This is a genomic window from Kineosporia sp. NBRC 101677, from assembly GCF_030269265.1.
Taxonomy (GTDB): domain Bacteria; phylum Actinomycetota; class Actinomycetes; order Actinomycetales; family Kineosporiaceae; genus Kineosporia; species Kineosporia rhizophila.
The window spans coordinates 576717-621745 of sequence record NZ_BSTA01000003.1; the positions used below are offsets into that span (position 1 = coordinate 576717).

Below are 45029 nucleotides of genomic sequence, written 5' to 3' on the forward strand. Positions count from 1 at the left end.
CTCGCGGATGAACGAGGCGCTCGACCTGTTCCCGGCGCTGCGCGGTCTGCTCACCCGCCGGGCCGGGCTGCTCTCGGGCGGGCAGCGCCAGCAGCTGGCAATCGCCCGGGCCCTGATCGTCGGGCCGAAGATCATGCTGCTGGACGAACCCACCGAAGGCATCCAGCCCTCGGTGGTCGGGGAGATCGAGGACGCGATCGTGCAGCTGGCCGCCTCCGGGCTCTCGGTGCTGCTGGTCGAGCAGCACATCGGCTTCGCCCTGGAGGCCAGCGCCCGCTACTACGTGCTGGAGTCGGGGCGGGTGAGCGCCGAGGGCGCCGGCGGAGCAGCCAACGAGTCCGGCGTGCGGGCGGCCATGGCACTGGGCTGACCGCGGCACCGCACATCGGGCTCCCGGTCTGCTCAGGCGGACCGGGGGCCCGTTGTGCTGCGCCCCGATCCCGGGCAGGCATTCTGCTCAGGCCCCGAGCCATGGCATGATGCCCGAGCCAGTCACAACTACACATTCACCGCGACGGCAGTGAAGGAAGCCGGTGTGAATCCGGCGCGGTCCCGCCACTGTCACCGGGAAGCAGACCCCCATGCCGTGCCACGGCCCTCCATCGGGCCGGAAGGCCGGGGCGAGCGTCGATCCGGGAAGCCAGGAGACTTCGGCCGTCGCATCCGATCCAGGGCGAGGACCCGAGGAGATCCGATGAGACACGTCTGCCAGGGCGAGGTGCTGCATGCACATCGCTGAGGGGTACCTGCCCCCGCTCCACGCCGCCGCCTGGACGGTGGCCGCCGCCCCGTTCGTCGTGCACGGCGCCCGCTGTGTGGTCCGCGAGGTGCGCGAACGCCCGGAGTCGCGCCTGCTGCTGGGTGCGGCCGGGGCCTTCACTTTCGTCCTGTCCGCCATCAAACTCCCCTCCGTGACAGGCAGTTCCAGTCACCCCACCGGGACCGGTCTGGGGGCGGTGCTGTTCCGGCCACCGGTGATGGCCGTGCTGGGCGCCATCGTGCTGTTGTTCCAGGCTCTGCTGCTGGCTCACGGCGGATTAACGACGCTCGGGGCCAACGCGTTCTCGATGGCGATCGTTGGTCCGTGGGTCGGGTACGGGGCCTACCGGGCCTGCTCGACGCTGGGACTTTCCTTCTCCGTCGGCGTTTTCGCCGCGCTGTCGCTGTCGGACCTGTCCACCTACGTGGTCACCTCGATCCAGCTCGGTCTGGCCCACCCCGACCCCTCCGGCGGTGTTCTCGGCTCGATCGGCGAGTTCCTGGGCATCTTCGCGCTCACCCAGATCCCGCTGGCGATCGCCGAAGGACTGCTGGGCGTGCTGGTGTTCCGCCTGCTGGCCCGGATCGCCCCGGACGAACTGAGCTCGCTCGGCCTGCAGCGCGCCCTGCCGGAATCCACCGTCGCCGCCGAGGAGCGTGCCTGATGGCCACCCGCACCCCGCGCCGCTGGGCCGTCGACGTGGCCCTGCTGCTGCTCGTCTTCGCGATCTTCGCCATCCCACTGGCCCTCCGGCTGAACACCGAGGGGCAGCCCGAGGGCGAGTCGTACGCCGGCAGCGACTCCTCGGCCACCACCAAGGTCGAGGAGATCAACCCGGACTACGACGTCTGGTTCAACCCGCTGTTCGAGCCCTCCTCCGGGGAGATCGAGTCCGGCCTGTTCGCCCTGCAGGCGGCGGTCGGCGCGGGCACTCTCGGGTTCATCATCGGCCGGCTTTCCGGCAACCGCCGCAGGGCCGAGGTCTCCTCCGAATCGTGAGTGCTCCGGCCATCGACACCGCTGCCTGGGCCAGCCCCTGGCGGCAGTACTCCCCCGGCGACAAGGTGCTGCTCAGCCTGGGACTGGTGATCAGCGCCCTGGTGCTGCCGCCCTGGCCCGCCTCGGCGCTGGTCACGGCGGCAGCGCTGGGCCTGATGCTGGGGCCGGGCCGGGTGCCGGTGCACCTGCTGGTGCGGGCGGCCTCGGGCCCGGCCGCGTTCATCGTCCTGGGCACGCTGAGCATCGCGATCACCTGGCGCAGCGAGGGTTTCGGTCCCACGGTCACCTCCGAGACCCTGGCCGCAGCCGCCTCCACCCTGGCCCACGCGGTGGCCGGCACCTGCGCGGTGCTGCTGCTGGCGGCCACCACCCCGATGACCGACCTGCTGTCCTGGGCCCGGCGCCGGGGCGTGCCGGAGGCCGTGGTGGATGTGGCCGGCCTGATCTACCGCCTGCTGTTCGTCCTGCTGGAGTCGGTGAGCGCGGTGCGTGCGGCGCAGACCGCCCGGCTGGGGTACACCTCCCGCCGCGCGGCTCTGCGCTCGGCCTCCACCCTCGCCGCCGCCACCCTGACCCGCGCCTTCGAGCGGGCCCGGCGCCTGGAGTCGGGCCTGGCCGGAAGAGGTTTCGAGGGCGTGATGCGAACCGTCGGCCAGCAGCAGACGTCCTCAATCTGGTTCGTCGGTGGCACCCTGGCCGGGCTCGTGACCCTGGTGGCGGTCTCGCTCGGGGTGGCGCAGTGAACACCGAAGTGATCGGCCTGGAGTTCGCCTACACCGGTGGGCCGCCGGTGCTGGCCGGGGTGGACCTGAAAATTGCCGCGGGCTCACGCACAGCCGTGCTCGGCGCCAACGGTTCGGGCAAGAGCACCCTGCTGCGTTGCCTTTCCGGCGCGCTGAAGCCGACCGCCGGGCGGATCAGTGTGGGCGGCAGCGAACTGCGGCACTCCCGGGCGGGCCTGCGCGAGCACCGGCACCGGCTGCAGTTGATCACCCAGGATCCGGACGATCAGCTGTTCTCCGCCTCGGTGCGCGAGGACGTGTCGTTCGGGCCGGTGAACCAGGGCCTGCCCGACGCCGAGGTGCGGGCCCGCTGCGACGAGGCGCTGCACCTGCTGGCCGCCACTCACCTGGCCGACCGGCCGACCCATCAGCTGTCCTTCGGCGAGCGCAAGCGCGTGGCCATGGCCGGGGCGGTGGCCATGCGCCCGGCCGTGCTGGTGCTCGATGAGCCGACGGCCGGGCTGGACCCCGCCGCCGGTGTCGAGGCCGTCGACGCCCTGGCCCGCCTGCACGCTCAGGGCACCACGCTGATCATGGCCACCCACGACGTGGATCTGGCCCTGGCCTGGTCGGACGAGGTCGTGGTGCTGAGCGGGGGCACCGCTCAGCAGGGAACGGCGGCGCAGTTGCTCGACGACGACGAGGTGCTGGAACGAGCCCGGTTGCGGCGGCCCTGGGTGCTGGCCGTGACGTCGCGGCTGCGCAGGCTGGGGGTGTTGGGGCCGCAGACTGCTGCCCGGGACGAGGCTGGACTACTGGCCCTGCTGGAGGGTTCCGGCCCGGTGTGATCGGCTCCTCGCCCCGTGGACGAACGGGGCCGAACCTCACTGGATCCGCCCAAGCCGACCCGGCGCGACTCGCGAACTGCTATCCCTTGCCCATGCCGTTCAGGAGGCTCTGGCCCTCGCTCGCCGCCGTTCTCGTTCTCGGTGCGTGCGCCGACGCACCCGCCGCCGCACCCCCGCCGCCCTCCCCGACGCCTTCGACCCCCTCGGCCATGCAACGGGCCATCGTCGGCACCTGGTCTCCAGCAGCGATCCCCGGCTTCACCCCCACCCGGAGCGACTCCTCGTTCCAGGACGCCGGCATCACGTTCACCGACGACGGGGCCTGGAAGGAGAGCGACGGGTGCAACAAGTCGACCGGGACCTACCGCATCGATCCCGAGGGCACCTTCACCTGGACCCCGCCGCGCGGCACCACCCGGATCGGCTGCGCCAATGTGCCGAACCTCAGGGTGCTGGAAGCCGCCGACTCGGCCCGCATCGAGGGCGGTGACCTGGTCTTCGAGAGCGGAACCGGACCGGAACGCACCACCCTCGGGCGCTATTACTGGACGAACTACGACCAGCGACGCCCGGCCGACCAGGGTGCCGACCTGCCCCGGACCGCCCTCGCGGACTGGCCCTGCAGCGCCAACGACACCCGACTCTATGCCGATCCGAAGGGAACCCGGCCGGACCTGACCGGTCAGTCGCTGAACGAACTGCGGCGGTTCCTGAAGCAGCACGGCAACGAGGTACGGGTGCTGGGCGAGGACGGGGACTGCCACGGAGCCCGTACCGACGATCTCAGCTACCTGCGCGTCAACGTGTTCGTCCGCGACAACGAGGTGGTCTGGGCCTCGGTCTTCTGAATCGTTACCGGCCGCCCGACCAGGGCTTCTCCACGCACCCAGGCCGCCGCAGTCGTCCGTTCGCGGGACTCCTCTTTCACATCCCTCGCGAAGGTGACAACATGTCTCTGTTCTGAGCGGCTGCCGACCCGGCCCAGAGGACATCCCCCGGAGCTGCCCGCCCGAGGGGCACAGCACAGCCGACCGTTGGCCACGACCACCTCGTCGACCAGGGGCCGCGCGTCATCGTTGGAGGCATTCGCTTGGCCGAGAGCCTGGAAGGCTGGGCCCCGCGCCGCCGTCCTCCGCTGCCGGAAGACCGCGACCGCAAGGTCATGCTCGGCCTCACGCTGGCCCTGATGGCCGCCACGGTCGTCGGCGTGGTCACGGCCATGCTGCTCCTGGCCGGCACCGACCGGCGCCAGCTGGACGGCCCGCTCGACCCGAGCAGCCAGATCTCCGCCTGCCACATCCAGTACCCGACCGACGAGGCCGCGGCCGACGCCTGCATCGCCAGCCTGCCCTGAATCGACCCTTAGTCTGCGCGCCCGCGGTGGCCGATTGTGGACAATCCCCCTAACTTCGGATTGTCCACCGGCTGAGCCGTAGCGCGAGAGGGTGCCCCGTTGACCGACGTGATCTCCCCCGAGACCCACGCCCCGAGCACTGCTCAGCCGCGCCCCGGCTGGCCCGAGATCGCGGTCGCAGCAGCAGCTTTCGTCGCCTGCCTGGGCCTGACCATCATCGCCGCCGGCCTCGTGCCGGACGAGCGCCCGGTCCAGCTCGGCCTCGTGGCCGTGGCCCTGTCGATCTTGCTCGGCCTGGGCCCCTTCGCCGCCGCCTACTTCCTGCGCATCCGTGACCTGGCCGTCTTCGGCGTGCGTCGGGTCCCGCGCCGGTGGCTGGGCATCGGCGTGGCCGCCGGGCTGGCCTGCTTCATGGCCAACATCGTGGTCGGGGTGCTCTACCGCACCGTCACCGGCGACGAGACGAACGCCCAGGAGGGCCTGCAGACCGCCACCGGCAGCAGCATCCCCGTCCTGCTGCTCATGCTCCTGCTCGGCGCCGTGGCCACCCCGGTCGCCGAGGAACTGCTGTGGCGCGGCGTCCTGGCCAACGCCCTGGCCCGCTACGGCCTGTGGATCTCGGTGATCGCCAGTTCCGCCCTGTTCGCCCTGGCCCACGGCGTCAACAACGTCCTGCCCGGCGCCTTCGTCATCGGCGCGGTCTGCGCCCTGCTCCTCCACCGCTCCGGCTCGATCTGGCCTGCGGTGATCGTGCACCTGGTGAACAACTTCCTCGCCCTGAGCATCGTCGGCCTGGTCGAACTGACCGCCTGAGATCGGCCAAGAGCCCTCGCCCTGGGTAGGCTGCGGGCCGTGGCCGGACAAAAGACGCAAGTTGTGATCGCCGGCGGTGGTATCGCCGGTACCGCTGCCGCCCTGGCCCTGCACCGGGCCGGCCTGGAGGTCGTGGTCTGCGAGGCGCATCCGCGCACCGCCGGTGACCTGGGCGCGTTCCTCACGCTGGCGAGCAACGGGATGCGGGCGCTGGGGCAGTTCGGGGCGGCCGAGGCGGTGAGCCGGGCCGGGTTCGACCTGACCTCGATGAGTGCGCTCGACGAGAACGGCACCGAACTGGTCAGCCGGCCGATGGGCGAGCACGAGGATCCCCTGACCCGGTTCCGGTGCCTGCGCTGGAGCGAACTCACGGCGGCGCTTCAGGCCGAGGTGGTGGCGCAGGGCATCGAGCTGCGGCACGGGGCCGCGCTGGTGTCGGCGCGGGAAGAGGCGGACGGGGTGACGGCCGAGCTGGCCGACGGCAGCACGGTCACGGCGCAGTTGCTGGTCGGGGCCGATGGGCTGAACTCCGGTGTGCGCCAGATGATCGACCCGGGCGCGGCCGGGCCCAGATATGCCGGACAGCGGGTCTTCTACGGCTACACCAAGGAATTCGTGCCGCCCAGCGTGCCGGGCCGGATCACGATGGTGCGGGGGCGGGCGGCGAACTTCGGTTACACGGTCTCGCCCGAGGGCCAGACTTACTGGTTCGCACGACAGACTGCGGACGCTCTCGAGCACGTCGGCACGGAACCGTCACCGCAGTTGCGGGCCGAGTTGGCGGAAGGGCTGCGGCAGGACCGCACGCCCGCCGCCGACATCGTCGCCGCCACCGGGGGCATCCTGGCCACGAACGCCCGCGACCTGCCTCAGGTCGAGAAATGGCACAGCGAGCGAATTCTGATCATTGGGGACGCGGCCCACGCGGCTTCTCCGGCCACCGGCCAGGGGGCTTCGATGGCCTTCGAGGACGCGGTGGTGCTGGCGAAGGCGTTGCGCGACAGCGAGAACCAGAGCGACGCCCTCAAGGAGTACGAGCAGCTGCGGCGGCCCCGCACGGAGTACAACATTGCCGCCAGCGCCGCCATGACCGGTGCTTCCGGCCCGCCGCCGAAGCTGCCGCCGGCCCCGTTCAGTGATGAGGACGTGGCCCGGCAGCTGGACTGGGAAACGCCGCTGCCCTGACCTACTCCTGCGCTGGAGGTGCCCCGGGCGACAGGCGATGGCCGTAGCCCGGGGTTCCACTCCACACGCCCAGCCCCTCCGGATACCCCTCGGCGACCGCAGCGGCCTGAGCGTCGGCACGAAATTTCCGGTAGCGCGCCGATTCTCCGCGGTGCGTGACCGTCCACGGCGAAACGTCGCGGCCCTGACGGGACACCTCGTAGGCGGCGCGGGCGTTCTCCGACGGATCATAGAGGTCATGCTCGGCCAGGTGCCGGTGGGCCTGGACGTTGATCTGCCAGAGCCCGCGCGAGTCTTCACCGCGCGGGTTGTGGGCGCCCGCCCGGCCCCCGGACTCGGCCAGGGCGATCGCCGTCATGGTGGTCGCCTGGTCGGGGGTGAATCCGGCCTGGACCGCGTGCTGGAAGATCTGCCGCGCCGAGAGTTTCATGAGCGCACCGGGATCCGCCGTAGGGCGCGGATGTTCTGGGTGGGCTGCCACTGTGGGCGTCCGGCCCGGCGCAGTTCCGGCCGCCGCTCGAACAGGGCCTGGATCGCGATCTCGGTCTCCAGCCGGGCCAGACCGGCGCCGATGCAGTAGTGCTCACCGCCCGAGAACGCCAGATGGGCCTTGCTGTTGGGGCGATCCAGCTGGAAAGTGTCGGCCTGCTCGAACACTTCCGGATCGCGGCAGCCCCCGGCCAGCAGCAGGAACACCTCGTGCCCGGCCCGTAGTTCCTGCCCAGCGATCTCGCAGTCCTGATGCACCCGCCGCGCCGTGAACTGCACCGGCGGCTCGTAGCGCAGCATCTCCTCGATCGCCCGGCCGAGGACCTCCCGGTCGGCCAGGGCAGCCCGGCGCAGCTCCGGATGGTCGACGAAACGTGAGGTCAGGTGACCCATGAGGCCAACCGACGTCTCAAATCCGGCGATCAGCAACACGCCCAGGGTGGCCTTGAAATCAAACCGGTTCAGCTGGCCCGGATCATCGGCCCGCTCGGAGAGCGAGGCCAGCAGCGACCCCTCCGGGGCCCGCCGGCGATCGGAGATCGCCTCGTCCAGATAGACGTTCAGGTCTTCCCACCCCGACTGAAGACGTCGTTGGCGGCGTGTGTTGGGCAGGCCGGCAGTGGTGGAGAGCGGCAGGATCTCGCCCATCGCAGCCAGCCGCCGCCAGTCCTCCAGAGGCAGGCCGGTGAGCCGGCAGATGATCCGCACCGCCAGCGGCACCGAGTAGTCCTGCACCACGTCGAACCGGGGCCGGCCGGCCAGCTCGTCGAGACGCTGGTGGGCCAGCCCGAGCAGGGCCTCACGGCGCTGCTGCAGCGCCTTGGCGGTGAACCAGGGGGTGACCATGCGACGCAGCCGTGGGTGGTCGGGCCGATTGCGCATCAGGAACGAGTCCTCCACCGGCCGCACCAGGCCCGAACTCAGTCGCGGCGGATCGGTCACCCCCAACTGCGGGGCGCGCACCGCCTGGGAGATGAACTCGTGCGAGGCGCTGATGTAAACCGGGGCCAGTGTGCTGCGTACCACTTGTCCGCGGCTGCGGATCGTGTCGTACAACGGGTATGGGTCACGCTGCGGGCGCCGGACAATGAGCTGTGCCAACGGTTCCCGGCGATAGGCCGCGTACCGGTACGCGCCGCGGATGTAGGCGACGAACGCCCGTTCGCGCACGCTGCTCACCCGACTTCCCTTACTTCGCTTCATACTTCCCCCGATTCCGTCCGGGCACAGCTGTGCACAGCCTGGTCCATCTGCCTACGGTAGGCCGCACCACGCCTCTCGAGCGAGGGCAGACCTGTTTCACGATGAGGAGGAACAGTGCGGGCAGCACGTATCACCAGCACAAACGGGCCGCGGTCGGTGCAGATCGACGAGATCGCCGAACCGGTGGCCGGGCCGGGTGAGATCCTGATCGACGTCGAGGCCGCCGGGGTCAACTTCCCCGACCTGCTGATGTCCCGGAACCTGTACCAGTACAAGCCCGAACTGCCCTTCGTGATGGGGGGCGAACTGGCCGGCACCGTGCGCGAGGCGCAGCCGGGCAGCGGCTTCGCACCGGGCGACCGGGTGGTCGCGGCCACCACCGTGGGCGCCTTCGCCCCGACCGTCGCCGCCCCGGCCGACCGGGTGCTCCACCTGCCGGCGTCGGTCGCCTTCACCGCCGGGGCCTGCCTGCCGCTGAACTACCTGACCATGGCCCACGGGCTGATCCGGCGCGGCGGTCTCAGCGAGGGCGAGACCGTGCTGGTGCACGGCGCGGCCGGGGGTATCGGCACGGCCACCCTGCAGCTGGCCCAGGCCTGGGGCGCACGGGTGATCTCGGTGGTCTCCACCCCCGAGAAGGCCGACTTCGTCAAGGCCCTGGGCTCCGACGAGGTGGTGCTGGCCGAGGGGTTCAAGGACGCGGTGCTGGAGCTGACGTCAGGAGCGGGGGCGGACCTGGTGGTCGACCCGGTCGGTGGTGACCGGTTCACCGATTCGCTGCGCTGCCTGGCCCCGCTGGGCCGGCTGCTGGTGCTGGGCTTCACCGCCGGCGACATCCCCACCGTCAAGGTGAACCGGCTGCTGCTGAACAACATCGACGTGCGCGGCGTCGGCTGGGGCGCCTACCTGCTCAAGCACCCCGAGATCTTCCAGGAGGACTGGGACCGGCTGGTGCCGCTGCTGGAGGCCGGCCGGATCGATCCGCCGGTGCACCGCACCTACGCCCTGAACGAGGTCGGCGCGGCCGTCGCCTCGCTGGAGGAGCGCGGCGTACTGGGCAAGGCGGTGGTTCTGCCCCGCACCTGATCCACCGGCGTCTGGTGACCGGTTCCCGGACCGGTCACCAGGCCCAGCCGCGGTAGGCCTCCAGCTCCACGTTGCTGCCGCAGACGATGGTGACCACGTGCCGTCCGGCGAAGCGCTCGCGGTCTTCCAGGACGGCGGCCAGGCCGAGTGCGGCCGAGGGCTCGACCACCAGCCCGGCGTGCTCCAGCAGCAACCGCATGCCCGCGACGATCGACTCCTCCTCCACCAGTACCGCGTCGTCGGCGACCAGCAGCAGGTCCTGCAGCACCTCGGGGATGGGGAAGCGCCCGGCCACCCCGTCGGCGATCGTCTCCATGGTCTCGGTGTTGACCACCTGTCGCCGGCGCCACGAGAGGGTCAGGGCCGGAGCGCCTTTCGGCTGGACGCAGACCACCTCGACGCCCGGGGCCAGGGTCCGCAGCACGTGCCCGATCCCGGTGGCCAGGGCCCCGCCGCCCAGCGCGATCAGCACGGTGTCGAAGCCCGAGGTGCTCTCGGCCAGTTCCAGGCCGATCGTGGCCGCGCCCTCGCAGGTGCTCAGGTCGAGGCTGTCCTCGACCAGCCGGACGCCGTCGCGCTGGGCCAGCACCACGGCCCGCTCGCGAGCCTGCTCGAAGTCGCCGTCGACCAGTTCCAGCGTGGCCCCCAGGGCACGCATCCGCTCGAGCTTGACCGGCGGCGCCTGTCGGCGGGCCACGACCTTCACGTCCAGCCCCCGTCGCCGCCCGGACCAGGCCAGGGCCTGCCCCAGGTTGCCCGCGCTGGCGCACACCAGAGCGCTGCCGCCGTTCGCGACCACTTCCTCGGTGACCAGCTCGGCTCCGCGGCCCTTGAAGCTGCGCACCGGATTGGCGGTTTCCAGCTTGATGCTGACCTTGCAGTCCATCACCGGTTCCAGCGGCTCACAGCGGTACAACGGGGTGTTGAGGAAGAGCGGATCGATCACCCTGCGGGCAGCGCGGATGCGGGCGGTGTCCAGGCGCGTCTTCTGCACCCGCAGCAGGTTAGGGCCTGCTCCGCAGGTCAGCCGCCTACTTCGGGGTACCGGGCAGGGCCGCCGGGCGCCTCCTCGCTCGGGCGCTCACCCTGAAGTCGCGGCAGACTCGCCGTCAGGTCGCGCGGTTCGCGGATCCGGCCGCACCAGGCCAGCAGCCCGTCCACGTCCACGGCGTGCGGGCGGCTCCCCGCGTAGCCGCCCAAGTGCTGCTGGGCGCGCTGCAACAGCGTGGTCGCACCGGCCTGGTTGCCACGGTGCGCGTGCGTGATCGCCACACACAACTGCGCCAGCCCCTTCCACAGGTCCCGCTCTTGCGCCGGCGCGGCCTTCCAGGCTGCCTCCAGCACCTCGTGAGCCGAGAACGCCCGCCCCTGCCCCAGCAGGGTCTGGGCAAAGGCCAGGGCTTCCGGCGGCGGCAGCGGCTCTTCCGAGACCGGCTCCACACCGTCGGGGTGCCCGTACGGCAGCGGCCGCCCCAGAGCGTCGCGCGGCCGGCTCTGCTGAGGACGGCCCTCAGGGGTACGGTCGCGCCTGCGGACACTGCCTTCCTGGAGCGTTTCCCAACGGGCGAACTCGGCAACCACCGAGACTGCCGATGCTTCCGCCTTCAGCAGTCCTACCCCCTGCCCGGCGTCCAGACAGGCCACGTCGTAGTCGAGCGCCGCACTGGCCCGCCGGTACCGCTCGGCCACCCCGTCGTTGATGGCGAGTTCGTCCTCCCGGCCCACCCACTCGTCGTGGAAACCGTTACGCAGCGCGCGCTCCCCGAACTCGGCCGGCCAGCCGGAGCGCGCCGCCACGTCGAAGACCCGCGTGTACACGGTGTCGGCCCCGCTGGCCTGCCCCAGCCGAACCCGGGCGGCCGCCGGGGTGTCGGACTCCTCGCAGGTCAGGAATGCCGTCCCCGCCCAGGCCCCGGCCGCCCCGGCAGCCAGAACGGCGGCCAGCCCTCGTGCACCGGCAATCGCGCCCGCCGCCAGCACCGGCACGTCACCGGCGACGTCCAGCACGTCTTGCAGCAGCGGCAGCGTGCCCATCGCGTCCCGCCCGTGGCCGCCGCCTTCGCGCCCCCGGGCGACGAGAACGTCTACCCCGGCCGCCAAGGCCGCCCGCGCCTCATCGGCCGTGGCCACCGTGGTCGCCAGCGGCAGCCCGGCCGCGTGCACCCGCTCGACCCAGCGCGCGTAGTTGCCGTAACTCACCGACACCAGCGCGGGCCCGGCCTCCAGCGCGGCATCCATCTGCTGAGGACGGCTCTCCAGCACCCAAGCCTGCAGACCAAACCCGAAGACCCCGGTCGCTGCCTCCGCAGCCTGGCGGGTGACCCATTCCGGCGAGTGCCGGGCCCCTACCCCGACCATGCCCAGCGCCCCGGCCGCTGACACCGCCGTGGCCAGCCGCCCGCTCGCGACCCCGGCCATGGGCGCGCACACCACCGGCACCCTGACTCCGAACCGCTGCGTCAACCAGGTCTGCATCCGCTCGTCCTCCTCTGAGTGCTTGCCCCCGCACCGCCCGGGCCTGAGGCTGGCCTCATGCCCGCAACCGATCCTTCCAGTCCCGTCCAGCCCGTCCAGCCCGACCAGCCCGATCTGATGCAGGCACTGCGCCGCTGGGAAGAGGCTGGCGGCACGTGGCAGGTGGCCGCCCGCACCAGCGGGTCGGTCACCGTGGCCCTGCTGCGCTGCGACGGCGGCGAAGAAGTCGACCGCCTCAGTTCTCACGACCCGCAGGCGGTGCAGGCGCTGGCGGGGCGCACCGGAAGCGAGGAGGGACCGCTGGTCAGCTGAAGGAACCGCCCGTCACAACCGCTGCCAGCCCTGCGCAACCTGCCGGGTCACGCTGTCGAAGCTGTACCAGCTGCCCTGCCCGGGCTGGTCGAAGCGCCGCGAGATGGCCACGCCGCGCAGAGCGCACTGCAGCAGAGTGCCCACCCCGCCGTGCGTGGCCATCACCACGCTGCCGCGGTCGCTCGCCCCGACCGCCGGCCGCGCCAGCTCCAGCACCCGGTCCACGGCCCGCACGATGCGCCGCTGCGCGTCGAGCGCCGTCTCCCATCCCTGCACGCTGCGCTCAGGTTCGGCGAAGAAAGCATCGGCCAGCGCCTCGAACTCCTGCGGCGGCACGAAACCGGTTGCACTGCGGTCATTCTCCCCCAGCTCGGCATCGACGTGCACGCGACACCCACTGGCCTCGGCCAACGCCTGCGCGGTCTGCAGCGCCTTCCGTTCCGCGCTGGAGGCCACGAAGCCGGCCGATCGCGCCCACGGCATGGCCAGCAGTCGCTGCAACCGCTCCTGCCCGGCCGCCGACAACTGCCACTGCGGCACCGGAACGAGCGGATCGACCTGGACCTCGGGATGGGAGACCACGTACACGATCATCCGGGCAGCATCCCAGAGCCGGATCCCCCGCCGCCGAGGGGCAGGAAGAACAACTCCTCGTCGTCGTCGTTCACCTCGTTCATCGACGTGAACCCGTACCGCAGACAGAAACCCCGTGGAGAGCCCCGGCCCGGGACCCACCGAGGTCAGAAGGATCTCGGCCCCGGGGCGGGTGCGCAGGTAGGCCACGACCAGGTCGAGAGCTGCGGTGCCGTACCCGCGCCGCTGGTGACGCTCATCGATCAGGAACCGCCACAGGTAGTACGGGCTGTACCGGGGGGGCGGAACCTGGAGTCTTCCGGTACGCCGTCCTTGAGCAGCACGAACCCCACGGGCTCGGCCTGCGCACAGACGGCGCGGAACCAGGGCCTGGCCGAGGGCTTCCGCCGCAGCCTCGGTCAGAGAGTTCCTGACTCCATCGACGAACTGCTCCTGCCCAGGCGCGAGGCGCAGCGCCTCCACCGCGGGACGGTTGCCAGGAGTGATCTCGCGCAGCTCGACTGTCACTGCGACAGTCCACCAAGGACGAGTTCGCGACGCCTTGCATTAGCTCCAGCGCTACGTCACCGGTTCGGTGGCCGCCGCGGCGCCCGGCTGAACCTTCGGCGCAGGCGCCTCGCCTGAGCGGGGGCCGGGTGGATCGGCCACGCGCACCTGGTCACGTCCACCGGCCTTGGCGGCATACAGCGCAGCGTCGGCCCGGGCGAACACTTCCCCGGCCGACTCCAGGCCGTCCCAGCCCGACACGCCCGCCGAAAAGGTTTGCCCGGCGGGGGTGGTCGGGCGCAGGGAATCGATCAGCGTGGCCGCCGCGGGCAGGTCGTGGCCCAGTAGGAGCACCACGAACTCCTCACCGCCCCAGCGACCGAGCATCACCGAGCGGTCGGGCCCGGCGCCCGCCCCGACGGCGTCCAGGTGGGCCTTCCACGCTGCGGACGCGGCCACCAGCAGGCTGTCACCGGCCTGGTGGCCGAAGGTGTCGTTGAAGGACTTGAAGCGGTCGAGGTCGAGCACGGCCACGCACAGCGGTGAGCCCTCGGCGCGGGCGCGGGTCTGCAGGCGCTCCAGTTCGGCGTCGCTGGTGCGGCGGTTCGGCAGGTTGGTCAGGGCGTCGGTGCGGGCCAGGTCGGCCAGCCTGGACGCCTGCTCGTCCAAGCGCCGCAGGAGGCCGGACATGCGCCAGACCACCAGCAGGAACAGGACGACCGAGGACAGGCCGACGGCCCAGGCCTCCACCCGTAACCCCAGAGCCAGTTGCAGCAGCAGGGTGCCGGGGGCCACCAGACTTGCCAGAGTCAGGGCGAGCAGGCGGCCGCGGGTGAACTGAGGGTCCGTCTCGCCGCTGCCGATATCGGTGAGGCGACGCATGGAGGGGTGCAGGGCCGCGGTGGAAAAGCACACGTAGCTCAGTAGCCAGGGCAGCGTGATCAGGCCGCCGGTGTAGGTCTCGGTCATCGACGTGTACTGGTAGGCGCAGTCGGCGACGAGCAGCAGCGCGTTGCCCGCCACCAGCCAGCGGAACGCAGGGGTGCGTGAGCCCGTGGTGGTGAGCAGGCGCACCAGCAGGGCCAGCATCAGCAGGTCGCCGAGCGGGTAGGCGGCGGCCAGCACCCGTTCGGTGGCCGACTCGCCGGCCGACTCCAGACCGGGCCGCATCAGCAGCACCCAGCTGACCAGCACCGAGCCGACGGTGAAGATGGCCGCGTCGGTGAAACCCTCGCGGTCGCCCTCACCGCGCCGGGCCCGCACGAAGCACCAGAAACCGGCGGCGATGACCATGTAGCTGATCAGGTACAGCGCATCGGCGGGAGAGGGGAACGGCGAGATGTGCAGGATCCAGTTGTAGACCGCCCAGAGCACGTCGGCCGCCGCCCAGACCACGATCCCGGCGGTGACCACCCACCAGCCGAGCGAGGCGGGCGGACGGTGCCGGCGGATGCCGACCACCATCATCGCCACGCACCCGAAACTGATGAACGTGTAGAGCACGTCGTGCCAGAGCCCGGCGGGCATCAGGGTGCACACGACGGACAACGAGACGCCGACAGCCAGGTGCAGTCGGATCAGCGCATCGACGCGGGCACGGCTCACCCAGGTTGTTTCGACTCGGGGGCTGCCCCGACTGAACTCTCGCCACCCGTTCGGCGGGCGGAGGCGGCCGGGGCGCGCAGACCGTCGAGCAGGAACCGCAACCGTCGCCGGTAGTCGTCCCGGGACTGTCCCCGTTGCTGATCTCAACCCCGCACCACCAGGCAACGTTCCAGGATCAGGTGCCCCAGATCGTCCTCAGTCAGATCCGACCGGACCACCCCGGCGACCTGGGCGTCGGCCAGCAACCGCACCGCCAGCTCCTGGGCCCGCTCGCACAGCCCGGTCAGCGGCTCGGAGTCGGGCAGGGCCCGCATCAGCACGTCGTTCACGGCCGGCTCGTCGAACTGCAACAGCCAGATGCCTTCCAGGTACTGCTCGAACCGCTGCAGCGGATCGTCCAGCTCGTTCACCGCCGCCACGATGGCCTGCATCCGCTCGGCCACCAGCTCGTCCACCACCGCATCGATCAGGCCGCGGCGGCTGCCGAAACGGTGGTAGATCGTGCCCTTGCTGACCCCGGCAGCCTTGGCCACCTCTTCCAGCGGGATGGTCGCCGGCCGGGCCTTCACCTTCGCCTTCGCGGCCGGGGTCTCCTTGCTCGGCGGCTGTGACGAGGTCGTGGAGTCCTGATCCACCCGCCGCTCAACTCGGCAATCTCAGCCAGCAGCACCTCGATCCGCTCAGCATTCACCGCGGCCAGCTCAGCGATCACCTGCGCCTGCACTCACAGGTCTTCCCGGCGGCTTGAACGGCGCAATAGGCGCTACCGTTCTGGGCTTGCTCCTGGGCAGGCTGTACACAACAACTAAGTCACTGATTCTGCCCGTGTACGTGCACGTAGTCGTAGATACGGCAATTCTTTTGAACATACGGTAGTGATACTGTTTCAGGATGAATCCCTCGCAATTAGAAGCTCGTCTCAATGCCGCCGCCGACGGTACCTGGGCGGAGATGGTGGGCACTGACTGGGAATTTTATGCACGGATCTTGCATCCGGCCCACGACACGTTGCACGGGGACCGAACCGTCAGCTGGCAGTCCATCGCCGACACAAGAAATATTCGTACAATTTCCGACAGGTCGTGGTTCGAGGTGAGCGGCACAAGACTGCACCAGGGCGAAAAGGGTGAGCAGTGGGATGCCGAGCCCACAGTCGGGGCGAGTGGGAATTCGATTATCCCGGACTTGATGACAACTCTGCGGAAGATCGAAGGCTCGAAAGCTTACCTTGGCGAATTCGATGGAGCCGAATCGAGCGACGAACAGCGAGCAACTGAAGCTCCCAACATTCTTGTTTCTCATCGCCGGTACTTTATTTCCGAGATGACACTGGAACAACTTGATCAGACCGTGCAGAACGAAGATCGCTGGGGCTTTTCATACGTCTTCTGGGCCAGTTCCGGAGACTGGTGCATCAACGCAGACATCGATCTTCCGAGCACAATAATCGGTTGTACTAGTTCCGTCGGCAACTTACTGCTGGCGAATGACCGGCTGGAAGTGGTTCGGATATCCCCCGATCACCCGGTGAGGGCGTGAACGGACAGCAGGTGAAGCGGCTTCATCAGCGATCGGCTGCAGTTCATGCTCCGAGATTGAACTCTGCACACGTTCTTTGGCGGACCACACGCATCCTACGTAGCTGATTAGGTACAGCGCGTCGGCCGGGGACGGAAAACTGCGAGATGTGCAGGATCCAGTTGAAGACCGCCCAGAGCACGTCGGCCGAGGCCCAGCCCACGACGCCGGTGGTGACCACCCACCAACCGAGCGCGGCCGCGGGCCGGTGACGGCGGATGCCGACCACCGTCACCACCACGTAGCCGAAGCTGATGAACGTGTAGAGCACGTCGTGCCACAGCCCGGCGGGCAGGAGGGTGCACCCCACGGACAGCGTGACCCCCACGCCCAGGTGGATCCGGATCAGCGCCTCGACGCGAGCTGGAATCACGTTCGTTGGTTCGACGCCCCGACGGCTCTGGCTGAGCCGGCAACACCCGGTTTGGACGGGCCTGGGCACACAAGGCGTACCGGGGGCGGTCTAGTTGGCGGCCGAAGCCCGCAGACCGTCGAGCAGGAACCGCAGGCGCCGCCGGTAGTCGTCCCGGGACTGCCCCGGTTGCTGATCGCAACCCCGCACCACCAGGCAACGTTCCAGGATCAGGTGCCCCAGATCGTCCTCAGTCAGATCCGGCCGGACCACCCCGGCGACCTGGGCGTCGGCCAGCAACCGCACCGCCAGCTCCTGGGCCCGCTCGCACAGCCCGGTCAGCGGCTCGGAGTCGGGCAGGGCCCGCATCAGCACGTCGTTCACGGCCGGCTCGTCGAACTGCAGCAGCCAGATGCCCTCCAGGTACTGCTCGAACCGCTGCAGCGGATCGTCCAGCTCGCTCACCGCCGCCACGATGGCCTGCATCCGCTCGGCCACCAGCTCGTCCACCACCGCGTCGATCAGGCCGCGGCGGCTGCCGAAACGGTGGTAGATCGTGCCCTTGCTGACCCCGGCGGCCTTGGCCACCTCTTCCAGCGGGATGGTGAGGCCGCCCGAGCGGAACACGTCGAGAGCAGCGCGCCGGATGCCCTCGACGTTGCGCCGGGCATCGGCGCGCTGCTTACGGGCGGCCTCGCTCACGCCGGGGAGCCGGCCCGGTCCTGCGTGGACAGCTCCAGCGCCCGCCGGAACAGTTCCACCGGCTGGGCCCCGGAGACGGCGCGCTTGCCGTCGAACACGAAGAACGGCACCCCGCTGATGCCCAGCTGCCGGGCCTGGGCGATGTCGGCCTCGAACTCGGCCTCGAAGTCGTTGCCGGCCAGGGTCTTGGCGGCGGCGGCCCGTTCCAGCCCCACCTCGGCGGCCAGGTCGGCCAGCACGCCGTGGTCGGACACGTCCAGGCCCTCGGTGAACTCGGCGCGGAACAGCCGCAGCACCATCTCGTGCTCGCGGTCGGCGGTCTTGGCGAAGTGGATCAGACGGTGCGCGTCGCGGGTGTTGGCCACCAGCGCGTCGTCGAACCGGAAGTCCAGGCCGGCCTCGGCGCCGCGGGCGCTGAGGTGCTCGTGCGAGGCCTCGATCTGGGCCTTCGACAGGTTGACCTTGCCGGCCAGGTAGTCGGCGGTCTTCATCGGCCCGGTGGCGCCGGGGTGCAGCTGGAAGCTGTGGTAGCGGACCTCGACCCGGCCCGGGTGCTCGTCGATGGCCTGCTTCAGCACCGCGTCGCCCAGGTAGCAGAACGGGCAGACGACGTCGCTCCAGACATCGATCACGATCGGGTCGGCCGCAGGGCCGAACGCGTTACCGGCCATCAGTTGCACACCCCGTCCGCGTCGCAGACGCCGGCGTTCTCGTCCGACTCCAGCATGGTCAGCACCGCAGCGAAGGGCTGCGCCAGGGGCACGACCGGCTCGCCCGGGGGCAAAGAAGAACTTGACTCCATGGTCAAGAAGATTCGCTCAACTTGACCATGGAGTCAAGAACTGTCACCCGGTCTCAGCGCGAGGCCTCGACCAGCGACTCGTCCGTCCCCGTGGTCAGGGTGACGCTCTCCGACCGGCCCGCGCGGGCGGCCGGGATGGTGGCGGCCACCAGCGCCGACAGCAGAGCGACGGCGCCACCGATGATCAGGGCCACCCGGAAGCCGTCCTCGGAGGCCAGCTCGACCGGCCCGAACGAGGTGGTCATCTGGGCCAGGACCACTCCGATGACGGCCGAGCCGATCGTGGTGCCGAGCGAGCGCATCAGGGTGTTGAACCCGTTCGCGGCCGCCGTCTCGGACTGCGGCACGGCCCGCATGATCAGCGCCGGCATGGAGCCGTAGGCGAAGGCGACCCCGGTGCTGATGATCAGCCCGGCGATCATCAGGCCCAGGGCCGAGCCCATCAGGAACAGCGAGACGCCGTAGCCGACGGCCAGGATGGTCGCGCCGAGCACCAGGGCGGTCTTCGGGCCGCGGGCGTCGATCAGCTTCCCGCCGATCGGCGAGACCACCATCATCACGATGCCGGCCGGGGCCATCCACAGACCGGCGGCGAGCATCGACTGGCCCAGGCCGTAGCCGGTGGCCTCGGGCAGCTGCAGCAGCTGCGGGAAGACCAGCATCTGGGCGTACATGCCGATCCCGATGAAGACCGAGGCGATGTTGGTCAGCAGCACCCGGGGCTTGGCGGTGGTGCGCAGGTCGACCAGCGGCTCGGTGGTCCGGGTCTCGTACAGGCCCCAGGCCAGCAGGACCACCACGGCCGCGCAGATCAGGCCGATCGTGGTGCCGGAGGCCCAGCCCCAGTCGGCGCCCTTGGAGATGCCCAGCAGCAGGCAGACCAGGCCGACGGCCAGGCCGAGGGCGCCCAGGTAGTCGAAGCGCTGCCCCTTGGCACCGGGCGGGGTGGCCGGGATGAAGGTCCAGACCAGCACCAGGATGACCGTGGCCAGGAAGGCGGCGCCCCAGAACAGCACCCGCCAGTTCGCGTACTGGGCGACCGCGGCGGAGATCGGCAGGCCGAGGCCGCCACCGATCCCCATCGAGGCGCTGACCAGGGCGATCGAGCCGCTGAGCTTCTCCGCCGGGATCACGTCGCGCAGCAGGGCGATGCCGAGCGGGATCATGCCCATGCCCATGCCCTGCAGGCCGCGCCCGACGATCATCGGGATCAGCGAGCCGGCCAGGGCGCAGACCACGGAGCCCGCGATCAGGGGTACGCAGCAGGCCAGCAGCATCAGCCGCTTGCCCACGAGGTCACCCAGCCGGCCGGCGATCGGCACGCAGACGCCGGCCACGAGCAGGGTGACGGTGATGACCCAGGCGGAGTTGGAGGCGCTGGTGTCGAGGATCTGCGGCAGCTCGGCGATGAGCGGCGTGACCAGGGTCTGCATGATCGCGGCGGTGGTGCCGGCGAAGGCCAGCGTGGCCACCACGGCGCCGGTCCGGGCCGACGGTGACGCGGAGGTCTGAGGGGTGCTCAAGCCGAACTCCCAGTGAGGACGAGGATCAGGTGTGCAGAGCGCACCGGAGATGTATAGCGCAACCAATGTGCATCATGCACAATCGAGGTGGCAAGCCGGTTACGCCCGGATGACACAATGATCGTCCGGGTCCCCCGGTCCGGCGAGGAGGAGCAGGTGCGGCGTTCAGCGGCGGTCGAGTACGAGCAGATGCTCCTGGCCCGCCATTCCCTGGCCTCCTACAACCGGGCGCACCGACTCGACCGCAGCGCCTACATCCTGCTCAGCCTGGTGCGGGTGAACGGGCCGATGTCGATCGGTGAGCTCAGCGAGGTGCTCGGCCTGGACGCCTCCACCCTCAACCGGCAGACCGCCGCCGCCATGCGCGCCGGCCTGCTCGAGCGCATCCCCGACCCCGAGGGCGGCATCGCCCGCAAGTTCGCCGTCACCGAGAACGGCGCCGAGGCCCTCGACCTGCAGCGGGACGCGTTCCTGACCAGCCTGGACAAGCTCATGGCGGACTGGTCGGACGAGGACATCGCCGGCTTCGCGAACTACCTGCGGCGGTTCAACACCGACATCGAGCGCCTGGCCGGGCGCACCTGGCCCCGCCCCGAGACCCAGGCCTGAGGTGCCTCAGTCAGCCCGGTCAGCCAGGTACCCGGTCCGCGGGTCGATCTCGGCCAGGAACGCCCGGATGCTCTCCTCGTGCTCCGGCCGCGTCGGCACCGAGTCCTCGGCCCCGGCCAGGCGGAAGCCGTACTCGGGGTCGGGCCCGTTGACCCAGGCGTAGTTCCACACCCCTCGGGCGACCTCGAGCACCTCGAACACCTGGCCGTCCACCTCGAGCCGCACCGCTTCCCTCATGGCCGGGAACGTTAGCCCAGGGCCGGCAGCTGCACCGACTGCACGGCCGTACGGTTGCCCGCCCGGTCGGTGGCGGTGAACTCCAGCGTCTGCGGCTCCTCGCGCAGCGCCCGGGTGAACGGCTCCTGGTACACGCCCCAGAACGTCTCGGCCGTGCGCCACTGGATCCGGTCCAGGTCCGAGACCTCGTCCTTGGCGTCGAGGGTCACCTCGACACTGCTGGACCCGAGCGAACGGACGCGTGCGGTCGGGGTGGGAGGGGTGGTGTCCACGTCGATCTCGCGAACGGCGTGCACGGTGCGGCCACTCGTGTCGGTGGCGCGGGCCCGCACCCGGTAGCGGCCGTCGGCGGCCAAGGTCACCGGTTCCGAGGCCGGTCGCCACTTCTCGCCGGTGGCGATCTCGACCGACGTGATGCCCGGGCCAGGTGAGACCACACTGACCGAGCACGTCGGAGGGCTGGTGTACCAGCCCGAAGGAGCCCTCTCCCCCTGCACGTCCACCCGGATCACCGGTGCGGCGTGCTCGGCCCCCACATCCTCGGGCAGTTCCCAGACCACCACGTCTTCCACCGGTTCCGAGGATCGGAACACCTGGAAACCGGGCCCGGAGTCCTCCGGGCGTTCGCTCCAGGTGCGGTTGGCGGGCAGGTCCCAGTCGGTGGTCCCGCGGCGCGGGTGGCTTGGGTCGTCGAGGGTGCTGGCGGCCGCCGAATTGAGGACGTCGGTGGTCTCGGATCGGCTCAGGAGCCCGGACTTCGCTGCTTGGAGGGCATTGTGGTGAACCGCAGACAGGAAGTCCCGGACCGTTGCGAATCCGCCGCCGGACCAGAGACCGGTCAGGAACGACCAGCCGTCCTGGTCCTTCCGGTCGGGCACCCCACTGTCGCTGCCCCGGAAGGCGATCCGGTCGTCCTCGATCCGCACATACAGGTGGTAGCGGTGATCCCCACCCGACCAGGCGGGCTCGAACGTGTGCCCGAGCGCCCGGACCAGGTCGCCGTCCCTCTCGAAGTCGCTCAGCGAACCGTCGAGACGACGATGGGCCGCCGGGGCCACCAGGCGAGTGGTCGTCGCCTCGTCGCGAGCCAGCAGCACCGTCGGGCCCAGTTCCAGACTGGCCAAGGTGGGGTCGTCGGGAGTGGGCACCAGGCGCAGCGGCAGCGGGATCTCGAGCTCGACGGCGTCACCGGGCCCGAACTCGCGGCTCAAGCTGACGAATCCGACGTGCGGTGAGGCGGTTTCCACCGGCTCACCGTTGACGGTCAGACGCTCGGACCCACGCGCCCAGGGCGGGATGCGCAGATGAACCGTGCGGGCACCGGCCAGGTCGAAGACCAGACGCACCCGCCCTTCTCGCGGATAGCGGGTCTGGAGCGTGACCGTGCCGTCGGCCCACTTCAGCTGCGATGGAATGTACTGCAGCACCCAGAGCTCGTCGAACCCGGCGAAGAACACCGATTCCTGGTGTTTCACATGACTTTCCAGGCCGGTCCCGCCGCAGCACGTGCCCACGTTGCCGTACTCGCGCACCGCTCCCGGATCGACCGGGTACATGTACACGACCTCGGGTTCGACGTCGGAGCTGACGTCGGCCCGCGAGCCCACCACGTGGTTGAGCCCGGCCCGCTCGGCGTAGTCGGGGTACCGCACGTCGAGGGTGTGCCCGAACAGACCCCGGCCGATCTTGAGAAGGTTGTAGGTGGCACAGGTCTCGGCATTGCGGCGGCCGACGAACCGGGCCACCGCACCGGCCGGGCCCCACAGCTCGCCCTCACCGGTGCCGCCATGGGCGAAGGTGCGCCCGGGCACGATCTGCTCCCACAGGTTCAGCACCGCGTCGAGGTAGCGGCGCTCACCGGTGGCCTCGTACTGGCCCAGATGCCCGACCAGCATGGGCAGGTGCTGATTGGCGTGCATGCCGTCGAGGATGTCCCGTCCGGCCGCGGCATCATCCAGCAGACCGTCCATCTCGAACGTGGAAGCTGCCTCCAGGAAAATCTTCTCGCCGGTCAGCCGGTACAGGGCCACCATGCTCTCGTTCATCCCGCCGTACTCACCGGCGATGTAGAGCGACCACATGCGCTGCAACTGCTCACGATCGACGCGCAGCATCCGGGCCGCCGTCCAGTGACCCATCGCCGTCACCACATCGAGGGCCTGCTGCGAACCGGTGTGCTCGTGGGCGTCGAGCAGCCCGGCCATGATCTTGTGGGTGGTGTACCAGGGCGCCCAGATCTCCCCGTACGGCGCCAGGTGCTCCAGCCGGTCGAACTGCCATTCACCGTAGGCGGCCAGGAACCCCGGGTGGGTGAACCGGCCGGTGGCCGCGAGCGCCGCCTGGACCTCGGCCAGGCCGGCGACCATCTCGTCGGACTTGTCGCGGAAGACCTGCTCGCCGGTCGAGGCGTAGGCCAGGGCCAGCATCGACAGGAAGTGCCCGGCGTAGTGCCCCCGCAGCAGACTGGCCGTGGGCGCCACGCCCGCCCCCGGATAGTCCGCACCCGACCAGGGCTGCTCGTCCGGATGCCCGAAGTCCTCCCAGTTACCCGGCGGCTGAGCACCTTTGGTGTCCAGGCCGGCATTGGCCCGGAACACGGCCAGTGCCCGGTCGACCGGGAACACGCGGGCCAGGTGCAGCATCTGCTCCTGGGCCCGTGACTGCACTCCTTCCAGCAGGGTGACTTCGCTGAGCGGGAACGGCCGGGCGAGGGTCAACGGTTCTCCTGGGTCTTTTCCTGGGTCCAGCGCTCGAGTCCGGCGGCGTCGATCGGCAGGGCGCCGGAGAGCACCTCGTGGCCTTCGGCGGTGTCGGTGATCAGCAGGTCGTCCTCGATCCGCACGCCGATACCGCGCAGCTCGGGCGGCACGGTCTCGTCGTGGGCGTGGAAGTACAGGCCGGGCTCGACCGTCATCACCATCCCGGCCTGCATGGTCGCCTCGACGTACTGCTCGGCGGGCGAGTGGCCGCAGTCGTGCACGTCCAGGCCCAGGTGGTGGCCGATGCCGCAGACGATGTAGCGGCGGTGCTGCTGCCCCTGCGGGGCCAGCGCCTCGTCGACCGAGACCGGCAGCAGACCCCAGTCGTGCAGCCCCTGAGCCAGCACCTCCAGCGAGGCGTAGTGGAAGTCGGAGTAGTGATTGCCCGGGCGTACCTGGGCCATCCCGGCCCGGTGCGAGGCCTCGACCAGATCGTGCACCCGGCGCTGGGTCTCGGTGAAGGCACCGCCCACCGGCAGGGTGCGGGTGACGTCGGCGGTGTACAGCGAGCGCGCCTCCACCCCCATGTCGAGCAGCAGCGTCTCACCGGGAAGGATCGGGCCGTCGCAGCGCACCCAGTGCAGGATCGGCGCGTGCGGGCCGGAACCGACGATGGTGGCGTAGCCCGGGCCGTTGCCGAAGGTGCGGGCATGCCGGTCGAAGGTCCCCTGGAGCCAGCGCTCGCCCAGGTTCTCGGCCGAGGCGCGGGGGATCTCGGCGGCCACGGCGGCGAAACCGCCGACGGTGGCGTCGATCGCCTCCCGCAGCTGGGCGATCTCCCAGTCGTCCTTGATCATGCGGAGATTGGAGACGATCGGGGCCAGGTTCTCGGCGGGTGCGGGCGGGGTGAGACCGGCGACCGGTCGCACGGGCAGGTCGAGGGCGGCCGACCAGGCTTCGAGGCCGGCCGAGGGACCGACCCAGAGTTCGCCGTGGGTGGCACTGGCGTAGAAGTCCTTCTCCCCCGGGCCGGCCGGCGGAGGGATGTAAAGGACCGACTCGTGCCCGCCTTCACGAGGAGTCATCACCAGCACCGCGCCTTCGGTCTGGGACGAGGTGGCCCAGACGAAGTCGCTGTCGGCGCGGAAAGCGTAGTCGGCGTCGCCGTTACGGTTCGGGGCGCGCCCGGCCGCCAGGACGATGGTCTGGCCGGGCAGGGCTTCGCTGAGCCGGGCCCGGTGGGCGGCGGCGGCGCGGGCGGCGGCCTGGTCGACCGGCGCGGCGACCTGGCGGGTGCCCCAGCCCTGGGCGATCCAGCCCTGGAAGCCGGTGCTCACCTCACCCAGGCGCGGCGGGCGGGTACCGGCCCAGCGCGGACGCTGATTCTCGTTCATCGAAGCTCTCCTCCTCGGTCCCGCACCATTTCGCGCAACCGGCTGAACGTGCGTCCACTGCCGATGCCGTCGTGCTCGAACTCGTTCGTCACCCAGGCCTGGGCGTTGCCCAGCCGGCTGAGCGTGTCCCGCTGCAGCCCCTCGTCCACGAAGACGTCGTCGTGGTAGACCGCTGCCGCCAGCGGCACCTCGTTCGCAGCCAGCCGCTCCAGGTCGTAGAGCGGCGACCAGACCTCCTGCTCGGCCAGCGCGGCCATCGCCGGGGCGAACGGCCGCAGCACCGTGAACTCCTCGAACATCCACGGAAAGGCCATTTCGGAAGTGAACAACAGAGGACGCTGGTGCTCACCGAACTCGGGACGACGGTCGCGTTCGCGCTGGGCGGACCACCGGAACGGGCCGTTCCCCTCGTGCCCGTAGATCGACTCCTGCAGCGTCCAGAACAGCGGGTTGCCCGCGGTGGACGACTTGACCAGCACCTGCTCCAGGAAGCCGTCGGTGAGCCGGCCGTCGGGGCGCAGCGCTTCGGAGACCAGCCAGTGCAGCCGCAGATGCCCGGGCCCGAAACCCAGGTCTCCGCCGAGCGACTGGAAACGGCGCACCGAAAGCGGCGAACCGTCCGGCAGGCGCACGTCCTGGCCGGCGAGCAGGTCGGCGATGCGGGCCACCGTGTCCACGTCCTGCGGGTAGCGGCGGTAGAAGTCGGCCGTCTTGGCGGCCGCCCGGGTGAAGGTGCGCCGGTAGACCTCGTCCGGATCGGGCGGGGTGCCCGGAATGCCCCCGCACACGTAGCAGGCGGTGAGCGCTTCGGGTGCGAAAGACAAATAGGTGAGGGTGATCCAGCCACCGAAGCTCTGCGCGAGAGTGGCCCACCGACGTCCTTCGTAGGCCGTTGTGCGCACGTGTTCCAGATCGCGCACGATCGAGTCGGCGCGGAAGTTCAGCAGGTAGTCCGCGGCTGCCCGACCGTCGGGGAAGGCCTCGATCACTCCACCATCGACCGGTGAGCTGCCACCCGTCCCTCGTTGGTCCACCATGACCACGCGGTAGTGCGGCAGCGCCTCGCTCAGCCAGCCGCCCAGCGGGGCCGGACGGGGGTTGGAGCCACCCGGCCCGCCCTGGAGAAACGTGAGCAGCGGCAGCTTCTCGTCGTGCCGCCGGTCCGGGTCGGCCAGTTCACGGACGAAGACCTCGATCGTCTCGCCGTCCGGTTCGGACCAGTTCAGTGGCACTTCGATGCGGAACTCCCGCACCCAGGCGCCCGGGACGGCGTATTCGACAACGTTCATACGTTCACCTTGCCAGCGTTGCGCCGCCGGGCGGCTTCCCACTCCGGGCGGATCCGCGGGACCGCGGCGAGCAGTTTGCGCGTGTACTCGTGCTGCGGCCGGTCGAACACCTCGTCCCGCTCACCTGTCTCGACCACCCGACCGGCCGTCATGACCGCCACCCGGGTGGCGATCTGCCGCACCACGGCCAGGTCGTGCGCGATGAACAGGCAGCCGAAGCCCTCTTCGCGCTGCAGCTCGCGCAGCAGGTTGATGATCGCCGCCTGGACCGACACGTCCAGGGCCGAGACCGCCTCGTCGCAGACCAGCACCCGCGGGCCGACGGCCAGGGCGCGGGCGATGCCGATGCGCTGGGCCTGGCCCCCGGAGAACTGGGCGGGATAGCGGTCGACGTGGTCGGGGTTGAGGCCGACGCGTTCCATCAGCCCCCGCGCCACCGCGCGGGCGCCGCCGGGCATGGGCCGCTTCTGGTAGCGCAGCGGCGCGGTGATGATCCGCTCGACCGTGTGGCGGGGGTTGAGCGAGGAGAACGGGTCCTGGAAGACCACCTGCACCTGCCGGCGGACCTCTATCAGGTCAGCCCCCTGCAGCGCGGTGATGTCCTGGCCGTCCAGGTGCACCGTGCCGGAGGTGACGTCGATCAGCCGGGCGGCCAGACGGGCGGTGGTGGACTTGCCCGAGCCGGACTCCCCCACCAGGGCCAGGGTCTGCCCGGCCTGGAGCTCGAACGAGACCTTCTCCACGGCGGTGAACTTCCTGGCCGGGGTGAACAGCCCGGCCGTGCCGGCCACCGGGAACTCCTTGACCAGGTCGGTCGCCTCGAGCAGCGGGCTCATCGTTTGCCTCCGGTGGTGCTGCCCAGTTCGGTGGTGCGGCCCAGTCCGGTGGTCCGCAGCTCCCCGATCGAGTCGTCGATCCGCGGCACGGCGTCGAGCAGGGCCTGGGTGTAGGCGTGCTGCGGGTCGGAGAAGATCTGCTCGGCGGTGCCGGTCTCCACCACCCGGCCGTGCCGCATCACGATCAGGTCGTCGGCCACCTCACTGACCACGGCCAGGTCGTGGGTGATCAGGATCAGCGCGGCCCCGGTCTCCCGCTGCACCTCGGCCAGCAGCTCGAGGATCTGCGCCTGCACGGTCACGTCGAGGGCGGTGGTCGGCTCGTCGGCGATGATCAGTTCCGGGTCGGTGCTGAGCGCCATCGCGATCATCACCCGCTGGCGCATACCGCCGGAGAACTGGTGCGGATAGTCGTCCACCCGCCGGCCGGCCTCGCGGATGTGCACCCGTTCCATCGCCTCGATCGCCGCCTGGCGGGCGGCCCTGCGGCCGACCCCGGAGCGGTGCGAGCGGTAGGCCTCGGCAATCTGCGTGCCGACCGTGTAGTACGGGTTCAGCGACGACAGCGGGTCCTGGAACACCATGGCGATCCGGTCGCCGCGCACTGCCCGCATCTGCCGCTCGGACAGGGTGGTGAGCCCGGTGCCGTCGAAGTCGATGCTGCCCTCTCGCCGGGCCCCCTTCGGCAGCAGGCCCATGATCGCCAGGCTGGTCATCGACTTACCCGAGCCGCTCTCGCCAACGATGCCCAGGGTGCCGCCGCGCGGGACGGTGAAGTCGATCCCGTCGACCACCCGGGTGTCGCCGAACGAGACGGTCAGGCCGTTCGCCCGCAGAAGGTCGCTCATGCTGGTGCCCCCACTCTCACCCGGGGGTCGATCGCCGAGTACAGCAGATCGACCACCACGTTGCCGACCACCACGAAGAACGCCGCCAGCAGGGTCACGCCCATGATCACCGGCTGGTCGTTCTTGGTGATCGAGTCGGCCGCGAGCTTGCCCACCCCGTTGATGCCGAACACCGTCTCGGTGATCAGCGCGCCGCCCAGCAGCCCGGCGAAGTCCATGCCGGCGATGGTGACGATCGGGGTCAGGGCCGGGCGCAGGGCGTGCCGGCGCCAGACCAGGTCCGGCCGCAGACCCTTGGCCCGGGCGGTGCGCACGAAGTTCTCGTTCAGGGTGTCGATCACGTTGGCCCGGGTGAGCCGGGTGTAGCTCGCCGCGTAGCCGATGGCCAGGACCGACCAGGGCAGGACGAAGTTCAGGAACCACTGCACCGGGTCGTCGGCGAACGGCACGGCCTGCGGGAAGGGCAGCCACTGCAGCCAGACCACGAACACGTACTGCAGGGCCAGGGCGAGCACGTAGTTGGGCACCGACATGCCACCGAGAGTCAGCCCGGCGATGAACTTGTCGGCGAACCGGCCCTCCTGCACGGCGCTGAACAGGCCACCGATCACGCCCATCAGCAGCCACAGCACGGCCGCCCCGACCGCCACCACCGCGGTGACCGGCAGCCGCTGTACGATCATGTCGGTGACCAGCTGGGAGGTCTGGAACGAGTAGCCCAGGCAGGGGGCGGCGCACTCGATCCCGCCGCCGTAGGTGCGCCCGGCCACCAGCCCGCTCAGGAAGTTCCAGAACTGGGTCACGAACGGGTCGGTCAGGCCGAGGTTCTCGCGGATCTGGTCGATCCGCTCGGGGGTGCAGTTCTTGCCGCAGATCTGCACCGCCGGGTCGGGCGAGAGCAGGAAGAACACCATGTAGGTGAACAGGCAGACGCCGAACAGCACGAGAAGCATCCCGGCCAGGCGGTTCACCACGAAGCGGGTCACGAGCGGCCTCCCTTCGCCGACGGGTCGACGGCGGCCCGCACCCGGTCGCCCAGCACCATGAACGACAGGACGAGCAGGGCCAGGCAGGTGCCCGGCACCAGGAAGTACATGGGCACCACCGAGTACCAGGTCACCGAACTGGCGATCATCTGCCCCCAGGACGGGGTGGGCGGGACCACACCGACGCCGAGGAACGACAGGCCGGCCTCGGTGCCGATGTAGCCGGGCACCGCCAGGGTCACCATGACCACGATGGTCGAGCGCAGGTTGGGCAGGATCTCGGTGAACACCACGGTGCGCCGGGAGGCCCCGGAAGCCACTGCGGCCTCGACGAACTCGCGCTGCTTGAGGGACATGGTCTGCCCCCGCACGATCCGGGCCAGGTAGGGCCAGCCGAACACCGAGATCACCACCACCAGCAGGTACTGCCGGTTGTCGGCGGGGATGGCCGAGAGCACCGCGATCATGAAGATCAGCGCCGGGAAGGCCATCAGGAACTCCATCACCCGGGAGATCACCATGTCGGTGCGGCCGCCGAAGTAGCCGGCCAGGAGACCGAAGACCACCCCGAGGACGCTGGTGAGCAGGGTTGCGCTCAGGGCGATGACCATGGAGGCGCGGGCCCCGTAGACGATCCGGGCGAAGATGTCCCGTCCGCTGCCGGGTTCCACGCCGAGCCAGTGCTCGCCGGAGACGCCGCCCCAGCCGCCCAGCGGGATGCCGCCCATGTTCGGGTCGATCGCGCTCTGGTCGAACTCGTACGGGCCCCACCCGCTGACCTTGACGATCAGCGGGGCGAACACCGCCATCAGCACGACCAGGCCGATGTAGCCCAGGCAGGCCGCCGCGGCCCAGTCGTGCAGCAGGGTCCGGAGCACCCTCCAGCGGGGCTCCGGGGTGGTGCCGACGGTCTCGCCCTCGCCCGGGGAGTCCGCCGGCACCTGAAGACCGGTCGTCGGGATGGTCATGTCAGCCCTTGGACGGGTCCCGGAGCCCGATGATCGTGTAGTCGATGTCACCGCTCGGGGTGATCACCCCGCCCACGTTCTCACCCGGGATGTACAGCCGGTTCTCGACGTTCAGCGGCACCACCGGGGCGAGCTGCATGATCTGCTCGTCCAGGGCGCCCCAGGCGGCGTTGGCGGCCTCGATGTCGGTCTCCGCCTTGGCCTTGTCGATCGACTCGTTCACCGCGTCGTCGTCCAGCTGGGCCAGGTTGGAGTTGCCCTTGTCGTAGATGTTGCGCCCGTCGAACAGCGGCGGCAGGAAGGTCGAGGCGCTGGAGTTCCAGTCCGGGCACCAGCCGGTGATCGCCGCGTCGTGCTGCTGCGAGGGCGTGCCGATCGTCTCGTAGTAGGTGGACACATCGATGACGTTCAGCTTCACGTCGATCCCGACCCGCTTGAGCGACTCCTGGATCGCCTCGCCCTGGCGCTGCATGGCCGGGGTGGCGCGGATGTCGAGGGTGAGCTCGAAGCCACCGCTCTGGCCGGCCTCGGCCAGCAGGGCCTTGGCCTTCTCCACGTCACCGGTGCCACCCTCGCTGGGGTAGAGGTCGAAGTCCTTGTGACCGGAGACGGTGGTGGGGATGATCGTGTTGGCCACGGTGGCGAACTGGGTGCCGCCGGTGGCGTTGAGCACGCTGCTCTTGTCCACCGCGAACTCGATGGCCTGGCGCACCTTCACGTCGTCGAGCGGCGCCTTGGTGGTGTTCAGGCCCATGTAGGTCAGGCAGGTGGAGGGGTTCTTCACCAGCCGCTGCTGCAGCTGCGGGGTCTGGATCCGGGCGATGGTGGCCGTCTGGATGCTCGGCGCGCTGGTCATCGCGTTGACGTCGCTGCCCTGACCGGCCAGCAGGCGCTCGTCGATGGTGGCCGGGTCGAGGCCGATGCTGAACTTCCAGGCGTCCGGCAGGGCCTTGCGGATCTCGTCGGTGGAGGCGTCCCACTCGGGGTTGCGCTTCAGCTCGATCAGCGTGCCGGGGGTGTACTGGGCCAGGTCGTAGGGGCCGGAGGAGACGATGTCGTTGATGAACTCGTCGCCCTCGCCGGTGCCCTCGGGGAACGGGGTGGCGCTGGGCTGCGAGAGCGCGGCGTCGAACTCCGGGAACGGCGCCTTGAGATGGAAGACGATGGTCGCATCGTCCGGGGTCTCGATCGTCTTCAGGTCACCGGACCTGTAGGGCCCCTGGTAGTCGGCCGGGGCGTCGATCAGCTGCTTCATGTAGGGCGAGCCGATCCCGATCTCCGGGTCCCAGCTGCGGCTGATCCCGAACTTCACGTCCTTGGACGTGATCGGGGCGCCGGTGTCGAACTTGACGCCCTGCTTGATCTTGTACGTCCAGGTCAGGCCGTCCTCGGAGGCCTGACCGAGCGACTCGGCCAGGTCCGGCACCATGGCGTTGGGGTCGGCGGCGTCGTTCGGGGCCTTGGCCACCAGCGTGCGGTAGACGAGGCGGTAGAACGAGTTCACCCCGCCGTCCCAGCCCCGGCTGGGGTCGAGGTAGGAGAAGTCGGCGTTCTGCAGGACCTCCACGGTCCCGCCCTTCACCGGGGCCTGGCCTCCGGCGCCACTGCCGCTGCCGTTGCCGCCCTCGTCGGACGAGCCACCCGAACACGCCGACAGGGCGAGGACCGATGCCATCATCAGTCCGCCGAGGGCCACCGGGGGTGCGCTTCTCTTCACGAGGTCCTGCCTTCCGGGATGCCGCGGACCGGGCCGGCTGTGCGGCACCTGGGGTGCTGCGGGCTCGACGGTCCACGCTGGTCTGTGTCAGCTGCGGGTCAGCGAAACACGTTGTCTGCTGCGGGTGCCCCACACCGAGGACGGGCGGGAGAGCGACCCGGTGCGACAGTAATATGTCACACCTCGCAGGTGAAGACCCCGGGGCGATTTAGTTACACGGCGGCAATGTTTCTCTCGACGAGCGGCTCTTTTTCGTCAGAATCACGCGAAAGAGCATCACCCAAGCGCGTTTAGGGGTGACCCAAAGCCACTGGACCGGCCCGCGACAAACAGCAGGGGCCGGCCCGGTTCGGCGCGGACTTTCCGCACAGAACTGGACCGGCCCCTGCTGGAGACTCAGTGCAATGTCACTGTCTCACTCGTCGCGCCCGTTCCACCAGCCCAGCACGTGCTCGATGTGCTGGTGCATCAGCTGCTCGGCGCCCCGGCCGTCGCGTTGCTCGAGCCGGTCCATCAGCAGGTGGTGCTCCCCCGCCGACCGGGACAGCTCCTCCGAGCCGATCATGTTCACCAGCCCCACCATCCGGGTCTGCTGGCGCAGGTCGCGCACCATCTCGACCAGGCGCCGGTTACCGGTCAGCTTCAGCAGGCTGAGGTGAAAGTCCACGTCGGCCTCGAGATAGGCCGGGATGTCGGCCGCCGCCGCGTGGCGCACGATCAGGCCGGCCTTCTCCCGCAGCCCGGCGAACGAGGAGGGCTGGATGGTGCGGGCGATGTCACGCATCGGCGGCACCTCCAGCAGCTGCCGCAGCCGCACGATCTCCCACAGGTCCTGCTCGCTCACGTCGGTGACGCGAAAGCCCTTGTTGCGCACCGCCTCGACGAATCCGCGCTTCTGCAGGTTGAGCATCGCCTCACGGACCGGGGTGGCCGAGACCCCGAACCGGGCGCCCAGGGTAGGAGCGGTGAGCAGCTCGCCGGGCGCCAGCTCACCCGAGACGATGGCCGAGGCCAGGGCCTCCTCGACCGTGCCCCGCAGATTGACGCCGACCGCCAGCGGACCGATGTGTGAAACCACTGCCCCTACCTCCTCGGCGCACCTGCCGAACGGGCAGGCGCGCATGCCTGTGCGCGGTCCACAGTAGAGCCTGGCCGCGCCCACCCTGGCCGGCCCGCGATCACGCACACCGAGCCGGCCGTCCCCCCGCGCAGGCACATCCCGACCGCGGGCTCTGCGTCAGGTGGCCTCCGATGGCGTCAGCCGGCGTCCGGCCCCGCGGTGCGCAGCTCGGCCGGCAGCAGGGCCTCGGGCAGGCCCTGGAAGGCGACCGGACGCTGGAAGCGCTCGATCGCGGCCAGACCCACCGAGGTGGTCAGCGGGCTGGTGGTGGCCGGGTAGGGGCCGCCGTGCTGCTGCGCCGCGGTGACGCTGACCCCGGTCGGCCACTGGTTGTACAGCACCCTTCCGGTGCGGGCGCTCAGCACGGCCACCAGATCTGCTGCCTCGGTGCCCTCGCTGGTGCCCTGCACCGTGCCGGTGAGCTGGCCGGGCAGCGTCTGCAGAACGTTCAGCAGTTCGGCCTGGTCGCCGTACTCGACCACCAGCCCGGCCGGCCCGAACATCTCCTCCTCCAGAGCCTGCGGCGAGGCCGCGACCTCGGCCAGGGTGCTCCGGAAGACCTTCGCCGTCACCCCCTCGGGGTTGGCCGGCCCGGCCTGCACCTGCTCCACCCCGGGCAGACCGGCCATCACCTCGACCGACTTCTGGAAACCCTTCTCCAGAGCGGGGTTCAGCATCGTGCCGGGCGCCGGCAGCTCGAGGTCGGCCAGGAACGCCTGCGCGTCCGGCACGAACACCAGCCCCGGGTTCGTGCAGAACTGCCCGGACCCCAGCAGGAGCGACTCCAGCCAGCCGGAGGTGATCTCGGCCGAACGCTGGCTCCAGCCCTCGGCCGTGACGACCACCGGGTTCACACTGCCCAGCTCGCCGTAGAACGGGATCGGCTCCTCGCGCGAGAGCGCGATGTCGTGCAGGGCGCGGCCCCCAGCAGTGGAACCGGTGAACCCAACTGCCTTGATACGGGAGTCCCGCAACGCGCTCAAGGAGGGCTCCACGTCCTCAATCAGCGCGAAAACACCCGCCGGCGCGCCCGCGTCGGCCAGCGCCTGCGAAACCAGCGCCGCCGTGCGCCGCGACAGCTCCGGGTGCCCCGGGTGGGCCTTGACCACCACCGGGCAGCCGGCCGCCAGGGCCGAGACCGTGTCGCCGCCGAACACGCTGAACGCGAAGGGGAAGTTGCTGGCCGCGAACACCAGCACCGGCCCCAGCGGGACCACCGTGCGCCGCAGGTCCGGACGCGGGCCACTGCCCCAGTCCGCCACCGGCGGGTCGATCTGGGCCGGGATCACCGTGCCCTCGCGCAGCGCGGTGGCGAACAGCCGGGCCTGGAACGTGGTGCGCTTCAGCTCACCGTTCAGCCGGGCGGTGGGCAGGTGCGACTCGCTCTGCGCCAGCGGCACCAGCTCGTCGGCCGCCGCGTCCAGAGCGGCAGCCACCGCGTCCAGCCAGTCCGCGCGCTGCCCCGGCGCCGGGGCGGAAGGCCCGGTCAACGGGACCGCGGCCGCGGCGGTGAGGATCTGCTCCAGGTCTGCGTCCGTCGTCATCTCTCGGTTCCTTGAGTGGGGGTTCAGAAGGAGAACCCTTCCGGATAGGGGTCGCTCGGGTCCAGCAGGTACTGCCCGATCCCGGTGACCCAGGCCCGCCCGGTGATCGTGGGCAGGACCGCCGCGTGACCGCCGACGGTGGTCTCGCCCACCAGCCGGCCGACGAACCGGCTGCCGATGAACGACTCGTTGACGAAGTCCTGCCCCAGCGGCAGCTCACCGCGGGCGTGCAGTTCGGCCATCCGGGCCGAGGTGCCGGTGCCGCAGGGCGAGCGGTCGAACCAGCCCGGATGGATGGCCATCGCGTGCCGGGAGAGCCCGGCGTCGGAACCGGGGGCGATGAACTCCACGTGGTGGCAGTGGTCGACCCCCTCGATGGTCGGGTGCTTGGGCGGGTCCTGGGTGTTGATCGCGTCCATGACGGCCAGACCGGCCCGCAGGATCTCCTCCTGCCGGGAACGGTCGAAGGGCAGCCCGACGGCCTCCAGATCGACCATGGCGTAGAAGTTCCCGCCGAAGGCCAGGCTGTAGGGCACGGTGCCCAGACCGGGCACCTCGATCGTGGCGTCGAGCCGCTCGCAGTAGGAGGGCACGTTCTCCAGCGTGACCGACTCGGCGTGCCCGTCCTTCACCGCCACCTGGGCCACCACCAGCCCGGCCGGGGTGTCCAGCCGGATCGTGGTGACCGGTTCGGTGACCGCCACCATCCCGGTCTCGACCAGCACGGTGGCCACCCCGATGGTGCCGTGCCCGCACATCGGCAGGCAGCCCGAGACCTCGATGTAGAGCACCCCGAAGTCGGCGTCGGGACGGGTCGGCGGCTGCAGGATCGCCCCGCTCATCGCCGCGTGCCCACGAGGCTCGTTCACCAGCAGCCGGCGGACGTGGTCCATCTCGGCGATGAAGTGCAGCCGCCGCTCGTTCATGGTGGCGCCCGGGATCACCCCGACCCCACCGGTGACCACGCGCGTCGGCATGCCCTCGGTGTGCGAGTCGACCGCGGAGAACAGCCTCGTGGAACGCATTCGGAGACCCTCTTTCAGACGGAGGCGGTGGCCTTCAGCGACTCCAGGCCCTTGATCGCCCGCTCCATGTCGGCGCGCACCTGCGCGGTGTGCTCGGCGGTGAGCGGACCGCGCGGCGGGCGGCAGGGGCCACCGTAACGGCCGACCATCTCCATGCCCAGCTTGATCGCCTGCACGAACTCGGTGCGCGAGTCCCAGCGGAACACCGCGACCAGGTGCTTGTACAGCTCACGGGCCTCGGCCACCCGGCCGGCCACCATGTGGTCGTAGATCTCCACCGACTCGCGCGGGAAGGTGTTGGGGAAGCCCGCGAACCAGCCCACGGCACCATCGACCATCAGCTCGAACAGCACGTCGTCGGCGCCGGCGATGACGTCGATGTCGCACAGCTCGGAGATCTCGAACATCCGCCGCACGTCGCCGCTGAACTCCTTGATCGCCGAGATGTTCGGGATCTGGGCGATCTCGGCCACCAGCGAGGGCACCAGGTCGACCTTGGTGTCGATCGGGTTGTTGTAGATCATCACCGGCAGGCCGACCTCGGCGATCTTCTCGAAGTGCTCGATCACCTGCGAGTTCGAGGCCCGGTACATGGTCGGCGGCAGCGACAGCACACCGTCGGCGCCGTCCTCGGCGGCCAGCTCGGCCCAGTGCTTGGCCTGGTGCCAGCCCGGGCCGTGCACGCCGGCCACGACCACGCCGCGCCCGCCCACGGCCTCGACCGCGACCTGGATGACCTTGCGGCGCTCGGCGTCGGTCAGCGAGGAGTACTCCCCCAGCGAGCCGTTCGGGCCCACGCCGCGGCAGCCGTTGCTGATCAGCCAGTCGCAGTGCTCGGCGAACTTGTCGTAGTCGACCTCGAGACCGGCCGGGGCGGAGGGGTTCTCCCTGTACGGCAGGGCGGTGGCGACGATGACGCCGCGCAGGTTGATCGGTTCGGCGGTGCTCATGGGTGTTCCTCTCGGTGGGAGTGGTTCTGGGAGTTCTGGGAGCTGGCCAGCTCGCCGAGCCGGACCGGGACGGCGATCGGACGGTTCGCGGTGCGTCCGCTCTCGAGGAGCCCCTCCGGGCCGGCGGCCGCCGCCAGGATCTCCTCGGCGTTGCGGCCGCAGGTGCGGCCCTGGCAGGGCCCGAGACCGACCCGGGTGGTGAGTTTCAGCGAGCGCAGGCCCCGGGCCTGGGTGGCCGCGGCCACGTCGCGCACCTGGCCGACGGTGACGTCCTCACAGCGGCACAGCGTGGTCTCCCGGTCGGGCCAGCTCTGCCAGCCCGGCCGGATGCCGTGGGCCGCCTGCAACCGGTCGGCGAAGGCCCGGAAGTCGTTGCGGGAGCGCACGACCGCCGGGTCCGGCTCACCCCCGGCGGCCACGGTACCAGCGATCTCACCCTCGGCCAGAGCCAGGTCGACTCCCCCGATGCCGGTGAGTTCACCGACGCAGAAGACCCCGGCCACCGACGTCCTCTGTTCGGGATCGGTCTGCACGAAACCGCTTTCACCGGCCGTGCAACCGATGCTGAGAGCCAGTTCGGTGCGGGCGACGAAGCCGTGGCTCACGCAGACCGCGTCGACCTCCACCCGGCGCTCGGTGCCCGGCACCGGGTTCCAGTCGGCGTCGAGCCGGGCCAGGGTGACCGCCTCGACCTGCTCCTGGCCGTGCGCCGCGACCACCGTGGTGGCTGCGTGGTAGGGCACCCGATGGCGGGCCAGGGCACTGACGTAGCCGGTGAGTTCTCCGGCCTTGGAACGGGTGGCGGCCAGTTCCCAGGGCTTCGAGAGCCAGCCTCGGCCCAGGGTTCTCCAGCCGGAGGCCTCGGCGACGCCGACCACGGTGGCGCCGGTGTGGATCAGGCTGGTGACCACCGGCAGCAGGAACGGCCCGGCGCCGGCGACCAGCACCCGGCGGCCCACGGCCACCCGCTCGCCCTTGGCCAGGGCCTGGGCGGCACCGGCGGTGAACACCCCGGGCAGGTCCCACCCCGGGAAGGGCAGGGTGCGTTCCTGACCGCCGGTGGCCAGGACGAGATGGTCGGGCCGGTAGGTGCGCGGCTCACGGTCGGTGCCGTCGGCCGGACCGACCATGACGTGCACGGCCGGGCCGGCGCTGCCCTCGGGACGCTCGACCGACCAGACATGGGCGCCGAGAACGACCTCACAGCCCGGGTTCTCGAGCAGCTCACGCTGCAACTCGTGAAAGAGCTCCCACTTGTGGTGGAGCCGGTGCTCGGCAGCGCCGCTGCGCGCTTCGGGCAGGTGCCGCCAGAACTGCCCACCCAGGGCGTCGCCGGCCTCCAGCAGGGTGACCTCGGCGCCACCGGTCAGGGCGGCGCGCGCGGCCGCCATGCCGGCCGGGCCGCCTCCGACGATCAGGACGTTCTCAGTCATGGGACGGCTCCTGCGGGCTCTGGCTGGTCACCACGTCGCCCTCACCGGCGCGGCGCTGACAGGCCCGCACGTCGGGCACGTCGTTCACGGTGACCAGGCAGTCGAAGCAGACGCCGATGCCGCAGAACACCCCGCGCGGACGGCCGGTGCGCGGGCTGCGGCGCCAGGACAGGCGCCCCGAGCCCATCAGTACCCCGGCGATGGTCTGCCCCTGCAGGCCACTGACCGGCTCGCCGTCGAGGGTGATGCTGAGCGGGGCGGACTCCTTCGGACGCACCGGATCCTGCTCGGCGGGGAGCCGGCGGGGGCCTCTCACGCGGCATCCTCCAGGTGGGGCCGAAGACTGGGACGGTCTACACGGAACGGGTTCTCGGCGGCCGGGGCGGCGCCGAGCAGGTGCTGGGAGAGCACCTCGGCGGTGCCCAGGCTCAGCCCGATGCCGGCGCCCTCGTGCCCGGTGGCGTGCCACAGGCCGGCCAGGCGCGGGTCGGGGCCGATCAGCGGCAGATGGTCGGGCATGAACGGCCGGAAACCGCCGTAGGCCCGCATCACCGCAACGTCTTTGAGGAAGGGGAACAGCAGCAGCGCCTTGGCGGCCAGCGCGGCCAGCACCCGCGCCTCGATCCGGTCGTCGAAACCCCGCTGCTCACGGGACGACCCGATCAGGACGGTCCCGGCCGCAGTGGACTCCACCACGCTGGAGACCTGCAGGTCGGCGGCACCGGAGCCGACGGCCCCCACGTAGTCGGCGTCGTAGACCTTGTGCCAGACCCGCTGCGGCATCCGGGTGGTCACCAGAACCGTTCCCCGGCGCGGCTTCACCGGCACCGGAGCCCCCAGAGCGGCCGCGACCTGACCCGACCAGGGCCCGGCGGCGACCACTACAGCGTCGCCGTTCACCACCCCGTCGCTCGTGCGCACCCCGGTGAGCCGGCCCTTGCTCAGCACCGGACCGAGCACCTCCACCCCCTGGCGTACCTGGGCGCCCTTCTGGCGGGCCGAAGCGAGCAGCGACTCGGTCGCCACCACAGGCTGAACCTGAGCATCCTGCGGATAGAGGACAGCAGTGACGAAGTCGCGGGTCAGATCGGGCTCGAGTTCACGCACCCGGTCGGCTCCCACCTCCTCGGCCACCACACCAGCCGTGCGCTGCTGCACGGCGAACTGCTTCAGCCCGACGGCACCGGCCTCGGTGGTCGCGACCACCAGCCCGCCCTTGTGCTCCAGCTCCAGGCCGGGGAAGCCGGCCGGCAGCTCGTCGCGCAGTTGCGGCCCGATCTCGCTCCACAGCTGGATCGAGCGCTGCATCAGCTCCAGCTCGGGGCCTGGCCCCTTGTCCGAGACCAAGAGGTTGCCCTCACCCCCGGAAGAGGTGCCGCCGGCCGAGGGGCCCCGGTCCAGCACCACGACCTCGGTCCCCGAGCGGACCAGGGAACGCGCGATCGCGGCGCCGACGATCCCCGCTCCGATCACGATGACGCGCCCTTGCTCAGCCACATCAGTAATATTGCACAGGGCTATCCGCAACGGAAGGGGCCGGACCAACCGGGCCACTGGCGAATGTCCCCACAGAATAACAATTAACAAGCGTGTAGCAATGACGGGCACCTTGACAGCGGGGCGCCGGGTCGCTTAGGCGAGGCCTAATCTCGCCCTCAGTGCCATGTCACTGGGTACGGAGATCACGCCCCACCGTTGATCGCCGTCGTCCTCAGCGCGCCGTCGGAGACCTCGTACTTCTCCAGCAACGCATCGTAGGTGCCGTCGGCGATCGCCTGCTGAAGGGCGAGCTGAACGGCCGTGCGCAGCTCGGTGCGGTCCTTGGCCACTGCGTACCCGTAGGGCTGCGGCTGCAGCTGAGCCACCTTCCCGGCCACGGCCAGCTTTCCCCCGGACTGCGCCACCAGCCGCGCCGCCACCGGCATGCCCTCGAGGCCGAAGTCGGCGCGACCGGCCAGGACCTCGGTCTGGCTGACCCCGTAGGCCACGTTCAGGATCTTGACCGGCTGTTTCCCGGCCTTGACGCAGACCTCGGACTGGGCGACGACGGCGTCCTCGTCCACGGTGTCCGGAGCCACCGCCGCCGTCCGGCCGCACCAGTCGGCGCCGGTCTCCAGGCCGGCGACGTCCTGCGGGGTCGCGACGACCTGGGAGCCGGCGATGAAGTAGTCGACGAAGTCGACCTCCTCCTGGCGTTCGGCGGTGTCGGTCATCGAGGCGCCGGCCAGGTCGATCCGGTGGTCGGCCAGCGACGGGCGCAGATCGCCGAACGCCACCTCGACGAACTTCGGGGTGAGCCCCAGCCGGGCCGCCAGGTCGGTGGTCATGTCGACGTTGAACCCGGTGAACTCACCGCCCTCCTGGAACTCCATCGGCGGATAGGTGGGATCGATGCCGATCGTCAGCGTCCCCGCGGTCACCACGTTCAGGTTCTCGGTCGGCACACCGGCCGCCGCGCTGCTCCCGGCCGGCTCGGAGTCGTCGCTGCACCCGGCCAGAGCCGTGAAAGAGACGACGGCCAGGACCGCGAGCACCCGTGTTCCTCGTTGCATCGTGCTGCCCCCTCAGACCCGGAACCGGCGCAGACCGGTCTCGATCGCCCCGGCCGCGGCCAGGACCCGTTCGGCCGTGGCGGCCGCCCGCCCGGAGTCGTCCTCGGTCTGGTTGACGTCGTCGGCGATCGCCGCGATCGAGCGGGTCACGTCGCTGGAGCCGGAGGCGATCTCCTCCATGCTGCGCACCATCTCCTGGGTGGTCGCCGCCTGCTGCTCCACGGCGGTGGCGATGGTGTCCTGCAGCGCGCTGATCCGCTCGACCACGTCGGTGATCAGCTGGATCGCCTGCCCGGCGGCGCCGGCGTCGCGCTGCGCCGCGTCCACCTTCTGGATGATCTCCTCCGAGGTCCGCGCCGACTCGTTGGCCAGCTCCTTGACCTGGTTGGCGACCACCGCGAAGCCCCGCCCGAACTCCCCGGCCCGGGCCGCCTCGATGGTGGCGTTCAGCGCCAGCAGGTTGGTCTGGTCGGCGATCAGCGTGATGATCTTGACGATGTCGCCGATCTCGGCGGACGACTGGGCCAGGCCCTGCACCGTGCGCACCGCCTCGTCGACCGTGCCGACCGCCTCGGAGGCGACCCGCCCGGCCTCGGCGGTGGCGACCGCGACCTCACCGATCACGTGCGCCATCTCGGCCCCGCTGTTGGCCACGTTGCGGATGGTCACCGCGATCTCCTCGGAGGCCTGACGGCCGGAGGCCGCCTTGGCCGCGGAACTGGTGGCCCGGTTGCGCAGCCCGGCCGAGACCTCGGTCAGCTCGCCGGCGCTGGCGGTCATGTCGCCCCCGGCCCGGGACACCTGGGCGAAGAGACCGGCCAGCTGGTCCAAGGCCCGGTTCAGCGCCTGCACCATGCGCCCGATCTCGTCCGCGCGGCCGGTGTCACCGCGCACGTCGAGCCGGCCGTCGGCCACGCTCTCCAGCAGCACGATGGTGGCGTTCAGGCGGCGGCGCAGACGCCGGACGATGACCACGGCCACCGCGCCCAGGGCGAGTGCGACCAGCAGCCCGGTCAGCCCCATCAGCCAGCGCGCGGACCGGCGCGCGTCGGCGGAAGCGCTCAGGGCGCCGGCCTGAGCCTGCGCCGCGGCCGCGCGCATCTGCGGAACCGCCTCGGCCACCGCCTCGGCCTGTTGGGTGAAGCCGGGCATCGCGGCCCGCGCCCGGGCCCGGCCCGGGTCGGTGATCGTCAGGTTGGCCAGGGAGACCACGCGCTGGCCGAGGGTGACCAGCTCCTCGGTCTGCGCCAGCAGAGCCTCGGCCTGCCGGCGGGTGGCCTCGTCGCCTGCGGCCTGCAGGCCGCGCAAGGCCGAGCGCAGGCCGATGGCGTCGTCGCCGAGCGACCCGATCGCGGCCTGCCGTTCCGCGACGTCGTCGGAGACCATCGAGACCATCACCGATCCCCGCAGCCGGGCCTGCTGGGCGTCGACGGTCTCGGCCAGGGCCGCGGCCCGGTCGGCGGTCACCAGGCTGTCCTCGGCCCGCCCCTGCCGGGCCGAGCCCATCACCCCGATCGCCCCCACCACGATCACGCCGGCCAGCCCGGTGGCGGCCAGCACCACCAGCTGCCCGGCCAGCGACAGCGTGCGACGGGCCGCCGGGTCCTTCTGCTTCATCGACGCAAGTCTCAGTTCTCGGGCCGGTGCTCGCCTCCGCTGCGGCACCGCAAGCGGTTTGCACAGGACATCGGCCCCGGCCCCGAGGGCTTGAGCGACCGGCCCCGGACCGGCCTGTCAAGATTTTGTCAAAATGTTGCGCTGTCACGCATGTGCCTACAGAGTCTCGGGCGTGTCCACCCAGGCTCCTCCCGCTCCCGCCACCCCGAGTACCCACGGCCCGTCCCTGGGCCGCGCAGCACTCACCATCGGCGCGCTGGGTGTGGTCTTCGGCGACATCGGGACGAGCCCGATCTACACGGTGCAGACGATCTTCAATCCCGAGGACCCGCACCCGGTGCCCTCGACCCCGGACAACGTGCTGGGTGTCATCTCGCTGATGATCTGGTCGGTGACCCTGATCGTCACCCTGGAGTACGTCACCTTCGTCCTGCGGGCCGACAACGACGGCGAGGGCGGCATCCTGTCGCTGATCACCCTGATCCGGCGGCGGGCGGTGCCGGGCAGCCGCCGCACCAAGGCCGGGCTGGCGGCCCTGGGCATCTTCGGGGCCTCCCTGTTCTTCGGCGACAGCATGATCACCCCGGCCATCTCGGTGCTCTCCGCGGTCGAGGGCCTGGAGGTGGTCAACCCGTCGCTGGCCGACCTGACCGTGCCGATCACCGCAGTGATCATCGTGCTGCTGTTCCTGGCCCAGAAGTTCGGCACCGAACGGGTGGGCGGGCTGTTCGGGCCGGTGATGATCGTCTGGTTCACGGTGATCGGGGTCGCCGGGATCGGCGGGATCGTGCAGAACCCGGAGGTGCTCAAGGCCCTGTCGCCGACCTACGCGATCGGCTTCCTGACCGGGCACTTCCACATCGCCTTCTTCTCGATGGCCGCGGTGGTGCTGGCGATCACCGGCGCCGAGGCGCTGTACGCCGACCTGGGGCACTTCGGCCGGCCGGCGATCGCCCGGGCCTGGCTGATCCTGGTCTTCCCGGCCTGCCTGCTCAGCTACCTGGGCCAGGGTGCACTGGTGATCCAGGACCCGGTGGCCAACCTCAGCAGCCCGTTCTTCCTGCTGGTGCCGGAGTGGGCCCGGCTGCCGCTGGTGGTGCTGGCCACCGCGGCCACCGTGATCGCCTCCCAGGCGGTGATCACCGGCGCCTTCTCGGTCGCCCACCAGGCCATCCAGCTGGGCTACCTGCCCCGGCTGCGGATCCACCACACCTCGGCCCACGCGATCGGCCAGATCTACGTACCGTGGATCAACTGGGTGCTGATGTTCTCGGTCCTGACCCTGGTGGTCACCTTCCAGAGCTCGCACAAGCTGGCCTACGCCTTCGGCATGGCGGTCACCGGCACCATCACGATCACCACCGTCCTGTTCTTCTACCTGGCCCGGCACCGCTGGCAGAAGCCCGCCTGGCTGGTCTACGGCTTCGGCTCGGTGTTCCTGCTGCTGGACCTGCTGTTTCTGTCGGCCAACATGACCAAGCTGGTGCACGGCGCCTGGCTGCCGGTGCTGATCGGCATCAGCGTGTTCACCGTGATGACCACCTGGCAGCGCGGCCGGGCCCTGGTCACCGCCCGCCGCGAGCAGGAGGAGGGCTCGCTGCGCGAGTTCGTCGACGCCCTGCACACACGCCGGCCCGCGGTGGTGCGGGTGCCGGGCACGGCGGTGTTCCTCAACCGCGGCAAGGAGACCACTCCCCTGGCGATGCGGGCCAACGTGGAACACAACCACGTCCTGCACCAGCACGCGGTGATCCTGTCGATCGAGACCCGCCCGGTGCCCTACGTGCCCCCGGCCGAGCAGGTGGTTCTGGACGAGCTGGGCTACGCCGACGACGGCATCACCCACGTCACCGCCTACTTCGGCTACATGGACGAGCCGGACGTACCCACGGCCCTGTCCCGGATCTGCGGCGCCGTCCCGGAGATGCCTGCCTCGCTGCAGGACGCCTCGTATTTCCTCTCCACCATCGACCTGGAGGTCGGAGAGGACACGGGCATGCCCCGCTGGCGCAAACGGCTCTTCGTGGCCACCTCAGGAATCACCGCCGACGCCGCCGACTACTTCCGGCTACCGCGCGAGCGCACCGTGGTGATCGGCTCCCGCATCGAGGTCTGACCTTTGGCACACCCGGACGATCGAGCATGCGGCGCCCCCTCAGGCGTTTCATATCGTCCAGGTCATTCTCCTTGCGTCCTCCTCATCGACTGAGCCCCCACATCCACGCGTTTCGCCGAGGCCCTCAGCCCCCACGCATCCGCATCGCGCCACCGGGCCGCCGAGCCGCCGAGCCGCCGGGCGTGATGTCTCCCTCACCGAACCACCGTGCTGCTTTGTTGCACCACTTCGTGTTAGTAAGGGGGTTATGCACGGGCTGACGTCGTCCCCCTCACGCACTGCACCCACCGGAGCGCGCCTTCGTAAGGGAGCAGCCGCGTGAAGCACTCCGAGCGCTACGGACCCGGCGTCCCGGCCGAGCTCGATCGCTACCTGATCCCCAGCGAGCAGATCGTGTTCATGTTCCGCCGGCACTGGGTGGTCTTCGCCGAGCCGGTGGCCAGCACCGTGCTGAGCCTGATCTTCCTGGCCTGGCTGAGCAGCCTGACCGGCGGTGTCGTGATCACCGTCGCCACCGGTCTCTGGCTGGTGGTGCTCGCCCGGCTGGGGCTGAAGCTCTGGCTCTGGTACGACGAGCTGATCATCGCCACCAACCGCCGGCTGATGCGGGTGCACGGCATCGTCACCCGCCAGGTCGACATCATGCCGATGTCGAAGGTCACCGACATGCGCTACGACCGCTCGGTGACCGGGCAGATCCTCGGCTACGGCCGGTTCGTGGTCGAGTCGGCCGGTCAGGACCAGGCGCTCAGCTCGATCAACTACATCCCCGACTCGGACCTGCGCTACCAGCAGATCTCGCAGATCATCTTCGCCCCCTCCGAGACCCGGATCACCGCCAAGCAGCGCACCCCGGGCACCCGGGTGCCGATCAAGGAACCCGACCACCGGTAACCGCAGCCCTGGCTGCCATGGTGAAGATGTAGCCCAGTGGCACCCGCGGCGGTCGTGGCACCGGCACCGTGGTGGGCGTGGCACGGCCACCGCGGTGGGCGTGGCACCGCGGCCGGCGGGGCACCGCAGCCGGCGGGGCACCGCAGCCGGCGGGGCACCGCAGCCGGCGGGGCACCGCAGCCGGCGGGGCACCGCAGCCGGCGGGGCACCGCAGCCGGCGGGGCACCGCAGCCGGCGGGGCACCGCAGCCGGCGGGGCACCGCAGCCGGCGGGGCACCGCAGCCGGCGGGGCACCGCAGCCGGCGGG

Annotated in this window: 46 protein-coding genes, 2 pseudogenes and 1 riboswitch (1 of these 49 only partly in view); of the genes and pseudogenes, 17 read left to right on the top strand and 31 right to left on the bottom strand. The window is 70.6% G+C overall.

Translation table 11 applies throughout. The features are described from left to right. The 9 genes from urtE to QSK18_RS11545 form a co-directional block, all read left to right on the top strand. On the top strand, nt 1-370 hold the 3' portion of the coding sequence (gene urtE / locus QSK18_RS11505; RefSeq protein WP_232815066.1) for an urea ABC transporter ATP-binding subunit UrtE. Its footprint begins 326 nt before the window's first position; 370 of the gene's 696 nt are visible here — the last part of the coding sequence; its start codon lies beyond the left edge, outside the window; it ends in the stop codon at nt 368-370. Between the two features lie 153 nt (nt 371-523). Continuing rightward, nucleotides 524-651: riboswitch (cobalamin riboswitch) on the top strand. A 74-nt stretch (nt 652-725) separates the two neighbouring features. Continuing rightward, nucleotides 726-1424 (top strand): energy-coupling factor ABC transporter permease, encoded by a 699-nt coding sequence (locus tag QSK18_RS11510; protein ID WP_232815065.1) that lies wholly within the window; start codon nt 726-728, stop codon nt 1422-1424. Further along, nucleotides 1424-1759 (top strand): energy-coupling factor ABC transporter substrate-binding protein, encoded by a 336-nt coding sequence (locus QSK18_RS11515; RefSeq protein ID WP_232815064.1) that lies wholly within the window; start codon nt 1424-1426, stop codon nt 1757-1759. Before QSK18_RS11510 ends, QSK18_RS11515 begins: the two co-directional genes overlap by 1 nt. Further along, complete coding sequence (cbiQ, locus tag QSK18_RS11520; RefSeq protein WP_232815063.1) at nt 1756-2502, top strand: cobalt ECF transporter T component CbiQ; 747 nt, start codon at nt 1756-1758, stop codon at nt 2500-2502. The genes QSK18_RS11515 and cbiQ overlap by 4 nt, the downstream gene beginning before the upstream one ends. Then, nucleotides 2499-3329 (top strand): energy-coupling factor ABC transporter ATP-binding protein, encoded by an 831-nt coding sequence (locus QSK18_RS11525; protein WP_232815062.1) that lies wholly within the window; start codon nt 2499-2501, stop codon nt 3327-3329. Before cbiQ ends, QSK18_RS11525 begins: the two co-directional genes overlap by 4 nt. Nucleotides 3330-3421: 92 nt before the next feature. Next, nucleotides 3422-4177: an META domain-containing protein gene (locus QSK18_RS11530; protein ID WP_232815061.1), complete on the top strand. Its 756-nt coding sequence runs from the start codon at nt 3422-3424 to the stop codon at nt 4175-4177. A 242-nt stretch (nt 4178-4419) separates the two neighbouring features. Continuing rightward, entirely contained in the window at nt 4420-4683 is a 264-nt protein-coding gene (locus QSK18_RS11535) for a hypothetical protein (RefSeq protein ID WP_285618672.1), read from the top strand. Between the two features lie 108 nt (nt 4684-4791). Beyond that, nucleotides 4792-5496 carry a type II CAAX endopeptidase family protein gene (locus QSK18_RS11540; protein ID WP_285618995.1) on the top strand — a complete coding sequence of 235 codons (705 nt, stop codon included), beginning with the start codon at nt 4792-4794 and terminating at the stop codon, nt 5494-5496. A gap of 39 nt (nt 5497-5535) precedes the next feature. Beyond that, entirely contained in the window at nt 5536-6681 is a 1146-nt protein-coding gene (locus tag QSK18_RS11545; protein WP_232815059.1) for an FAD-dependent oxidoreductase, read from the top strand. Between the two features lies 1 nt (nt 6682). Here the strand turns inward: QSK18_RS11545 and QSK18_RS11550 are convergent, their stop codons facing one another. Then, on the bottom strand, nt 6683-7111 hold the full coding sequence (locus QSK18_RS11550) for a transglycosylase SLT domain-containing protein (RefSeq protein WP_232815058.1): 429 nt from the start codon (nt 7109-7111) through the stop codon (nt 6683-6685). After that, nucleotides 7108-8349: a cytochrome P450 gene (locus QSK18_RS11555; protein WP_285618676.1), complete on the bottom strand. Its 1242-nt coding sequence runs from the start codon at nt 8347-8349 to the stop codon at nt 7108-7110. The genes QSK18_RS11550 and QSK18_RS11555 overlap by 4 nt, the downstream gene beginning before the upstream one ends. Nucleotides 8350-8487: 138 nt before the next feature. Between QSK18_RS11555 and QSK18_RS11560 the strand changes: the two genes are divergently transcribed. Beyond that, complete coding sequence (locus tag QSK18_RS11560; RefSeq protein WP_232815056.1) at nt 8488-9459, top strand: NADPH:quinone oxidoreductase family protein; 972 nt, start codon at nt 8488-8490, stop codon at nt 9457-9459. A 34-nt stretch (nt 9460-9493) separates the two neighbouring features. Here QSK18_RS11560 and QSK18_RS11565 read toward each other — a convergent pair whose 3' ends face one another. Together QSK18_RS11565 and QSK18_RS11570 are read right to left on the bottom strand one after the other, a co-directional pair. Beyond that, nucleotides 9494-10453, bottom strand: a complete 960-nt coding sequence (locus QSK18_RS11565; protein WP_232815055.1) for a threonine ammonia-lyase — start codon at nt 10451-10453, stop codon at nt 9494-9496. A gap of 29 nt (nt 10454-10482) precedes the next feature. Then, complete coding sequence (locus QSK18_RS11570; RefSeq protein ID WP_285618679.1) at nt 10483-11934, bottom strand: DUF309 domain-containing protein; 1452 nt, start codon at nt 11932-11934, stop codon at nt 10483-10485. A 57-nt stretch (nt 11935-11991) separates the two neighbouring features. On the opposite strand from QSK18_RS11570, the gene QSK18_RS11575 reads away from it, so the two are divergent. Continuing rightward, nucleotides 11992-12246: a hypothetical protein gene (locus QSK18_RS11575; protein WP_232815053.1), complete on the top strand. Its 255-nt coding sequence runs from the start codon at nt 11992-11994 to the stop codon at nt 12244-12246. A gap of 12 nt (nt 12247-12258) precedes the next feature. On the opposite strand, the gene QSK18_RS11580 is transcribed toward QSK18_RS11575, so the two are convergent. The 4 genes and pseudogenes from QSK18_RS11580 to QSK18_RS11590 all read right to left on the bottom strand — a co-directional run bounded on the left by QSK18_RS11580 (nt 12259) and on the right by QSK18_RS11590 (nt 15566). After that, nucleotides 12259-12840, bottom strand: a complete 582-nt coding sequence (locus QSK18_RS11580; RefSeq protein WP_285618682.1) for a histidine phosphatase family protein — start codon at nt 12838-12840, stop codon at nt 12259-12261. Nucleotides 12841-13002: 162 nt separating this feature from the next. Beyond that, nucleotides 13003-13347 (bottom strand): annotated as a pseudogene (locus QSK18_RS35920) (GNAT family N-acetyltransferase); the annotation flags it as partial. 51 nt (nt 13348-13398) lie between these two features. After that, nucleotides 13399-14931, bottom strand: coding sequence for a GGDEF domain-containing protein (locus QSK18_RS11585; RefSeq protein WP_285618685.1), 1533 nt, complete (start codon nt 14929-14931; stop codon nt 13399-13401). A gap of 143 nt (nt 14932-15074) precedes the next feature. Continuing rightward, nucleotides 15075-15566: a TetR/AcrR family transcriptional regulator gene (locus QSK18_RS11590; protein ID WP_285618688.1), complete on the bottom strand. Its 492-nt coding sequence runs from the start codon at nt 15564-15566 to the stop codon at nt 15075-15077. Between the two features lie 109 nt (nt 15567-15675). Between QSK18_RS11590 and QSK18_RS35925 the strand changes: the two genes are divergently transcribed. Both QSK18_RS35925 and QSK18_RS11595 read left to right on the top strand, forming a co-directional pair. Beyond that, the gene (locus tag QSK18_RS35925; RefSeq protein ID WP_352396516.1) at nt 15676-15807 is read left to right on the top strand and encodes a CPBP family glutamic-type intramembrane protease; all 132 of its coding nucleotides are present in this window, start codon (nt 15676-15678) and stop codon (nt 15805-15807) included. Nucleotides 15808-15822: 15 nt separating this feature from the next. After that, nucleotides 15823-16470, top strand: a complete 648-nt coding sequence (locus QSK18_RS11595) for a hypothetical protein (RefSeq protein WP_285618690.1) — start codon at nt 15823-15825, stop codon at nt 16468-16470. 43 nt (nt 16471-16513) lie between these two features. Here the strand turns inward: QSK18_RS11595 and QSK18_RS11600 are convergent, their stop codons facing one another. From QSK18_RS11600 to QSK18_RS11620, 5 genes are all read right to left on the bottom strand, one after another. Further along, nucleotides 16514-16882: a hypothetical protein gene (locus QSK18_RS11600; RefSeq protein WP_285618692.1), complete on the bottom strand. Its 369-nt coding sequence runs from the start codon at nt 16880-16882 to the stop codon at nt 16514-16516. 90 nt (nt 16883-16972) lie between these two features. After that, on the bottom strand, nt 16973-17563 hold the full coding sequence (locus tag QSK18_RS11605; RefSeq protein WP_285618694.1) for a TetR/AcrR family transcriptional regulator: 591 nt from the start codon (nt 17561-17563) through the stop codon (nt 16973-16975). After that, on the bottom strand, nt 17560-18234 hold the full coding sequence (locus QSK18_RS11610; protein WP_285618696.1) for a DsbA family oxidoreductase: 675 nt from the start codon (nt 18232-18234) through the stop codon (nt 17560-17562). Before QSK18_RS11610 ends, QSK18_RS11605 begins: the two co-directional genes overlap by 4 nt. Continuing rightward, nucleotides 18234-18365 carry a hypothetical protein gene (locus QSK18_RS11615; RefSeq protein WP_285618698.1) on the bottom strand — a complete coding sequence of 44 codons (132 nt, stop codon included), beginning with the start codon at nt 18363-18365 and terminating at the stop codon, nt 18234-18236. The genes QSK18_RS11610 and QSK18_RS11615 overlap by 1 nt, the downstream gene beginning before the upstream one ends. Before the next feature lie 53 nt (nt 18366-18418). Next, on the bottom strand, nt 18419-19888 hold the full coding sequence (locus tag QSK18_RS11620; protein ID WP_285618700.1) for an MFS transporter: 1470 nt from the start codon (nt 19886-19888) through the stop codon (nt 18419-18421). A gap of 117 nt (nt 19889-20005) precedes the next feature. Between QSK18_RS11620 and QSK18_RS11625 the strand changes: the two genes are divergently transcribed. Continuing rightward, nucleotides 20006-20497 (top strand): MarR family winged helix-turn-helix transcriptional regulator, encoded by a 492-nt coding sequence (locus tag QSK18_RS11625; RefSeq protein WP_285618701.1) that lies wholly within the window; start codon nt 20006-20008, stop codon nt 20495-20497. 6 nt (nt 20498-20503) lie between these two features. On the opposite strand, the gene QSK18_RS11630 is transcribed toward QSK18_RS11625, so the two are convergent. From QSK18_RS11630 to QSK18_RS11715, 18 genes are all read right to left on the bottom strand, one after another. Further along, a complete protein-coding gene (locus QSK18_RS11630) occupies nt 20504-20734 on the bottom strand; it encodes a hypothetical protein (protein WP_285618703.1) in 231 nt (76 codons plus the stop codon). A gap of 11 nt (nt 20735-20745) precedes the next feature. Then, on the bottom strand, nt 20746-23451 hold the full coding sequence (locus QSK18_RS11635; RefSeq protein WP_285618705.1) for a beta-L-arabinofuranosidase domain-containing protein: 2706 nt from the start codon (nt 23449-23451) through the stop codon (nt 20746-20748). Then, nucleotides 23448-24827 carry an aminopeptidase P family protein gene (locus QSK18_RS11640; protein WP_285618708.1) on the bottom strand — a complete coding sequence of 460 codons (1380 nt, stop codon included), beginning with the start codon at nt 24825-24827 and terminating at the stop codon, nt 23448-23450. Before QSK18_RS11640 ends, QSK18_RS11635 begins: the two co-directional genes overlap by 4 nt. Then, nucleotides 24824-26116: an alpha/beta fold hydrolase gene (locus tag QSK18_RS11645; protein WP_285618710.1), complete on the bottom strand. Its 1293-nt coding sequence runs from the start codon at nt 26114-26116 to the stop codon at nt 24824-24826. The genes QSK18_RS11640 and QSK18_RS11645 overlap by 4 nt, the downstream gene beginning before the upstream one ends. Then, nucleotides 26113-26952, bottom strand: coding sequence for an ATP-binding cassette domain-containing protein (locus QSK18_RS11650; protein ID WP_285618712.1), 840 nt, complete (start codon nt 26950-26952; stop codon nt 26113-26115). Before QSK18_RS11650 ends, QSK18_RS11645 begins: the two co-directional genes overlap by 4 nt. Next, nucleotides 26949-27800, bottom strand: a complete 852-nt coding sequence (locus QSK18_RS11655; protein WP_232811073.1) for an ABC transporter ATP-binding protein — start codon at nt 27798-27800, stop codon at nt 26949-26951. Before QSK18_RS11655 ends, QSK18_RS11650 begins: the two co-directional genes overlap by 4 nt. Beyond that, nucleotides 27797-28786 carry an ABC transporter permease gene (locus QSK18_RS11660; RefSeq protein ID WP_285618717.1) on the bottom strand — a complete coding sequence of 330 codons (990 nt, stop codon included), beginning with the start codon at nt 28784-28786 and terminating at the stop codon, nt 27797-27799. The genes QSK18_RS11655 and QSK18_RS11660 overlap by 4 nt, the downstream gene beginning before the upstream one ends. Beyond that, nucleotides 28783-29754 (bottom strand): ABC transporter permease, encoded by a 972-nt coding sequence (locus QSK18_RS11665; protein WP_232811070.1) that lies wholly within the window; start codon nt 29752-29754, stop codon nt 28783-28785. The genes QSK18_RS11660 and QSK18_RS11665 overlap by 4 nt, the downstream gene beginning before the upstream one ends. Before the next feature lies 1 nt (nt 29755). Then, nucleotides 29756-31471 (bottom strand): ABC transporter substrate-binding protein, encoded by a 1716-nt coding sequence (locus tag QSK18_RS11670; RefSeq protein ID WP_232811068.1) that lies wholly within the window; start codon nt 31469-31471, stop codon nt 29756-29758. 415 nt (nt 31472-31886) lie between these two features. After that, nucleotides 31887-32549 carry a GntR family transcriptional regulator gene (locus tag QSK18_RS11675; RefSeq protein ID WP_232811065.1) on the bottom strand — a complete coding sequence of 221 codons (663 nt, stop codon included), beginning with the start codon at nt 32547-32549 and terminating at the stop codon, nt 31887-31889. 179 nt (nt 32550-32728) lie between these two features. Continuing rightward, a complete protein-coding gene (locus QSK18_RS11680) occupies nt 32729-34135 on the bottom strand; it encodes an aldehyde dehydrogenase (NADP(+)) (RefSeq protein WP_232811063.1) in 1407 nt (468 codons plus the stop codon). A 23-nt stretch (nt 34136-34158) separates the two neighbouring features. After that, nucleotides 34159-35160 (bottom strand): proline racemase family protein, encoded by a 1002-nt coding sequence (locus tag QSK18_RS11685; RefSeq protein ID WP_232811061.1) that lies wholly within the window; start codon nt 35158-35160, stop codon nt 34159-34161. Nucleotides 35161-35174: 14 nt separating this feature from the next. After that, on the bottom strand, nt 35175-36110 hold the full coding sequence (locus QSK18_RS11690) for a dihydrodipicolinate synthase family protein (protein ID WP_285618721.1): 936 nt from the start codon (nt 36108-36110) through the stop codon (nt 35175-35177). Then, on the bottom strand, nt 36107-37543 hold the full coding sequence (locus tag QSK18_RS11695; RefSeq protein WP_285618723.1) for an NAD(P)/FAD-dependent oxidoreductase: 1437 nt from the start codon (nt 37541-37543) through the stop codon (nt 36107-36109). Before QSK18_RS11695 ends, QSK18_RS11690 begins: the two co-directional genes overlap by 4 nt. Next, on the bottom strand, nt 37536-37859 hold the full coding sequence (locus tag QSK18_RS11700; RefSeq protein ID WP_232811049.1) for a (2Fe-2S)-binding protein: 324 nt from the start codon (nt 37857-37859) through the stop codon (nt 37536-37538). Before QSK18_RS11700 ends, QSK18_RS11695 begins: the two co-directional genes overlap by 8 nt. Next, nucleotides 37856-39040, bottom strand: a complete 1185-nt coding sequence (locus QSK18_RS11705; protein ID WP_285618725.1) for an NAD(P)/FAD-dependent oxidoreductase — start codon at nt 39038-39040, stop codon at nt 37856-37858. The genes QSK18_RS11700 and QSK18_RS11705 overlap by 4 nt, the downstream gene beginning before the upstream one ends. A gap of 185 nt (nt 39041-39225) precedes the next feature. Further along, nucleotides 39226-40095, bottom strand: a complete 870-nt coding sequence (locus QSK18_RS11710; RefSeq protein WP_285618727.1) for an ABC transporter substrate-binding protein — start codon at nt 40093-40095, stop codon at nt 39226-39228. Between the two features lie 12 nt (nt 40096-40107). After that, nucleotides 40108-41712 (bottom strand): methyl-accepting chemotaxis protein, encoded by a 1605-nt coding sequence (locus QSK18_RS11715; RefSeq protein ID WP_285618729.1) that lies wholly within the window; start codon nt 41710-41712, stop codon nt 40108-40110. A 133-nt stretch (nt 41713-41845) separates the two neighbouring features. Here QSK18_RS11715 and QSK18_RS11720 point away from each other — a divergent pair, with 133 nt between their 5' ends. The 3 genes and pseudogenes from QSK18_RS11720 to QSK18_RS11730 form a co-directional block, all read left to right on the top strand. Then, nucleotides 41846-43828 (top strand): potassium transporter Kup, encoded by a 1983-nt coding sequence (locus QSK18_RS11720; protein WP_269810073.1) that lies wholly within the window; start codon nt 41846-41848, stop codon nt 43826-43828. A gap of 318 nt (nt 43829-44146) precedes the next feature. Then, entirely contained in the window at nt 44147-44722 is a 576-nt protein-coding gene (locus QSK18_RS11725; RefSeq protein ID WP_232811039.1) for a PH domain-containing protein, read from the top strand. 77 nt (nt 44723-44799) lie between these two features. Continuing rightward, a pseudogene (locus QSK18_RS11730) lies at nt 44800-45029 on the top strand (hypothetical protein); the annotation flags it as partial.

Coding starts and splice junctions, on each gene's coding strand:
- QSK18_RS11640 (WP_285618708.1), bottom strand. CDS start 24,827: ATGAACGAGAATCAGCGTCCGCGCTGGGCCGGTACCCGCCCGCCGCGC.
- QSK18_RS11655 (WP_232811073.1), bottom strand. CDS start 27,800: ATGAGCGACCTTCTGCGGGCGAACGGCCTGACCGTCTCGTTCGGCGAC.
- QSK18_RS11695 (WP_285618723.1), bottom strand. CDS start 37,543: ATGACTGAGAACGTCCTGATCGTCGGAGGCGGCCCGGCCGGCATGGCG.
- QSK18_RS11515 (WP_232815064.1), top strand. CDS start 1,424: ATGGCCACCCGCACCCCGCGCCGCTGGGCCGTCGACGTGGCCCTGCTG.
- QSK18_RS11615 (WP_285618698.1), bottom strand. CDS start 18,365: ATGGAGTCAAGTTCTTCTTTGCCCCCGGGCGAGCCGGTCGTGCCCCTG.
- QSK18_RS11550 (WP_232815058.1), bottom strand. CDS start 7,111: ATGAAACTCTCGGCGCGGCAGATCTTCCAGCACGCGGTCCAGGCCGGA.
- QSK18_RS11595 (WP_285618690.1), top strand. CDS start 15,823: ATGAATCCCTCGCAATTAGAAGCTCGTCTCAATGCCGCCGCCGACGGT.
- QSK18_RS11510 (WP_232815065.1), top strand. CDS start 726: ATGCACATCGCTGAGGGGTACCTGCCCCCGCTCCACGCCGCCGCCTGG.
- QSK18_RS11680 (WP_232811063.1), bottom strand. CDS start 34,135: ATGACGACGGACGCAGACCTGGAGCAGATCCTCACCGCCGCGGCCGCG.
- QSK18_RS11665 (WP_232811070.1), bottom strand. CDS start 29,754: ATGACCATCCCGACGACCGGTCTTCAGGTGCCGGCGGACTCCCCGGGC.
- QSK18_RS11645 (WP_285618710.1), bottom strand. CDS start 26,116: ATGAACGTTGTCGAATACGCCGTCCCGGGCGCCTGGGTGCGGGAGTTC.
- QSK18_RS11610 (WP_285618696.1), bottom strand. CDS start 18,234: ATGGCCGGTAACGCGTTCGGCCCTGCGGCCGACCCGATCGTGATCGAT.
- QSK18_RS11715 (WP_285618729.1), bottom strand. CDS start 41,712: ATGAAGCAGAAGGACCCGGCGGCCCGTCGCACGCTGTCGCTGGCCGGG.
- QSK18_RS11625 (WP_285618701.1), top strand. CDS start 20,006: ATGATCGTCCGGGTCCCCCGGTCCGGCGAGGAGGAGCAGGTGCGGCGT.
- QSK18_RS11650 (WP_285618712.1), bottom strand. CDS start 26,952: ATGAGCCCGCTGCTCGAGGCGACCGACCTGGTCAAGGAGTTCCCGGTG.
- QSK18_RS11530 (WP_232815061.1), top strand. CDS start 3,422: ATGCCGTTCAGGAGGCTCTGGCCCTCGCTCGCCGCCGTTCTCGTTCTC.
- QSK18_RS11580 (WP_285618682.1), bottom strand. CDS start 12,840: ATGATCGTGTACGTGGTCTCCCATCCCGAGGTCCAGGTCGATCCGCTC.
- QSK18_RS11710 (WP_285618727.1), bottom strand. CDS start 40,095: ATGCAACGAGGAACACGGGTGCTCGCGGTCCTGGCCGTCGTCTCTTTC.
- QSK18_RS11575 (WP_232815053.1), top strand. CDS start 11,992: ATGCCCGCAACCGATCCTTCCAGTCCCGTCCAGCCCGTCCAGCCCGAC.
- QSK18_RS11720 (WP_269810073.1), top strand. CDS start 41,846: ATGTTGCGCTGTCACGCATGTGCCTACAGAGTCTCGGGCGTGTCCACC.
- QSK18_RS11630 (WP_285618703.1), bottom strand. CDS start 20,734: ATGAGGGAAGCGGTGCGGCTCGAGGTGGACGGCCAGGTGTTCGAGGTG.
- QSK18_RS11685 (WP_232811061.1), bottom strand. CDS start 35,160: ATGCGTTCCACGAGGCTGTTCTCCGCGGTCGACTCGCACACCGAGGGC.
- QSK18_RS11690 (WP_285618721.1), bottom strand. CDS start 36,110: ATGAGCACCGCCGAACCGATCAACCTGCGCGGCGTCATCGTCGCCACC.
- QSK18_RS11570 (WP_285618679.1), bottom strand. CDS start 11,934: ATGCAGACCTGGTTGACGCAGCGGTTCGGAGTCAGGGTGCCGGTGGTG.